Here is a 46,314-nt window from a genome sequence, read left to right as displayed (position 1 = left end):
AGAGGCAAAGTTGTACTGAATGTTGACATTCGGAATATTGAGGTCGCTGATCGCTCCGCCCTGTTCGATAAATATCCTGGACTCACGGGTAAAGGAAGGGCCGGAACCGGGCAGGCCTACCGGCACATCGTCAGGCGTAAAGGCATTACATGCGCTGTTGATGGTACGGAAGCTCTTCGGTGCACTCCAGGGGCCAAGGCCACAGCTGTTTAGGGGGCGAATACGCCAAAAATACAGGGTATTGGCGTCGAAAAATTCTATGGGTAGGTACTGACTGTTCGTCAGGCCAATGGCCCGCTCAAAAATGGTGTTTTCCTGGAAGGTTGGAGAGGTGCCGATCTCGATTTCGTAGGTGTCAGCATTTACTGCGTCCGTCCAGTCGAAGGTGGTTGCAAGAATGATACCGGCGGTGCCTTCTGCCGGAGCAATGGTTGCGAGGTCGGAGTAGTCATTGTCCGTTACGTCCAGCAGGACGGTACGGCGGGCGGTATCCAGGCCTTCAGCAACGGCGATGATGGTGAGTTCGATGGTGCCGTTTAAGCGAACGTTACTGAGGTCAACGGACATGGTTGAGGTCTCTCCGGGAGTAAGCTCAGGTGAGGAAAATGAAACGATGGCCCCTGCGGGTACACCTGCTGTATCAACGGACAGCGCGATGGGCGCGGCAAAGTCAAGGATGCTGCCGGAGTTAAGGTCAATGTCAATAACCTCAGGCAGGCAAACTTCGTCGAACCGAATTGAAGGCTCCAGCGTGTAGCCAGGAACTACCGCCGGGAGTACCTGGAAACTATTCTGGTTGACGTTGAGGAAAATATTGTCAGCAGCTTCAACCATGATCAGGGCCTCGGTACTTAGCGCCTCAGGTACGGTTACAAATGCGCCGCCGTTATTGGCTACGTTCTCGGCGAGGACAAGGTCGAAAGTCTGCCCACCATCTGTGGACAACAGGATATTGACCCGCTTGCAGTTGACGGGGGAAAGGTTGGTACTTGCCACCTCCCAGGTCACTTCCATATAGTCTCCAACTAACCAAATAGAAGAGTCGGGGTTGTTAACGAGGAACGGCCCGGCGGCCTCATCGGCCCGGAAATTCATTTGTTTCCAGTCGGCCCCTCCGGATTCTACGTTGTTATCGCGCGCAGTGAGGCGGAAGGTGAGGTCCCGGCTGTAAGTAGGTAGGCGCTCCTCGCGTATGGTCCTGTTTTGAACGATTAAGTCTAGCCGGGGGAAGTACCTGCGCCACCCCTCCGTAGTTGGAGTTGCAGAACGAAAAATTGGCGCGTTCCCCTCCGGAGTTCCCAGCCCGCTGTAGCTTCTGTCGGTATCGAATTGTTCCCAACTGAACGTTAAAGCATCATTGTTGCTATCGGTAGCTTGCCCTTCCAGACGGAAAGGTGTACTGACGGGAATAACAAAATCGTTTTCATAGACAAAATCAACTATGGGGGTAAGGTTATCCGTCTCCACAATGGTGGCGCAGGGCGCTCCATTAGAGAGGCGCGTATAATTGCCGATCTGTTCAACACTGATGGAGTGGAAATAAGGCTCTATCCCTGAATAAGACTGGTCATCACAAATTTCTCCGTAGGCCATGATGGTATTACCGCCACCTGGTTCAACAGCGAAGTCGGCCCAGCCTCCTCCATTATTACCTCCACAGCGGCTCCACGTATGGCTGCCGCTAAATTGATGTCCAATCTCGTGCGCCATCGTTCCGATGGCGTCCACTTCCAAACCACCACTGCGTATACAACTTGCTCCTTGAATCTTATTACGGCCTTCTGCGTCGTTGCATACCAGTCCTGGTGCCACGCCAAGCAGACCACTACAACCACTATAAATAATATGGGCCAGGTCATAGGATGCTGAGGCTACATTATTAGAGTCGAGAGCAGGTTGGATCTGATCCAACAAAGCAAACCCATTGTCACTTTCACTGTAAGGGTCGGTATCCGGATTCAGGTAAATCAGCCCGGGAATATCCAGGAGATTGATGCGAATGCCTAAATCATTTTCATAAATAGCATTGATCAGGTTCATCACCACGTTGAAAGCATCCTGAACAGCTGCAGTGGTACCACCAAAGTTCTGGGCGAATTCTCCCGTACACGTTAGTGCCATGTCGTAAATATGTAGACTTTGCGGGTCATTAGCCGACTTGTCCGCCGTCGGCAGTACTATTTCTGCTTCGGGGAAATTCAGGTTAAGCACCTCATCTGAGGTATTGCCGCAAGAGAGCTCTCCCAGGTTTTCTGTGGTCGCCAGGGTCAGGTAATCTCTTACGCTGGAGACGCGGTGCTGGTCCGTAACTTCCGGTACTGGCGTAACCATGAAGTAGCCAGTTGGCCCCTTGGCCATCACGTGGATGCCCTTGGCCGAAATTGCCATCCGTCCACCTCCCCACGGACCGTGAATTTTGTAGCTCCCTAATTCCGGATGATTGGGGATCAGTGGACTCTTAAAGACCCGGAAGTCGGCAAACGAGCCATTAGGGAGCGGAAGCTTAACCGTAGCTTTACTATTCAGCCGTTGAAATTCGGCAGGAGCTCGCTGTAGCTGTGGCTCCAGCCGTTCCATGTCTACGCTCACCCGGTACAATTCTTCCGAACCTTCCGCGAAATATTCTGCTTCGAGAAACTTGAAAGTTGGCGTTTGGGCACTGAGCGAAAACAATCCGGAAAGCACCAGTAGGAGGGTTAATAGTTTGGTCATAAGTAGTAGTGGTAAGTCTGTCCGCTAAAGATAACAACGGAGGCTGAAAGGGAAAGGTCGTCTATGTTACGGGGGTTCAAGTTGTCGAGTTGTCGGGTTATTTTGGGCGAGGAGCTCCTGCTCCGGGTACTTTCCTACGGGAGGACCACTGAGGATGACGGGGTCACCCGGTGGTCAAGTTATCACCATAGTTGACGTTTCTAGGCCTATTCTTTGTTGAGCTGACAACCCGACAACTTAACTTTAATATTTCGCGCTTTTTGCCCCCGGCAAGCTACCCATGATGAATTCCCGCACGTGCTCATTGGCATTTTTCAGGTCTTCCCGCCGCAGGTACATCATGTGGCCGGAGTAATAGCCTTTGAAGCTTAGCCGGTCTTTCATCCTGCCGCTTGGGTCAAGGTGCCAGAGGTTGTACTTGGCGTCGTAATAGTTGGTGGCGCCGTCGAAATATCCACTCTGGATCATGACGTTGAGGTAGGGGTTCATGGCCATAGCCTTGCGCAGGTTGGGGCCGGTTTCGTCGCCCGACCGGTCCCAGGGATAAACCGGGCCAAACATATTGTACTGCAGGTCGGTCTTGAAATTCAACTCTTCCCGGAGGTAGTAGTTGATGGCGGGGGTGAAAGAGTGCAGCCAGCTGGTCAGCTCTGCGTTGTAGTCGGGGCGTTCGCCACCGGCCATGCCGTCGATGCCGGTGTAGCGGCTGTCTAGCCGGCCGATGGTGAAGTTGCCATCTTCGTTGCCCCGCAGCAGGTGTTTCCAATAATAATTGGTGGAGGGCATCAGGTTGTTGTCCAGCCATTCCTGGCGGCTCAGGCCCGAGAGCCGGGCGGCTTTTTCGGCAATGTCTACCCGCTCGTCGACGCTGAGCGCCGAGCCTTTAGCGAGGGCCGGGAGCAATTCATTCTGGGTAAAGGCCTCTGCTTCCGGAAGGATATCCACCAGGTCTTTGCCCTGCAGGTCGGCCGACAGCTGTTTGTGATACCAGGCGGCAGCAGTAAAATAAGGCAGGCGGTTGGCTGCTTTTACGATGCCGTTGCGCTCGATGCCAATGTCGGTAGGAGAGACCAGAATAACACCGTTGAGGTACATCCATTTGTTCTCCTGCAGTTCAAGTGCGAGTCCGGAGACCCGGGTGGTGCCGTAGCTTTCACCGATCAGGAATTTTGGACTGCGCCAGCGATTATTGCGGCTGACCCAGTTAGACAGCCAGTCGGCCAGGTAAGTGATGTCCTGGTTGACACCGAAGAACTGTTCACGGTCGGCACCATCGACCATCCGGCTGAAACCGGTGTTGACCGGGTTGACGTACACAATGTCGGCCACGTCAAGCACCGAAAAAGGATTCTCGCTCACGCCGTAGGGCTGCACGGGGAACCCCTCGTCGTCAATGTTCAGCACCTTGGGGCCCGTGTAGGCCAGGTGCATCCATACCGAAGCGGAGCCGGGGCCGCCATTGAAGCTGATCAGTAGCGGGCGGTTGGGATCGTCTACGTCGGTTCGGACGTAATAAGTAAAGTGGAGTCCGGCCGTAACCTCATTTTTACCGTTGTAGACCGGCTGGACGCCGATGGTCACCCGGTAGGGGACACTTTTGCCGTTGATCTTGACGGAATGGTTGCTGGTCTGGGCCATGTCCATATTCAGGACCCGGTCAGGGCCGCCTTCTTTCTTCATCATCTTTTCCTGGGCGCGGACGCTGGTGCAGAGGAAGAGTAGCAGGAGCAGGGGGAGGTAGTGGGAGAGTCTCATCTTATGTGCTTTGGTTGGGACGGGGAAGATAAGACAGTGTGGGCGTTGTTGGTAGTTACGCTTCTGCCAGGCTATACTTCTATTGGTAATATGGAATTTTTACTAATTAAGCCCACTCGCCCTAATGGATCCATCATTATCAAAAGCTAAAGCCACCAGTACGTAATAAACAAGAGTTAGCCTGATACAGGATGCTCAAGTCTGCCCAGTTTCTTCTATTGTTGTAGGAGTACCTCACTCCCACAACTCCACCAAAGAAAAGCTCCCCGCCTCAAAAACTCCCCTATCGCTAAGCTTCAACTCCGGAATCACCAGCAACGCCAGAAATGACAGCGTCATGAACGGCGCAGCAAGCCCGCAGCGGAGCTTGCGGCGGGCAAAGCCGTTGAGTTCCCCGTACCGCGCGGCTACGCGCGGACCTGAATCGTTGCTCATGATGCCCGCTACGGGGAGGGGTAATACTTCGAGGTATTCGTCCCGCCCGGCGGCGATGCCGCCGCGCTCGGCAATCACGGCATTCGCCACCCGGCAAATGTCCTCATCTGAAACACCCACCACCACGATGTTATGGCTGTCATGGGCTACCGAGCTGGCAATCGCGCCACGCTCCAGCTTCATCCCGGTCACAAAACCAACTGCCGGTGGTGCGTCCTCGTATCGGTTGATGACGGCAATCTTGAGCAGGTCACGCTCAGGTGTTGCTACTGGCCGGCCATCTGCATCGAGGGTGGGGGAGAGCAACTGTTTTCCGGTCACCAATTCCCCGTCAAATACCTCGATGACGCGGAGCTTAGCGCCCTCCGGCCCCGGGGCAACGGCAAAATCGGCCGGTACTTTAGGGGAGCAGTTGAAACGGTTGATGGGCTCCGGGCGGAAGTCCGGTAGGTTATGGTGGCCAGCTTCGGCGACCAGCTGTCCCTTTATATAGGTCGTCATCACGGCCATGAAGCGCAGGTCATCGACCTGGATGAAGTCGGCGCGGTCCCCGACTTTCAGTTGTCCGATATCAAGCTTGTAGTGTTGGACCGGATTGCGACAGGCAATGTTGAGTACATCGTACAGGTTGTGGCCGTCCTTGATGGCCCGGTTCACGAGTAGGTTGATGTGCCCGGCCATCAGGTCGTCGGGGTGGCTATCGTCGGTGCAGAACATCAGGCGGTCGGGGAACTCATCAATCAACCCGTGCAGCGCGGCGTAGTTCTTCGCGGCGGAGCCTTCCCGGATGAGGATCATCATGTCGGCAGCCAGTTTGTCGCGGGCCTCCGCCTCGGAGGTGCACTCGTGCTCGGTCGTGATGCCGGCCCTGGCGTAGGCGGCAGCCTCCGCGCCGCGGAGGCCAGGTGCGTGCCCGTCAACGGCCTTCCCCCGCTCGATGGCGGCCGATATCTTAGCCAGCATCTCCAGGTCACCATTCAGAACGGCTGGATAGTTCATCACCTCACTCAGGTATTTGATGTCTTCCCGCTCCAGTAAGCTGACAACTTCTTTGACCCCTAACTCCGCACCGGCAGTTTCAAAGCTGGTGGCCGGCACGCAACTCGGTGCACCGAAATTAATGTTCAGTGGCGTATGCGTCGCGTTGTCCAGCATGTATTCCACGCCCTCCAATCCCATCACGTTGGCAATCTCGTGCGGGTCGGAAACAGTAGCAACGGTGCCATGAATGACGGCCAGTTTAGCAAATTCGACGGGCAGTAGCATCGAACTTTCGATGTGTACGTGAGCATCCACGAAACCCGGTAGGATGAACCAGCCGCGATGATCACGCGTCGGATCTTTTTCAATGGCCTCAATGAAACCAGCGTCATTTACCGTAATGATGGCACCGTAAGTAGTGCGGGCATCCAGATCGACCAGGCGGCCTTTTACTTGGAACATGGGCGAGTTTTCGAGTTGTCAGGTAGTCGGGTTATCAAGTGGTCAAGTTGTCGGGGTGCAAGTTACGGAGGAATGCCTTTGCTCTTTTACCTGTTCTTGCACCGGCGGCCGCGCATTATTAGTCATACAGTCAAGAAGTCAAACAGTCAGGGAGTACCGTCTTCGAAGCTCACTGCGTTCGTGCAGCTTTGACTTATAGCACACCACTCAATAATTTCACGAATTAAAGGCACTTATGCACGAGCGCAGCGAGCTTCTATTTGCGGCAGCACTACCCACAACTTACCACCCACTACCCACTATTTCCCCTTCCCCTGCAGCAACACCACTACCGTATAAAAAAGGATCTTGAAATCAAGCGCTAACGACCGGTTCTCTATATAAAGGATGTCGAATTTGAGGCGCTGGATCATTTCGTCGACGTTGCTGGCGTACCCGTACTTGACCTGCCCCCAGCTGGTAATACCGGGTCTTACCTTCAGCAGATGTCGGTAATGCGGAGCGCGGGCGCTGATGAGGTCGATGTAGTATTGCCGTTCAGGCCGTGGGCCGACCAGTGACATATCTCCCCGCAGCACATTCCAGAATTGGGGCAATTCATCAAGCCGCCATTTGCGCATTGTACCGCCCCAGGGGGTACAGCGATCGTCCGCATCGCTGCTGAGTTGCGGTCCCAAAGCCTCCGCATCCGTGTACATGGACCGGAATTTGATGATGTTGAAGGGGTCGCCGTTTAAGCCAATGCGCTCTTGTTGGTAGAAAATGGGACCGACGCTGGAAAGCCTTACGCGGATGGCTACGTAGATCAACACCGGTGCCAGTAACAAAAGCATCACCGCAGATACGAAAAGGTCGATCACGCGTTTAAGGAACCGTTGCCACCTTGGCATCATCCCCTGCCGGATTTCGATCAGAACGGCGCCGAAGACATGGTCCATTTTTACGGAACCGAGCATGATGTCGTACATGTCCGGGATGATCTTGACCAACACCCGGTCTTCGAAATCGAATAATACATTAAGCAGTTCCCGGAGGCGGTTGTGCTGGCTGGTTTCAATGGCAACGATTACTTCTTCGACGTTATGCTCTTCGATGACGGCCGCCAGTTTGCGGAGGTTGCCGAGTAACGGGAGTTCGTCAGCCAGGAGGGGCGGCGCGGAGCGCCGCGAATCCACAAAGCCCACAAACCGGTACCCCAGCCCCTTCGGCTGGGCCCGGATATCCTGGTAGAGGCTGAGCGCTCCTTCGCTGCCACCGATAATCAGGGTATTGAACGTTACTTCCCCTTGCTTCAGCCGGCGGCTTGCCCGGGTGAGGAGTACCATCCGGACGGTGGCGGTCACCGTAAAGTGTAAGGCCAGTAAACTCAGCAGGTTCTGGTAATAATCGTGGTAATCGGCGGTCACATCGTCCAGGAGAACGGTAAAAAACAACAGAATTACCCCGGCAATGGAAAGCAGCAGGGTTTGGAAGAGGGTTTTTAACCGGCTGAGGCGGTAAATGTCCCGGTACTGGTCGAAGAGGGCATAAGCAAGCACCCAGCCTAAAGGAATGAGCAGGCTCCCCCAGTAATAGTTGACGTCGTTGGTCAGGCTTTCAGTAGTGACAACGTTGCCCTGTTTTCCGGACCGGATGAGGAAAAAGATCGTCCAGACTAACCAGGCGGCAAAAAAGTCGGCGGCAATGTACACGCGGAGGTCTACCCGCCGCCGGGCGGAGGTGTCGGGGCGGAGTGCCTTTGGCGAAGTACCATCTGCTTTGCTGTGCCGGCTCAGAAGTGGATCAGTTTAATGTTGTCCAGATAAACGTTGCCTTCCGAGAGTTCAGCGGGTAAAAGCGTCGTCAGGTTAATCTTGTAGTTATCAAGGGTGGACTCGAGGATGGTTTCCGTGAGGTTGAAGTAAACTTTGGTCCATTCGTTGCGCGGCCGGAAGCCAGCGTCGAAAAACCTGATGACATCAATGCCATTGACACCAGTTGCTCCCCATTGCCCGTTGGCGTCGCTGCGAAAGTCCATCTCCAGCCATACAAAGCGGCGCACGTTCGTCAGCCCGTTAAAGGTTTCTGTGGAAGCGACTTCCACGAGCGGGTCGGCGTCTGAAAGGTAGATCTTTCCGCTGAATTCTCCGGTTCGGACGAACTCCTGGGTTACGATCAGGGAAGTGTCTCCCCGCACCCGCTCGGTAAAGGCGCGGGTGAAGCCTTCTTCAAAGGTTTCCAGGATGGCAAATTTCACCTCCGGCCGGTATCCGATAACCGGCGTTCCAAGGTCGATGGTTTCTCCGGGGATGAGCTCCAGGGTGCGGGTGACCGGGGTATAGAAATCGTAAATTTCGGGGGTGGCACTTACGCCGTTCTGCTTTACCCCGGACTCGAAGCGCATGGACGTGGAACCGGTCCTGTGTACGGGGATGCGGGCTGGCAGCGGGAAGGCGCCGATGAAGTTATTGTTCTCGCCTGCGAATACCCAAACTTCCGAAATGTCGGAGGTGGCCGGACCGAGATCCGGGGTTTGCAGGTCAAAACCGTCGATGGTGATAAAGGCGGGCGGCACTTCGAGGTCTGCCGGACAACCGGTAAAGCTCAACAAAGCAGCCAGAGATAGTAGTAGTGTGAAAAATCTGTTCATGTTAAACCTCATTAGGTGTAAGGACACCACAAGAATTAATCCCGTTGCCCCGGGTGCTTCCGTTGGTTAGCCTCTACGGCAGCGGAGATGCGGTGTGCTAGTTCTAACGCACGGTAACCATCTTCGATGCTTACCGCAGCGGGTTTTCCATGAGTTATGCTGTCCGCAAGACTTTCCAGCTCCATCTGGATGGCATTAATTGGGCCACTGTCTGGCTGGTCCACATGAATGATACGCGGGCCTTTTGGGGTCTCCAGCGGGAATTGCTGGCCATTTTCAGGAACGGCCGCGTCCGCATCAAAGAGACGAACGATCTGACTTTCCTTTTCCAGCAGGTCGAGGCTGATGTAGGCATCGGGCTGGAAGAGACGGACTTTGCGCATGTTCTTCAGGCTGATGCGGGAGGCCGTGAGGTTGGCCACTGCGCCGCCTTTGAACTCGATGCGGGCATTTACAATATCTGGTTGGTCGGATACCACTGCCACGCCGCTGGCGCGGACATCTACGACCTCATCGTCGGCCAGCTTAAGGATGATGTCCAGGTCATGGATCATCAGGTCGAGAACGACCGATACATCAACACCCCGCGGATTGAACATGGACAGGCGATGTGCCTCGATGAAGTAGGGCTTTACCTTCAGGTCGCCCAGCGCAAGTAGCGCGGGGTTGAACCGTTCTACGTGGCCCACCTGGACTATTTTGCCGGTTTTGCGGCTCAGTTCGATGAGCTCCTTAGCTTCCTCAAGGGTTTCAGTAAGGGGTTTTTCGACGAAAACGTGACAGCCGCCCTCCAAAGCCATTTTGACCATTTTGTGGTGGGTAGGGGTGGGGGTAACCACGTCGATCACGTCGGCTGCGGCAATCAGGTCTGCCGGATTGTCGTAGGCTTTGAGGTGGAATTCGTCAGCCACACGGCGGGCCATTTCTGCATCGGCGTCGTAGAAACCAATGAGGTCGTAATGTTCCCGCGCCAGGCGAATACATTTGAGGTGGATTTTGCCGAGATGACCTACGCCGAAGAGTCCGATTTTTAACATGGAGCAAAGATAGTCAGAGAGTCAGAGAGTCATATAGTCAGAGAGTCATATAGTAAGATAAGCCCTTAGCCTTACTTCCATGAACATAATAAGGTGGCGCGGCCGCAGGTGCAAAAAATAGAATTCGGAGCAGAGGCAGTAACCAACCAACGGGGAGATCGTCAGCAGAGAAGATTTAACGCCGACTGTTTGACTCCTTGACTATCTGACTACAGCAGGCCAACCATTGCTCCTTAAAAACCGTTTTTGCACCGGCGCCCGCGCCCGAAAATCTACCTTCTCTGTAAAATTCGCAGCGAACGAACCCACTACTTACTACTTACTACCTACTACACACTATCTTCGCCCCATGGCACTGGATCAAGTCAACGTTGACGATTGGGAAATTGATGAAAACGGGCGGCCACAGCCCCCGGAAGACAAAGAAATGTCCTTTATCGACCATCTGGAGGAATTGCGCTGGCACGTTATGCGGTCACTGATTGCTATCGCCCTTTGCGGTGTCGTATTGTTCGTTTTCCGGGAGTGGTATTTTCGCCATATTCTTTTCGGTACGAATTACGATGATTTTCCCAGCTACCAGTTTTTTTGTTCCCTGTCGAATTGGCTGGGTGTAGGAGACGCGCTGTGTATGAGCGGTCCGAATGTCCCGATTCAGGCCACGGAATTCGGGGAACAATTCATTACGGCCGTGAAAATGTCTTTCGTTGGAGGCTTCGTAATGGCTTTCCCTTACGTGTTTCATCAGATCTGGTCGTTTGTTAGGCCAGGCTTGTATAAGGAAGAACAAAGTGCTACCCGGGGGATGATCTTTATTTGCTCTCTCCTGTTTTTTATCGGCGTAAGCTTCGGCTACTTTGTGATTGCACCGTTTGGCACTAATTTCCTTATGGGCTTTGAGGTAGGTGGCGCGGTTAACCAACCTAAAATGGGGTCGCTGATTAGTTATATGGTCATGTTCACCCTACCGGCAGCCCTCATCTTCCAACTGCCAGTATTGATTCATTTCCTGGCCGGTTTTGGTCTGGTTACCGCGGATTCCATGCGCAAATACCGCAAGCACAGCTTCATCGGCATCCTCATCCTGGCAAGTGTGCTTACGCCGCCTGATGTAGTAACCCAAATATTAATTGCACTTCCGCTATACGTTTTGTACGAGATTTCGGTCTTTGTCGCCAAGCGGGCGGAGAAAAAATACCAGGCTAGTCTTGAATAGTGATTGTAACCTTTTACGCCTGCAACCCTTGCAACTTGGAGCGAAGCGACTAGCCCACAACTTGCAACTTGCAACTTGCAACTTGTTCTATCTTTGTCCAGCCTTAATTTAAAGTAACTTTCTATGTTCGTTATCCCTCCGTACATCCGTTTTGCCCTCATCGCCCTCTGTCTTATCGGAGGTATCGGGCTTTGGGTCTCCCTGGGTATCTGGTACGGCATCTTTTTTGTCATCACCGGCCTTATCCTGTTGGGCGGTTACATCTTCCTCGGAACGGTGGCGCCTGCCGCAAAGCAGATTCAGAGCCAAGACTTCGACGGTGCAGAAAAGACCCTGAATATGACGCTGAAGCCGGAGTGGCTCTACAGCGCTAACCGTGCCTTTTACTACATGATGCGTGGCAACATTGCCCTGCAACGTAAAGATATCAACGGTGGCGAAGTCTGGCTACGCAAGGCCGAGGCCATTGATATTCCCACCCCAACGGAAAAAGCAACCCTCCACTTCCAACTCGCTCAGATCGAGTACCAACGGAAAAACTTTAACGCGGCCAAGAAGTACCTGAAAAAGGCACAGGATGCCAACATCAAGATCCCGCAAATCCGTGAACAGATCGACATGATGGACAAGGCGCTGAAACAGTCAGGTCAGATGAAAGCCGCTCAGCGTATGGGCAAGGCCGGTCATGGCATGATGGGCGGCCAGGGTGGAAAGCGGCGGCGGCCTAAGAACCGGTAGATTCGGGTTGTCGGGTTGTCGGGTTGTCGGGTTGTCGAGTTGTTGGGGGTGACAAAACCCGATTGTATTTTTTGAAACCAATCTCTTCAGAAGCAATTAACTGCCTGAAAAACGCGCAGCGTTTTAAAAAAAAGTCCCTCCCCCGTGGGGAGGGGTTGGGGAGGGGGTTTTGGGGACAAACATTTCTTTTCTTATGGCTAAACGCTCTTCCACCCCTTCCATCCTACGCCCCCACGCCGAAACCGCCTTCGCCGCCGAGCTAAAGGCATTAATAAATCAGGACAAAGGCGTTAAGCCCACGGGCTGGAACCTCAGTCCCCGCGCTGTGGTAGATTATCTGCTGGGGGAAACGCTGGCAGACGGCACGGAAATATCCCCAAAATACTTCGGCGATCGCCGCCTGATCGAAGTGGCTGTAGCTAGTCTGGTGACTGACCGGGCCCTGCTGCTTGTCGGAGTGCCGGGAACGGCCAAAACCTGGGTCAGCGAGCACCTCGCTGCTGCCATCAGCGGTGATTCCACCCTGCTGGTGCAGGGTACCGCCGGAATGAGCGAAGACGCCCTCCGCTACGGTTGGAACTACGCCCGCCTGCTGGCTGAAGGGCCAAGTGAAGCGGCCATGGTACCTAGCCCGGTGATGACCGGGATGCAGGCCGGTAAGATCGTTCGCCTCGAAGAACTTACCCGGATTCCCAGCGACGTTCAGGATGCACTGATCACCATCCTTTCCGAAAAGATATTACCGATTCCAGAACTGAATAAGGAGGTCCAGGCAGTCCGTGGGTTCAACATCATCGCTACGGCAAACGACCGGGACAAGGGCGTCAACGAACTGTCAAGCGCCCTGCGGCGGCGCTTTAATACGGTTGTTTTGCCTTTGCCAGCCACCCTGGAAGAGGAAGTGCGTATCGTTACTGACCGCAGCTCCGCTGCGGCAGCCGGAATGGAACTACCGCCGGTTAAAAAAGACGTTGCCGCCGAAATTACCCGCCTGGTGACCATCTTCCGGGAACTACGGAATGGCCGGACGGAGGACGGCCGCACCCAGGTAAAAATGCCCAGCAGTACACTCTCAACGGCCGAGGCAATTTCGGTGGTCAATCAGTCCCGGGCCCTCACCCACCACTTTGGTTCTGGTAGTGGGTTAGAACCGGAGTTTCTGGCCGCCAGCCTCACCGGGGCCATCGTTAAAGACCGGGGGCAGGACGAACCAGTCTGGCGGGAATACCTTGATGTGGTGGTCCGGAACCGGAAGGGTTGGGAGGATCTTTGGGAGGTGTTGAAGTAAATTCTTCGCCTGATCGTGCTACAGCTTATGGCGCTTCGCTATGCGTAATGAATTCTGGTCTGACTTCTTATTAATGAGCTGAAACAGGTGGAGGTGAAAAGTTTTTGGCGATTTTTCCAAACTGGTAATGCTGGTGGTACGGACTACATTGCCTCTGTTCATTACCAGGTCATTTTCGGGGTCCCCGTTACCACCGGTTTGGTGGAAAGTTAGCAGGTCTTCGCGGGTTGGGGAATTGGTAAACATGGCCCAATCAAAAAACCATCGCTTACGCTTACTCTGCAGGGCTGGGGAATAAAGGGTACTGCTTGACCAAAGCTGGCGGACGGTAGGGTCCAGCTCTTGCACTTCCAGGGTTGCCTCGTCCCAGTATAAGGCTACTAGCCGGCCTTCGTCATAGATAACCATAGTGAAGGGCTCGATCCCGCTGAAATCGTAGTTTGTGGTAAAGGCATCCAGGCTCCAAAAATCGAAGAAATCTAAGGCCATGATGCCACGACTGAGCCGGTAGGGCGGTTCATGTCGATGCTTTATCCGGCCGCCGTTGAGTATACAGACGAGTTGATTGGCATCCGAGAGGGCGATCCAGGTGCCGTTGGCACCGGTGTCGCGGGGGAACAGCAGGGTCTTTCCGTTGCTGATTTTTTTTCGGACCACCTCCTGTGCCGCCCGCTTAGGGGACTCATCACGGTTGGTGGCAAATAGGAAATGATCGGGGGCGATGGGGTAGTAGGTGACAGTGCACATGGGGGTGTAAACGGCCAATTTTGAAATTGGTTGACCACGGCCGATAAAAGCATGGTTTAACAGCTAAGTGTGAATCTTTCTTTCGTTGGAAGTATTATAACCGTCGCCCCAAACTGAGTCCACCCAATAGAATAGCTCCCTGTCCGGTCGGTCCTCCATATAAAGCTCTGGCATTGTTGGTCCGAGGGTACACTTCTAATCAGAGAGATCCAAACGTTCCCACTCTTCCCGAAATTCTTCCAGCGCCCGGTCAATAAACGCTTGGCTCTGCGCAAGGATCGCTTCGGCACTGTCTCCGTGCAAACGTGGCCCGTACCTGATTCTGACGTCGGTATGTCGCTTACCGAAACACCTAATGAAATGCGGCAGGAAAGTCTCGTCTCCGGCCCAGGCATCATCCGGGTTCCGGAAATCTGTGGCGACGGGATAAACGGGAGATTTTTCCTCCATTGCCTCAACGAATGCTCCCGGGTTAAACCTAATGGTTCTAAGTTCTCCGTGCGTTGTTCCTTCGGGGTAGTTGATGATAAAATATCCATTTCGGATTACCTCACCAATGGCTTCCCTGGTTTTATGACGGCTTTCTTTATTACTTCGGTCCACAAAAATAGCGCCGGATATACGGGCACCATAGCCGATGATCGGCCAGTCCAGTACCTCTTTTTTCGCTACGGCTATAGCCCGTACGTCGCGGAGTAATACCACGGGGTCGAGGTAAGATCGGTGATTCGAAACGAGTAACCCACCACCTTCCGGCAAGGTACCCTCCACCATGATCCGAACGCCCATCCATCGTAATAGGTACCCTACCCATTCTTTCCGTAAGCGTAACCCCCGATCCACGTCATGACCAGTAATTAAGGCTTTAGCCAGGTACCTGATCACGTAGAGCAGGGTGCCGAAGAAAAAGACGAAGAGCCGTAAAATGCCGCGCAACTTGGAGTACATGCAGAAAAGAGGTTTTCTGCGAAAAGATAAGGCCTTTGATTAATGCGCTGATCTCAGGCGTAATATTCTGATGAAAATCCGGCGCAAGGCAGAAGCTGACAAAATAGGCCTTCGTCTGGGTGGACTTCCGGACTTACCTGATCAAAACCACGTCACCCTTAAATACCTCCACCTTACCGTCCACAAACAATACCGTGGCCGAGTAAACAAATACTGCGGGGTTCATTGGCTGGCCATTCAGCCTTCCATCCCAGCCATTGGCCGGGTCATTAGGCAGAAAATCAGTGTTATTGAAAACGGATTCTCCCCATCGGTCAAAGACGGTGAAATCCTGGATCATAATAATGCGGTCCGTATTACCAAAGGGAAGAAAGACGTCGTTGATTCCGTCTCCGGTAGGAGAGAAGGCTGTAGGGAAGTAGACGTCTCGGAGTACATCAACGATGATCTCAACACTATCAGTTGCCACACACCCCCCCGAACTGAGGATACTGACGGTGAAGGTGGTGGAAGTCGTAGGCGTAGCGATTGGCCGCAGACAATCCGCACAATCCAGCGGGTCGACCGGCGTCCAACTGATCCCGGTCAGGCTGGAATCAGCAAAATTAGTCCGTGTATTGATAAAGTATGACTCTCCAAGGGTAATGACTGCTCGCGGATCAACGAAAAGATCCAGCTCGGGGACAGGAGGAATGGTGGTTTCACTGCTGACTTCACAGCCGTTAGCATCCTGCACGACCAATGGATAGCGCCCCGGAGAAAGACTGTCAGCAAAGGGCGTTGCGACGAAGGGCTGGTTGCCCAATGCATAAAGGAAAGGCGGCGTTCCTCCCTCGATATTCGCCAGTTCGACCCGGCCCAACGGTAATCGGCAAGTGGGGTCCCTTTGCTCAAAATCAAAGCCCAGGAGCAAAGCCTGGGTGGTCGTGACGTCAGCTGATGTGGTGCAGCCGTTACGCTGACTGGTAACGGTTACACGGTAGGTCCCCGGCCCCTGAATTAGCGGCGAACCGGCACCCGTTCCGCCCAGTAAGGTGCCATTGTCAGTCGACCAACTGTAGAAAAAAGGCGTCGGACCGGAGGCAACGGCGGCCAGGTTAACCGGTACGTCTTCGCAGCCAAGGTCGAAGTCTTCTCCCAGCTCAACCGTTGGTGGGGTGATGTCCTGAACGACAGTCACCGGAAGGGTGGCCCTACATTCGGTGTCGGTATTAATGACGGTAAGCTCGTAAGTGCCGGGCTGATCGACGATCGGCCGCAGGCGGTCGCTGCCGCTCACGATACTTCCATCCACTGTCGTCCATTCGTAAGAAAAATTTTGCCCCTGTCCACTGCGCCTGGCGGGTAATTCCAAACTCGTTAAGAGGCAGGTCAATGTGGAAGGAATACCAGCACTTAGTGCGGGGGGCTGATCGAACTGTTGTACGTCCGTGTTGTCTTCGGCGGTGCAATTGTTGTCCTCATTGGTTACCGTAAGAACATAGTTGCCTGCAGCAGTAACCGTAGGTGCCAGGGTATTACCTCCTGAACTGATGTTTCCGTCTTCAGTAGACCACCGGTACCGGAAATTCGGACCAGAAGAAGAGAATCGGCCATCTAACTGCACGGACATATTTCGACAGGTGAGGTTGAGTGGGAAGCCGATAAAAGCCTGGGGAGATTCGACGTTCTCATCTACCGTAACCCGGGTAGAATCAATGCAACCATTTTCTGGGTTAACCAGTAAAAGATGGTAGGTGCCTCGCTGGTCTAAGGTAATTGATGAACCGTTCGTCGGGCCAACAATATTCCCATCCGTTGTCCTCCAGGTGGGCAGGTAGGTTAGCCCGGGCGCCGGAGGCGCCGCCGTTAGGGTGCGTTGTCGCACTGTACAATTAAGTGGACTGACGGAAGGCACTGAAGCATTCGGGGCAACGAGGTTAGCCCCTACCACTACGGTGTCGAGCGCAAAGCAACCGGTGCTGTCGTTGGTGACCCGAAGTTGGTACGTTCCTTGCTCGTTGGCGGTGGTTCGTGGTACGTCCGTCGCTGCCGGTGTACCGCCGCTGAGGGAGGTCCAGGTGTAGCTCAAACCATCCATTGCACCTGCGGGTCCGCCCAAAATGGCGACGGTATCCAAGCAGGTAAGCAGGCTTTCAGTTCCTGCGTCTGCGGGAGGCGGCGTCTGGTTAACGACGACGTCAACGATGTCGGTTCGCTCACAGGCGTTACCGATATTCCTTACGGTCAGCCGGTAGCGTCCTGCCGCGTCGACGGTGGCGTTCAGTTGGTTAGTAATGCCCGTGAAATTCCCGTCCGTTGTCGACCACGCATAGCTGAACCCCGCACCCTGGCTGGAAGCTGTACCGTCAAGCTGTTGGGTGGGCGTGCGACACGTTAACTCCAATGGCCGGGCAATGGCGGCCAGCGGCCGCAGGGTATCCTGGCTTACTACCAATTCCGTAGAATCGCGACAACCATTTTCTGGATTGACCATCAACAACCGATAAGTGCCGCCCTGGTTTACCCTGATTTCCTGACCTTCGGCAGGATCGAGAATGTTTCCGTCAGCCGTACTCCAGGAAGGTAGAAACGTAAGGTTAGGTTGTTGAATGCCGATGACCAACGTTTGCTGCAGCACTTCGCAATCAAGTTGCCCGACGGGAGGGATCACGGCATTGGGCGTAGCCCGGTCGAGCCGGACAATGGCGGTGTCGAGCGCAAAGCATCCGGTGCTGTCGTTGGTGACCCGAAGTTCATACATTCCCTGCTCGGTAGCGGTTGTCTGCGGTACGTTCGCCGCTGCCGGGGTGCCGCCGCTGATGGTCGTCCAGGCATAGCTCAAACCGTCCGCTGCACCTGCGGCCCCGCCCAAAACAATGGTAGAATCCAGGCAGGTAAGCAGGCCGCCCGTTCCCGCATCTGCCGGAGGAGCTGGTTGGTTGGCAATTACTGCCACACTATCCTTGCTTACGCAGGCATTTATAGTATTTCGGACGGTGAGCAGATAGCGGCCCGCCGCATTGACCACCACCGTTTGTTGGTTATTTCCACCGGAGATATTGCCGTTGTTGGTTGACCATTCGTAAGCAATTGCAGGCCCCTGACTGGAGGCCGATCCATTCAGGTTTTGTGCCCGGTTAAAACAGGTTAACTCAATGGGGGCGGCGATGACCGCCACCGGGCGAACAGTATCTTGTAATACGACAACTTCCGCCGAATCAACGCACCCCGTAACCGAGTTGGTAATGGTCAGCCGGTACGTCCCACCCAGTTCCGCCACTGCGTCGTTTCGGTCCGTACCCGGTCGGATCATACCATCATTAGTTGTCCACCTGACCGAGAACGGATCGCCCTGGTCGGAATTTCCAGGATTCAATGTTACCTCCTCTACGTCACAGTTTAGCGTGGCCGCTGGCAGCACCTCAACGGTGGGCAAAGTAGTGTCTTGCGTGATCAAAATGGTATTATCACTTTCACAACCGTTGCGCTCATTCGTAAGCAATAAGGTGTATGCTCCGGGCTCGTTGATGGAAATTTCCGGGAGGGTGTCGGGGCTGGTGATGCTACCATTCGGAGTGGTCCAAACATGGCTAAAGCCTGGGATAGAAGTGCTTCCCGGGTTAAGTTGTAGGGAGGTGTCGGTGCAGGTCAGCACGCTGAGACCGGGCGCAATTGTCAATACCGGGCTATCCTGGTCCGCACTTACGTCAACACTGTCGATGGCGGTACAACCGTTATTGTCGTTGGTAATTTCGAGAAAGTAGCGGCCGGCGCTATTGACCAGTGGGGACAGTGTGTTGGCATCAGTTAAGGGGGGGGTATCACTTCCGGTCCAGGCGTAAGAATACCCGGCCCCGGGGTTTGTAGCCAGGAGTCTTCCTTCCTGATCGCGGCAGGTTAAAATCAACGGATCGCCCGCTTCGGTGGCGGGAGCTACGACGTTTTCTGCAACGGTTACGTTGCGAGTAGAAGGGCAGCCGTTGGTTTCGTCAGTGACGGTAAGTTGGTAGGTGCCGGGGGCGTCGATGGTGGGGCTAAGGCCGTCGGTACCCATGACGAAGTTCCCGTCGCTGGTGTTCCAGCGTATGGTCAGGTCCGCTCCGGAGTCGGAACCTGCTGCATTGAGCGTGAGGGTGGGATTCCGACAAGTGAGCGTGTCTGGCAGGGCGATGGTAACGGCGGGGGCATTATTATCTTCCAGCACCGTTACTTCAGCGACCGAAAAGCAGCTGTTGACGGAATCAAGTACCCTGATTTGGTACGTGCCGGCCCTGCCAATAACGGGCCGTAAGGAATTGGTGTCGCTCAGGAGCAGGCCGTCGGCCGTCGTCCATACATAGCCAAAAGCGCCCCCCTGGCTGGAGGCTGTGCCGTCGAGTGTATCGGCTGGACTACTGCAGCTTAGCGTAAATCCGGCCCCGGCATCGGCGTCGGGTGGTGTGATGTTTTCACCGATGGTGATGGTCGTGTCCCGGGAGCAACCATTGTCGTTATTGACGATGCGCAGCGTGTAATCTCCCGGCCCCGTCACGGTTGGTTGCAGGGTATTGGTGTCGCTCACGATGCCGCCGCCATTGGCTGCTGTCCAGGTGTAGGAAATGTCGGTACCAATGGTACTGGCCGTGGCGTCCAGCATGATTTGGGCGCGGCCGCAGGTGAAGGGTGGGGGACTTTGAAGAGCAACGGACGGCCGTATGGCCGCGCTGCGCACGGTGATGGGCGCCCTGCTTTCGCACCCCGAGGCAGCGTCGCGGATCAATAATTCGTATTCCCCCGGCGCGTCGATCAAGGGGGTTGCGGTGGCCGCATCGCTAACGATATTGCCATTGGTCGTCGTCCAGGCAAAGGTGCTGCCAGGGCTACCGGAACCGTCCAGGCGAAGCTGCGTCAGGTTACAGTCCAGCGTATCCGGCGTTGCAATAGCGGCGGTGAGTTGGGGTTGGTTAACGGTGACCATTACGGAGCGGGTCGCTGAACAGCCGGTGACGTCGTTAGTGACCGTCAGTTGATAGGTGCCGGCCGAGTCAATGGTAGGGGAGAGGGTGTTGCCACCAGCAACGATGTTGCCGTCGGTCGTAGCCCAGCTGGCCGAAAAATCTGTGCCGCCGTCGGAGCCGGAGCCGTCGAGTTCCAGCGTCGGGTCGTTGCAGGTGAGCGGTGCCGGGCCGACAATGTCAATGTTTGGATCTTGCCGGTTGTCGGTAATCATAACCGTGGCGGTTTCCGAACACCCGCTGATGGTATTGGTAACCAGGAGTTGGTAAGTGCCGGTCTGATCCACGAAAACTTCTGTTTCGGTGGCACCGGAAACGATGTTGCCATCGGTGGTCGACCAGTCGTAGATGAAGTCATTGCCCACCGAAGAACCGCCGATGCCCAAAATGCCCATATCGTCGAAACAACTGATGGGCCCCAGGATGACGGCATCCGCCGTAGGGATATTACCGCTGTTGGGGTTGACTACTACGGTGACCTGGTCGGTACAAAAGGCCACGCCGTCGTCGTACCTGGCGGTGAGTACGTAGGTGCCTGGTTCGTTCACGGTGGGAGTGGTTGTGGTGGCACCGGAGACGATGTTGCCATCGGTGGTGGTCCACTGGTAGAAGGTGTTGGGGCCACCGGAGGAATTGCTGCCATCGAGCATGGTGGAGACCCCGCCGAAGCCGTCGCAGAGCAGATCGGCGGTAGGGATGGCGTCGGCGTCGAGGAAGACCTCCTCAAGATTGACCTCATCGGTTTGGGTACATACTTCCCCGAAGAAGATGTCGTCGATGGCAAAGTCATTGCCACTTGGCTGGGTGTTTTGATTGACGATGCAGATTTCGGCAGAAACGGCGCTGCCGGAACTCCAGCTTTCGGTGAACTCCCGCCATTGGCAGTTGGAGGAACTGGCCTGGAAGGTATTGCCGAGCAGTGTGCCGTTGACTGAAAATTGCAGGCTGGCGGGGTTGTCGGGGTTAACGGACTGTAACCAGGCGTTAAAGGCGTAGGTGGTATTAGGAGTTACTGCCACGGTTTGGCACCAAACGTTTTCGTTTGGGATGGCTGAGCCATTGACGACCATCATGTTTCCTCCGCCGGTGTGGTCGGGGCAGTTCCCAAAGTTGGTATGCGTCAGGTTACTGTTGGTAGTGACGACGTACTCCCCCTCGTCGGAAAGTAAGCCGAAGGTTCCGCCGGAGCCAGGGTTATAATCGGTGGTGAAATCCGAAACACCCGCCGAAAAGTCACCATTGACGATGCTATTGGTGGAAGGGTCAAAAACTTCAGCGGTGAGGGTATAGGTCATTGGGCCACCGACGGTAGCTACCGGGTTAAGGATGTTGGGGTCGCTGAGCCCGGCCGTCGGACTCCACGAGAAGCCGGACAACCCCGGCCCGGAAATATTGCCATTTAGTTGGGTGCTGCCGCCACCGGGGCAGAATAAAGCGTCGGGGCCAGCATTGACACTAAGGCCACACTGGGCCGTGAGAGCCCAGGGAAGTAGCAGAAAGATAGTGGCGCAAAAGCTGGAGAGAAAACGCATCAGAGGGAATATCGAAGGCTTGAAGGTAGGAAAATGCTTCAGAATGCACCGAAATGGTGCTTTGCCGTCGTAGTCTGTTCCGACTAAAAGAAGCGGAAAAGTCCCTGCAGGTTATCTTTGCGTCCCCAATAAGCTAACCCCGCCTATGCGCGTTACCGAATATTTTGAAAAAGCCAAGGGTAAGACCCTCATCAGCTTTGAAGTGTTGCCTCCTCTGAAGGGCGGTAGCATGCAGGCTATCTTCGATACCCTGGACCCCCTGATGGAATTCAAACCACCATTTATCGACGTGACGTACCACCGCGAAGAGTACGTCTATAAGCGTCGGCCAAGTGGATACTACGAGAAGGCCTCGATCCGGAAACGGCCAGGTACCGTAGGAATCTGTGCGGCGATTATGCATCGCTACGGTGTAGATGCCGTACCGCACCTCTTGTGTGGTGGCTTCACCCGCCAGGATACCGAGAACGCCCTGATTGACCTTGGTTTTCTCGACGTACAGAACGTCCTGGCGCTGCGCGGCGATGCGCGTAAATTCGAAGGCAAGTTTATTCCCGAAAAGGAAGGCCACAACTTTGCCTCCGATTTGGTGAAGCAGATCCGTAACATGAATAACGGCATCTACCTGGATGACTTGACGGTAACCGACGAAGCCTCGAAGACCAACTTCTGCATCGGCGTGGCCGGTTACCCCGAGAAGCACTTTGAGGCGCCGAACCGGGAGATCGACCTGCGTTACCTCAAGCAGAAGATCGACGCTGGCGCTAATTACATCGTCACCCAGATGTTCTTCGATAACCAGAAGTACTTCGATTTTGTGGACGCGGTTCGTGCTGCCGGTATCGACGTGCCCATAGTCCCGGGCCTGAAGCCGCTCACAAAGCTGTACCAACTTAACTCCATTCCCCGCCTCTTCTACATTGACCTGCCCGATGATCTGGTCAGTGCCATCACGAAGGCTAAAGACGCGGAAGCCCGCCGTCAGGTAGGCATCGAATGGTGCGTGGCCCAAAGTCAGGAATTAAAAGAACGCGGCGCTCCCTGCCTGCACTACTATACGATGGGGGACTCCAGCACGATTCAGGCTATTGCTAAGGAGGTTTATTGAGGTTGCAGGTTGCAGGTGTTGCAGGTGTGTCGGGTTATCGGGTTGTCTGGTTGTCGAGCAGCAAGGATGGTTTTCATCCAATGATTTGCTGGTTTGACTAAGTTTCATGGGCTGTGACAAAACCGGGACAAGCCCCGTAAGCTATTGCTTACAGCTACCACCCGCCACTACTTTCGTCAGTATTAAATCTCCAGTTTTTGGTGTTTGGTTGTCCAAAGCCGGGCTGGAAGTAATCCTGAAAAACGAAAGCCTTATGCCCCGTTTACTTTTTATCCTCGTTTTAGTAGCTGTAGCTGTAGCTGTCATTAATCCTTTGCAAGCCTTACCGGAGGCCGACCCACAAGTGGAAGTCGCTTGTCCGGTAACCATCGACCCCGCTACCGCCAAATACCGCTGCATCAACGGCAATCAACTGACCTTACGGATGCCCTATCTCGGAGTGGCCCCAGGAGCATCTGTTTTTGTCACAGGGCCCGGTAGTGCAACTGTAGGCGGGGATGACCCCGCAGCAACTTCGGATGGAGTAATAGAACTGATCGGCCTGGTACCTTCCTCCGCCTATGTATTGGGGATCATCGGGCCGGGCTGCGCGGGGCCAGATGCCATTTTCTATAATTTTACCACTCCGAATTATATCTGCGCAGACGACTTGACGGTCCTGATCAACGAAGTGCTCCCCGAACCCGGTTCCGACACCAATGATGACGGCGTAGTTAACTTTCTGGAAGAACAATTCGTGGAAGTCTTCAACCCAGACGCTCAGGTGGAGATTGACCTGAACGGCTGGATCCTGATCATTGGTGGCACCGTACGCTACACCTTTCCGCCGGCAACGATTTTAGGCCCGCGACAAGCATTGACCGTATTCGGTGGAGGAACCTTATTCGATCCATGCCATTACGCACCCGGCGGCTTTTAATCCATCAGTTCAAATGGGGATATTGTGTCATTAGGTCCGCCTACCGGAGGACTTGTCCATACCATGTCCTTTCCGGGGACGGCCGTTCCGCCCAATGTCTCACTCGCCCTCAACCCGGACGGAAATACCACCGGCGGCTTTGTCCCGCATACCTCAATTGTAACCAATCCGGTAAACTACAGCCCCTGCTTCAGTAACCACATGCCCGGGGTCGTGTTGCCGGTTGAATTGACGACCTTTTCCGCTGCCCAACGTAAAGGAAAGGTGCTGTTGAATTGGTCTACCTCCCTGGAGGACGATCACGCTTATTTTGACGTCGAAAGATCCCGGAACGGACGGGTGTGGGAAGTCGTGCAGGTGGTCAGAGAGCCCCTGGCAAGTACGGCAGAAGGCGGAGGAAACCAACATTATGAGGCGGAGGATACCTCGCCTCCCACCGGATTGGTCTTCTACCGGCTGCGGCAGGTCGATCAGGATGGAACCGCTACAATCTATGGCCCGCAAAGCGTCAAGATTCCGGATATTCAGAAAGCTGTTTTACTTTTCCCTAACCCGGCACAAGATCAGCTTTGGGTAGATGGTCTTACGCAGTCAGGAGGTTTCGAGATTATTGATGTCTGTGGCAAACGGTGGCTTGGCGGGACCCTGTCCGGTGAGCAAAATGCGCCGATTGACATCGCCGGGCTACCCGCAGGCATGTACTTTCTGCGAATGCTTGATGGAGTGGATGCTTCGTCTGTAACCCGGTGGGTGAAGCACTGAGTAAGCCCCACCTCTACCAACGTCAAGTCATATTGGCCGCGTTTGCTCAGCGAGGGCGGAATGACCCTGCGGTTACCAAAAGGTGTAAGGTGCCTACTCTGACGAGCAGTGCCGGATTTAAGCCCCTGGAAAGAAGAACACTGCTGGTAGCGGTGGCCGGTTAAACTCAGCTTGCCGCCACCTGATACTTATTCAGATACCCAACCAGTGATGCTTGTTTATCCAACGCCACTTTCTTTTCTAATCGATAGACATTCTTGCGGACACTCTCGGAGGAGATACCCAAAATATTGGCAATTGTTTGACGATCAAGACCGAGACTGATAAGGGCGGCCAAGCGTAGTTCGCCTTCGGTATAGCCGATGGCGTCACGCCGCATCCTAGGCAGAAAATCAGGGTGGACCTCATGAAAAAGCTGTTGGAATTTACACCAATCTTCCTCCGTCAGGATCGCCAAAGAACTCAGTCGTGCGGTCAGCTGGTGCCTATTGCTATCCTGCTCCGAAAAGACGGCTTCCAGTTCCTGGATACGTTGGTTACGGTCAGCAAGGTGGCTGGTAAAGGTGTGCAACTGACTGCTTTTATATTGCAGCTCCATCGCCTGCTTGGCCCGAAACGCTCTTTCGGTTATTAACTTCTGGCGATAACGCTGATAGCTGAACCAGCCGATAAGGAAGATGGCGAGAAAGACGCCGGCGTACAGGATGCGTTCCCGCTGTAGCCGTTGTGCCTCGATGGCATTTTCCAGGTTGAGACTCGCGATTTCCTCCCGCTGCCGCAGGTACTCATAATTAGCATTTAGTACCGCAATCTGGTGCAGGTTTTTTGCTTCAGCCACACTGTCTTTAACGGCGTGGTATAGATTCAATTTTTCGACTTGCACCTGCAGGTTCCCCTGTGATTTGGCCTGCTCTACTTCGAGTTGCAGAATGTTGAGCAAGTAGCGTTGGTCTCCGGATTGTTCCATCCGGTTCCGGGCTTTTATGATGTACTCAGCTGCCTCCCCTGGTTGCTGCAGGCGGAACAATGCTTCCGCCAGCGAAGTCGTGGTGGAGATGTATAGTTGATTACGCCTGAGGGAGTCTGGTCCCGGAGTGAGCAGCTGCCGGAATTGCTCGGCGGCAGCGGGATATTTTCCTCGCCGCAGGTCAATGACGGCCAAGTTTCCGCGAATGGCCTGTTCGAGGTGAAGGTCCCGGATGTCCTTAGCAATAGGCAGGATACTCCGGAAGCCTTCCTCAGCACGGTCCAGTTGCCCGGTGGCAGAGTAAAGGACGTAGATGTTGATTTGAGAAATCAGCATGTCTGAGGTATCCCCGGCTTCCATCTCATAGGCCAGTCCACGTTCCAGATAATCGAGGGCCCGGAGGGTATCCTGCGTGTCAAGTAGCAGAAGCCCCAGGTTGTTGTAAAGACCGGCGAAGGCTGTTTTGGCACCAGCGGTCTCATAATGTTTGGCTGCGGCCAGAAAAGAAGCCGTAGCTGCTTCCCACTGAAGGGAGTTGTGTAGGATAATGCCCTCTGTTTCCAGGGCTAAACCCATGCCATATTGATAATTGAGCTGCTTGCCTAATGCGTAGGCTTCCTGGCAGTATTTCCGGCTCGTGTCCGTTGAATTATAGAGGTACTCCCAGGCGAGATCAGTAAGGGCAAGGACTTTGGCCGTATCGGTAGGGGCCGCCTGTAGCTGACTCGGCAATGAGGCGAAGCCCGAGGTTTGCAACGGAAACAAGGAGAGGAGGTAGACGGGAATTAAGACGAGTTGGTAGAGCAAAACGGATGTTTTGTTACTAAAGGTGTGGTTCAAGCTTCTAAGATAACATCGTTTCGGGAGGTGGAATATTACCCCGATTCAGTTCAATTACAGAATCACTGAGCCTGGGGCGCTTTATTTGGGTAATATTTTATGGCCCCGGTCTTGCTCTGGGGAAGCAGGAGTAGGAGGCGGGGCCGCAGGTGCAAAGGAAGGACAAAGGAGCAGATTTTCCCTGATGAAGATAATTTTCACCTGCCAGTTGTCAAATTTGCCAGAAGGCATTATCTTTGCAGCCGCTTAACCAAAATGGCGCGGTAGCTCAGCCGGTTAGAGCGCAGGATTCATAATCCTGAGGTCGGGTGTTCGAGTCACCCTCGCGCTACGTTCTTAAAAGCCTTGTGATCCTTTGGATTGCGAGGCTTTTTTGATTTTAGGTAGCGGTACCTTGCGAGTCTTCTTGTTTTATTTTGATAAAATGTATTGGGATTGCGATATTAACGAGGCAATCAAAAAACCTTACCATGACAGCACCAACTAAGTTCCCTTGGGAGCCTCAACTGCAAGAAGCCGTCGATACCTATCGATTTGACGGCAGATTCGTTGCAACTGCTACGGTCGATACCGACATTGGCCGGGCAGCTGTGCTGGAAATTTATCGGATTACTAAGCAGTTGGTTCAGCAGAACAATGGTATTAACCGCATACTGAAATTTAGACACCGGGAAACTGGGGAAGTAGTTTTGATGGTTGACCAACTGAACGATGACGCGAAAGCGTCGACAACTCCTGAGCTGATAGAAAAATACAATACTTGCACGCTCTGTTATCCGCAGGAGCGGTAGAATAGTTTTGGGTGTTGTATTACTTCTTGCCCATTGCTCCCCTTAAAGAGAAGTAGTCCGCATCGTTGCCGATACAACTTTGCTCCTGTCCAACTTCCCCTGCACCTGCGGCCCCGCCCAATTAATCAGATGGTCAGGTGGTCGAGTTGTCAGGTTGTCAAGGTTATCCAATTGTCAAGAAAACCCGACAACCTGACCACCCGATAACGAGCGAACCTGATAGCCTGATAACGAGAGAACTCGACAACTTGAAAACCCGACATTTTTCCCCGTTTATAAAAAACCTATATTGACCAGTACACAAAAAATGCATCATCATATGGCACAATCAATAGGTCACCTAGCCACGCTGCTGGACCAAGCAGCTTTCTCTGCCAAAGCAATTCCACAGGTTAGCCTGAGTCAGGAAATAAGCTTGGTGGAAGCCTACGCAATACAAGCCGCCTCCCTGGACAAACGGTACGCCAGAGGCGAAAAGGCAACTGGCTTTAAACTCGGTTTTACCAGTAAGGCAAAGATGGAACAAATGGGGGTCCATGAAATAATTTGGGGACGCCTGACGGATCACATGGAAGTGAAGCCTGGTGACGTTTTGCGCAAGGACGAATTCATCCATCCCAGAGTAGAACCTGAGATTGCTTTTTTGATCAGTGACCGAATTGACCGGCCGATCTCTCTGGAAGAAGCACCCGATTTTCTTGCCGGAGTGGCCGGCGCATTGGAAGTGATAGATTCCAGGTACGAAAACTTCAAGTTTTCCCTGGAGGATGTTATTGCCGATAACTGCTCCTCGGCCGCCTACGTAATTGGAGATTGGATGCCCCCGAATACCCCATTCGGGGCCCAGGGAATAACCTTGAAAATAAATGGAGAAGTGGCGCAGCAAGGCAATTCGAACGCCATACTGGGCAACCCGCTGGCCTCATTGGTGGAGATCGCCCGAATTTTGCACGAAAACGGAGAAGTAATTGAATCAGGGGCGGTTATCTTAGCGGGTGCTGCTACGTCAGCGGTGTACCTTCAGGCTGGCGATAGGGTAGAAGGCCTTTTTGAAGGGCTGGGAACCGTCCGGTTGACGGTGGCCGAAGCCAATGACTAAAGCCTTTCATACCCGACAATACCCGATTATTTCCTAACCAAAAAAATAAATTCATGTCGACATTACCACCCGCCATAAACTTCAAGCAATGGATAGAGGACAACCGCCACCTGCTGAAACCACCCGTAGGAAATAAGGCCATTTACAATGAGGACTACATTGTAATGATTGTTGGCGGCCCAAACTCCCGAAAAGATTACCACCTTAACCAGACACCTGAATTTTTCTATCAGGTAGAAGGAGATATCGTACTGAAGGTCATCGAAAACGGTGAACCCCGGGACGTACACATCAGAGAAGGAGAAGTGTTCTACCTGCCACCAAACATTCCCCATTCTCCCCAAAGAGGAGCCAATACGGTGGGCCTGGTAATTGAGCAAAGAAGGCCCGAAGGGGTGGACGACGGCCTGGCCTGGTTTTGTGAACAGTGCCACACCAAATTATACGAAGAACCCTTTGCCCTGCAGAATATCGAAAAAGATATGCCCGTAATTTTTGACAGGTTCTACGCTAACGAAGCCTTGCGTACCTGTGATTCCTGCGGTGCGGTGATGGAGAAACCTGCTTAATTTTACCAAAACGACTGTAGACGTTGCTGTCGGCAGGCGATTCTGCGTTCGCAAAGCGACGCGGTCCCTTTTGAGAAGTCCAGCAGGGGGCAACCGCAAAGGATCGCCCCTGCTGGAAAACCATTTGGCTGCATTGCTATTACGTGATCACCTCATGTCGCCTTCTCAATCCAATCCCTCCTCCGATCAGTCAGGCCCCACAGGTTACCCCGACGGACGAGTTTATAATCATTAATATGCAGGGTCTAAGAATCAACGGACATTCCCATCTACTACCATATCCAGCGCAAATTCCGGCTTATCTAAAAGACCAGGAGATCTTCTGGATTGATGAAGACAGGAAGTACATGCTTCAGAAGAACTGGAAGCGGCCCGTTACAGATTCAAGCTTCTTCCTGGACGAAAAGCTTGAATGGATGGAGCGTAACCGGATTGACCACAGCGTGGTGCTCAACCTATCGCAGCTGTACGGGAATGGCCTGCGCATACAAGACATGAAACAGGCCCTGCGGTTTCAAAATGACTTTAATGCTGGCGTACAGCGGGATCATCCCAAAAAATTTACGTGTGGGTTTGTTGTACATGCCGGATTTATCGACGGTGCCTGTTGGGAGATTGAACGTTGTGTCGAAGAACTGGAAATGCAATTGCTCTGCCTGCCGACACACTATATGGATACGAGTGGAACCTGGCGGGGGATCTTTGATGAAGAAACTGCACCTATTTTCGAATTGGCTAATAAGTATAAACTGGCAATTGAAATTCACCCGTATGACGGAGAGAAGTTTATAAAGCTGGAGAACACCGCCTGGCGTTTTCACCTGGTATGGATGATTGCCCAGTGCGCGGATGCTTACCACTTTTATACCCTGAACGGCTTGTATGACAAGTATCCGGATATTCGCGTATGCTTTGCCCACGGAGGGCAACTGAATCACCTCAACATTGGCCGAAGAACGCAGGGTTTTGATGGCCGCCCGGACCTCTTCGAAGGAAAAGTCCGACCAAGAAAAGCGGTTGGCCATCCTAATATCTACTTCGACACCCTGGTGCACGATACAATCTCGCTGGAACTGATGGTCCGCAGGCAAAAGGGAACCGACCAGATTCTCCTCGGTTTGGACGATCCTTATCCGCTGGGAGAAATGGAGAGTGAACGACAATCCTCGTACCCCGGCAAGTTATTAGACCTGGCAGTAGAGGAAGGAGTTATCTCTACACAGCAACGGGAAGAAATCTGGTGTGACAATGTCATCAGGTGGCTCTGTGGCGACGCGCAGGAAAAATTTATGAAACGAATAACCAAAGGGGAATAAAAATCAAAATGGTGGAAGAATTTCAGAACGACCTTGCGTTTGCAAGAAAAATGGATGAACGGGATGAATTGCGGGCATACAGGTCGCAATATCACATGCCCGTGCAGGCCAATGGCCAGCCCTATGTTTATCTCTGTGGAAACTCCCTTGGCTTACAGCCAAAGGCCACGGAAGGCTATTTGCTGCAAGAGTTGGAAGATTGGAAGAATCTGGGTGTTGAAGGCCATTTTCATGCCAAGAACCCCTGGATGCCTTATCATGAGTTTTTGACGGAGGCCATGGCCAGAGTCGTGGGCGCAAAGCCAAGCGAAGTAGTCGTAATGAATACGCTCACGGTTAACCTACACCTGATGATGGTCTCGTTTTACCGCCCGGTGGGCAGGCGAAAAAAAATAATTATCGAGGCGGACGCTTTTCCGTCCGATAAGTACGCCGTAGAGTCTCAAATTAGGTTTCACGGGCTGTCTCCGGAAGATTGCCTGATTGAATTAAAGGCCAGGGACGGAGAAGTCTGCTTGCGACAAGAAGATATTCTGGGCGTAATTGACGCGCACAGCGAAGACATCGCCCTCATCCTTTTAGGAAATACCAACTACTACACCGGTCAGTTTTTCGATATGAAAACCATCTCTGAGCATGGGCATGCAAAGGGATGCATGGTTGGCTTTGATTGCGCCCATGGCGCAGGGAATGTGCCGTTGAACTTACATGACTCAGGATGTGATTTCGCCGTTTGGTGTAACTACAAATACCTGAATTCCGGACCAGGAGGCATGGGTGGTGCTTTTATCCATGAGCGACATGCGGACAGTAAGGACATCCCCCGGTTCGAAGGCTGGTGGGGACACAATAAAGAAACCCGCTTTAAAATGCGGGACGCCTTTGATCCGACGCCGGGAACGGAAGCATGGCAGCTGAGTAATCCTCCAATTCTTGCAATGGTAGCCGTCTGGTCTGCCCTCAAGCTTTTTGACGAGGTAGGGATGACACGACTACGTAAAAAGGCCATTTCTTTAACGGGCTACCTGGAGTATCTGGTTAATACACTGGGAGATGATGTGGTCAACATCGTTACGCCCGCCGATCCGGCGCAAAGAGGTTCGCAATTATCGATTCAAGTGAAAACAGCGGACAAGAAGTTGTTCAATAAAATTACGGAAGCAGGCGTAATTGCGGATTGGAGGGAACCCGACGTGATCAGGGTCGCTCCGGTACCAATGTATAATTCCTACGAAGACGTGTACAATTTCTACACCATTTTAAAATCTGCTATTGCAGGGAACTGATCAACCATGAATAAAAAAGAAAAGATAATAATCGTCGGAGCTGGGTTGTGTGGCTGTTTGTTAGCCATCAGGTTAGCACAAAGAGGTTATCAGATTAAGCTCTACGAAAAACGACCTGATATGCGGATCGGATCCGGAGACGCCGGTCGGTCCATCAACCTTGCGCTGTCTGACAGAGGCTTGCGCGCGCTGGACATGGCGGGGCTAAAAGAAAAGGTACTGGAAAATACCATTCCTATGAGAGGACGCATGATCCACCCTTTAGGTGGGGAGAATTTTCTATCTCCTTATAGCGCAAGGTCATCAGATTACATTAACTCGGTGTCTCGGCCAGGCTTAAACATATTATTACTCAATCAAATTGAGGCGTACGATAATATTGACATCACGTTTGAATCGGTAATTCTCAGTGTTGACATTAGGGCCGCTGAAATAGAATACGTTTGGAACGGAGAGAAGAGGAAGGACAGGGGAGCTGTCGTTATCGGAACTGACGGAGCGGGGTCAGCAGTCAGAAGAAGTATGATGAAACATACTACTGAGCTACTTTTTAATTATTCCCAGGACTTCCTGCGACATGGCTATAAAGAACTGAGCATCCATCCTGGTCCCGGAGGCAGTTGGCAGCTGGAAAAGGAAGCACTTCATATTTGGCCAAGGGGCGAATTCATGATTATTGCCCTGCCTAACCCCGATGGTAGTTTTACCCTCACCATGTTCCATCCCTATGAAACAGCGGTCGGGTTTAACCACCTGGATACGGAAGCAAAAGTGACGGCTTTCTTTAAGGAATATTTTCCCACTCTTCTCCCCTACATTCCACATTACCTGGAAGAATTCTTTGCGAACCCCGTTGGCAATCTGGGAACAATTAAATGTTTCCCGTGGCAAGCCTTCGGGAAGGTCCTGGTGATGGGAGACGCCTCCCACGCCATCGTTCCTTTTTACGGCCAGGGGATGAACGCATCTCTTGAAGATGTCCGAATCTTTGATGAACTGCTGGAGGAACATGGCGACAACTGGGAAGTCCTTTTTGAAGCATTTGAGCAAGAACGAAAAGAAAACGCCGATGCCATCGCTACACTGGCCATTGACAATTTCTACGAAATGCGCGATCAGGTTGATGATGTCGCCTTCAAAAGAAAGCGGAAAATAGAAATGCAGTTGGAGCAAAACTATCCGGACTATTATTCGAAATATGCCCTGGTAACTTTCCGCGGCGACATCTCCTATAAGGAAGCTAAATCGAGGGGCAGAAGGCAGGACGAGATTTTGCTGAAACTATGTAAGGAAGAGAACTTCGAAGACATGCCCCTGGAATATTTCTACGAACAGGTGGAAAATGCTTCGCAACCAACAGCGGAATGATGGAGGCAATTCAACGTTGGCCAATTGGGGCGATTTTGCGTTCGCGAAGCGAATGGGGCCTTTTCCGAAACTGCCCGGTAGGGGCGATCCCTTGCGGTCGGCCCACGGGCATTTTTTGGAACCGCCTGGTAGGCACGATCCCTTGCGGTCGCCCTGTCGCCCTTTTCCTGTACCGTCTGCGCCGTCTCCCCTCTCCCCCGGAGGTGAAGTTTACCCACAACTTTACGGAGACGAATGTGGTGCTCGCTCCGCTCGTGCGCCTCTCCCCCGACCCCTCTCCCCCGGAGAGGGGAGACATCTCTGCTCGCTTGCGCTCGTGTGTGGATATCTTTGGCATAGGGAATTTTAGTGCTTGCTACTCCATAAATCCACTCTGTGCCCCCTCCGTGCCTCCCTCTGCGCTACCCTCTGTGAGAACCCAATTGCCGTGTAGTAGCTTCCCAACGACCGTAACTGTAATCTTGCTCTTGGTTAAAACAACGATTTTGAGACTTGTGGGTAAACTTCACCCTGAGGGAAGGGGCAGGGGAGATGGCAACGTAAAATGGCCAGCAGTATAATTATTCTCGTTATGAGCTAAAGCCAAAAAACAATACCATGATTTCAAAAGAAATAATCGAGGCAGCAGCCGAAAGATTAAGAACTGCCGAAGCAAGTAAGAAAACCTGTGCGCCTGTTCGTGACCTTATTGGAATCGAAGACCTTGCCGCCGCATACGCTGTCCAAAAAATAAACACGAGCCATCGAATTGCTTCGGGAGGACGCGTAATTGGCCATAAAATTGGGCTGACCGCGCCAGTAATACAAAAGCAGCTGGGGGTGGATCAACCCGATTTCGGATTGTTATGGCAGGACAGGGAAATAATGAATGGTGGTGAATTTTCTGTATCGGAAATGATGCAACCCAAAGCTGAAGCAGAAATCGCCTTTGTGTTGGGGAAAGACCTGACCGCAGATTTTATGACCACCATCGATGTGCTGAATGCTGTAGAATATGCACTGGCCTCAATTGAAGTGGTAGGAAGTAGAATCAGTAATTGGGACATAAAAATTACGGACACCATCGCAGACAATGCCTCTGCCAGCCACTGGGTCGTCGGTCATCAACCGGTTAAACTCTCGCACCTGGACCTGGTCAATTGCAAAATGCGCATGGAGAATAACGGCAAGGTGGTCTCTGAAGGGGTCGGCAACGCTTGTATGGGGTCGCCCATAAATGCCCTGCTCTGGTTGGCGCGTAAAATGGTACAAATTGGAGAACCATTGAAGGCAGGTGACCTGATTCTGAGCGGAGCGATTGGCCCGGTGGTAAACGTTGTCGCTGGTGCTGATTTTAAAGTGGTCATTGAAGGGCTGGGGTCCGTTAATGCATCGTTCGTAGCGTGACAAGGAATCAGGCAGTCAGATAGTCAAAGCGTCAGTTAACAGCTTACTCTTTGACTAATAAGGGCGCGGCCGCAGGTGCAAAGAAAGGATAAAGGAGCAAGGACCACCAGCACATCATGCGGCGACAACCCGACAACCCGACAACTTAGCAACCCCGATAACTTGACAACTTGAAAACCAGAAACTCCATGGAAGGAAAAACCATAACACACAAAGCACAGCCATTGGGCAACTACCCTCACGTGAGACGAGTAGGAGATTTCATTTATGTGTCTGGAACCAGCAGTCGGAGAAAAGACAATACCCACGTAGGTGCAGTAGAGGGCGAGGATGGGATTTGGCAGCTTGACATCGAGGCCCAAACCCATGCCGTGATTGAAAATATTGGCGAACTCCTACAGAGCGTTGGGGCAGATTTGTCCAATGTGGTGGACATCGTAACCTTCCTGGTGGACATGAAGGACTTCAAAGGGTACAACAAGGTTTACGGCACCTTCTTTAATAGTAAGACCGGCCCCACGAGAACAACCGTAGCTGTCCACCAATTGCCGCACCCGAACTTGTTGATCGAAATAAAAGCAATAGCTTATTTACCCGTTTCGTAAGCTATTTTTCCGGTATTTCTATTGCATTTTTGGGCGCGGTCGCAGGTGCAAGGAAAGGGTTGGAAGGGAGCAGCATTACGAACTTGACTAACGGCTAACTCGTCAGCCGAATTCTTTTCAGCGCCTGGCGTAGCCGGGGCGTTGAAAAGTTTGTCTGCCGAGTTAGGAAAACTTAGGGACGCCGGATTAATAACTCCGGCAGCTTTGCCTTTATCCTCTACACTGCATCCTGCGTCCGCGCCCTTGGCATTAAAACTTTCGTAAAATGGCTATACTTAAGCTGAAAAACAGGCGATGAATCAAATGTAATGGTGACTGGTAAATACTTGGTTGAGGGTGTCCCCACCCGAAAAGGTTGACCCCTGATTAATTCGGGTGGGGACACCCTCAACCGAACTTTATTACCGACCATTACATTTGGTACACCGCTGAGAAATAAAAATAATGAGCAAAATAAAAGTAGCAATAATAGGCCCCGGAAACATCGGTACAGACCTGATGATAAAAATCATCAGGAACTCCGCCAATCTGGAAATGACCGCGATGGTCGGTATTGACCCAAAGTCCGACGGCTTAGCCAGGGCAAAAAGGATGGGTTTCATTACCACCGCAAAAGGATTGGCTGGCCTGGAAGAGATGCCAGAATGGAAAGACATTAAGATCATTTTCGATGCTACCTCCGCAAAAGCACATCACTACAATTGGGCAATCGTAGAGAAATATCCGGATAAGCGGATCATTGACCTGACGCCAGCCGCTATTGGGCCTTTCCTGATTCCGCCGGTTAATTTTGATACCAGCCACCAGGTACGCAACGTGAATATGGTGACTTGCGGAGGCCAGGCGACCATTCCGATAGTTGCCGCCGTCAACCGGATCGCAAAGGTCCATTACGGAGAGATTGTTGCTTCCATCGCAAGCAAATCTGCCGGCCCGGGAACACGTGCCAACATCGACGAATTTACCGAAACGACGACCAGAGCCATCGAAGAAGTAGGGGGCGCAGATAAGGGCAAAGCCCTGATCATTCTCAATCCCGCAGAACCACCCGTAGTTATGCGAGACACCGTTTTCACCCTAAGCGAAAACGCCGACCGGGAGGCCATCAGAGCCAGCGTACAAGAAATGGTGGAAGAGGTGCAGAAATATGTCCCCGGCTATAGTTTGCACCAGGAAGTTCAATTTGATGACATACCCGAAGACAAACCGGTATTTATCGAAGGACTCGGCTTAAGGCACGGCCTGAAGACAACCGTCTTACTACAAATAACCGGTGCCGGCCACTACCTGCCCGAGTATGCTGGAAACCTGGACATCATGACCTCCGCAGCCATGTCAACGGGAGATAAAATTGCAGCGACGATGTAAGCAGCAACATTGTTGCTACTTCTCTGTGCTACCTCTGCGCAGCCCTCTGCGAGAACCTCTGGCTGCTTTAGCAGCCCGGAACCCGCAGCTTTACTATTCCGACCATCAAAATTCACTTCAATGCCACATAAACTATACCTCCAGGACGTAACCCTCCGAGACGGGATGCACCCCATCCAGCATCAATACTCGAAACAACAGATCAGGGACATCGCCATGGCGCTGGACAAAGCCGGCGTAGATGCAATTGAAGTTTCCCACGGAGACGGACTCACCGGAGGCAGTTTTAATTATGGTTTTGGTGCCCACACGGACTGGGACTGGTTGGAAGGAATTGCCGAAAATCTGCAACACGCTAAATTGACCACCCTCCTGATTCCGGGGATCGGCACCATCGAGGATTTGAAAAGGGCAAGAGACTTGGGCGTAGTGTCAGTAAGGATTGCCACCCACTCAACGGAAGCAGATATCTCCGCGCAGCATATTGAAGCTGCCAGGAATTTGGGCATGGACGTCTCGGGCTTCCTGATGATGGCCCACATGAATGATGCCAGGGGCTTGGCCCAACAGGCCAAACTTATGGAAGACTACGGCGCGCTGTGTGTCTACGTTACCGACTCGGCGGGTGCCTTGTTAATGGACGGCGTCAGAGATCGAATCCGCGCCTTCAAAGACGTGCTGAAATCCGAAACCGAAATAGGCATTCATTGCCACCACAACTTATCCTTTGGCGTGGCCAATACCATCGTGGCAATGGAAGAAGGCGCTAATCGCCTTGATGCTTCTTTGGCGGGGATGGGCGCAGGTGCCGGAAATTGCCCGCTCGAAGTCTTGGTTGCGGTGCTGAATAAAATGGGGAAGAAACACAACGCAGACCTGTTCCCTCTGATGGATCTGGCGGACGATGTCATCAGACCAATGCAACAACGCCCCGTACAGGTCGATCGGGAGACCCTCTCCCTTGGCTACGCCGGGGTATATTCCAGTTTCTTACTGCACGCCGAAAGAGCCGCCGAAAAGTACGGACTAGACACCCGTGCCATCCTCAACGAACTGGGAAAACGAAAAATGGTCGGCGGACAGGAAGACATGATTATCGATGTAGCCCTGGATATGGCCAGAAAAGGCCAAAAATGACAACCATAACCCTGCAACAACTGCAACTTGAGCGTAGCGAACCTGCAACTATTGCAACATGAGCGCAGCGAATCCTGCAACTTTTGAAACATGAGCGTAGCGAATCCTGCAACTATTGCAATGTGAGCGCAGCGAACCCCACAACATGATAAAAATCAGCAACTACATAAACGGCGAATTAACCCCTCCGGCTAACGGTCAATACATCGACTTGTTTGATCCCTCAGTTGGACAGCCTTACGCAAAGGTGCCTGATGCCGACGCAGCAGATGTCGAACTGGCCGTTGCCGCGGGCCTCAAGGCGTTCCCCGCCTGGGCAGCGACCTCCATAAATGAAAGAAGCCGCATCCTCAACCGAATTGCCGACCTGATCGAGGAAAGCCTTGAAGAACTGGCCAAGGCAGAATCCGTAGATAATGGAAAACCCGTTACCCTTGCCAGGGCAGTAGACATCCCAAGATCCGCCGCCAATTTCAGGTTCTTCGCACAGGCCATCACACAGTTCGCGACGCAGGCCCATGAGATGACCGATGCGATCAATTATACCTTAAGGCAACCCTTGGGTGTGGTTGGAACCATTTCCCCCTGGAACCTCCCCTTATATCTCTTTACCTGGAAAATTGCCCCCGCACTGGCTGCGGGCAATGCCGTCATTGCCAAGCCCTCCGAGGTGACGCCGATGACCGCTTACCTGCTGTCCGAAATATGTATAAAAGCCGGATTGCCCAAAGGCGTGCTCAACATTATCCATGGCGACGGGATAAAGGTTGGTGCAGAAATAACGAAGCATCCGAAGATCAAAGCCATCTCCTTTACCGGAAGTACCAGGGTAGGGCAGGAGATTGCTAAAGTGGCTGCGCCAATGTTCAAAAAGATGTCGTTGGAAATGGGTGGAAAAAACCCCAACCTCATTTTTGCCGATTGCAACTATGACAAAATGCTGGAGACCACCATCCGGTCCTCCTTCGCCAACCAGGGCCAGATTTGTCTCTGCGGCTCCCGGCTCTACATCGAATCGTCCATCTATGAAAAATTCAAAAAGGACTTTGTTGAGCGCGTCAAAGCGCTGAAGGTTGGTCCGCCCGCTGACCCTGCGACCAACATTGGTGCGCTCGTCTCTAAACCGCACTACGAGAAGGTGCTGTCCTATATCGAGCTGGCTAAATCGGAAGGAGGCACCATCCTCGCTGGTGGCGAGGCGGTATTCCCTGAAGGACACGAAAAGGGTTGGTACGTCAGCCCTACGATTATTGAAGGGCTGCCCCCGAACTGCCGGACCAATCAGGAGGAAATTTTCGGCCCCGTAGTTACCATCATGCCCTTTGACACCGACGAGGAAGTCCTGGCCTACGCCAACGGCACCAACTATGGCCTGGCGTGCACGGTCTGGACGGAGAACATCACCAGGGCAAACAGAATTGCCAAGACGATCGAATCAGGCATCGTTTGGGTAAACACCTGGATGTTGCGAGATTTGAGGACGCCTTTTGGCGGCGTGAAAAGCTCAGGCGTTGGGCGGGAGGGTGGCTTTGAGGCACTTCGTTTCTTTACGGAGGCTAAGAATGTTTGTATCCAGTTTTAACCTTGCTTCAAAAACGGTTGTTGCACCTGCGGCCGCGCCCTAAAGTGCTACTAATTAGGCGCGAACGCAGGTGCAATGAAAGGTTATTGATAGGTATTCTAGGCTTGTCGTAGTTGATCAACTTGTAGCGCCAGTATCATTAACCAGACTATAAGTCGCGATAATTGCAGCTACAGAAAGTCATTTTGCACGCCAATAACGGCAACTCTGTGCGTACTCCGTGCCTCCCGCTGAGCTGCCTTCTGTGAGAACAATTAGCTGCTTTAGCAGCCTCTGCCACGCCTATCATCGGGCTGTTTCATTCCATTAAAATCAATTAACCCAGATAAGGCAGTCGATCATCACCCGTAACCTGGTAATACGACTTTCCTATTCTGGCTACCGCCGTACTACCCGTCCAAACAACCCCTCCTGAACTTCCCCCTTAGCCACCGCCACTTCCCCGTTCAAAACGATGTACCACATCCCCGAACTCAATAGCGCAGGTTCAGCATAAGAAGCATTATCCCGCAATTCTTCCGGCTTAAAAACCAATACATCGGCATAGTTGCCCACCTGCAACTTGCCACGTTTAGGTATCCCGAAAACCTCGGCGGTCAGGCCCGTACTTTTCCTGACCATGTCTGCCAGCGGAAGGACTTCTTTATCCAGCACATATTCTCTGATCTTCTTTGGGAAAGAGGCAAACTTACGCGGATGGGCAGTCGTGCCATCAGAGCTGGTCATTACCCAGTCTTGTCGCATGAAACGAAATACATCCTCCTCGTTCATGTTAAAGGAAGCAATCGCCGCATCGCCATTAGCGATAATTTTTATGGCAGCTTCTACATCAGACAGTTGCCATTCTTCGGCTACTTCCGCCAGCGTTCTGCCTTCCAGGTTGGGCAATTCTGACAAAACAAGAAGTAAAGATTCTGCACCACCGCGGCGTCTGATGTTCTCGGCTACAGCCGCCTGTATCTGAGGCAGCAAAACGGAATCTACCAAACGAGGCGTATAATCATCGATGTCTGCAAAGACCCATTTGGGCAATAGCGCAGCGCCGAGGTGTGTGCCCGATGCCCGGAAAGGATATTGATCTGCCGTAATGCGTAACCCCCGGGATCGTGCCGCCTCAATGGTGTCGATGATCGCACTACTCATGCCCCACACGTCAATCCCTAAGCATTTTATATGTGAAATATTGGCGGTAATATTCGCTTTTTCAGCAATTTCAATGGATTCCTTTATTGCCGCTAATAAGCCAATATTATAGGTGCTCTCATCCCGAATATGGGCGTCATATAAGCCCCCAAACTCAGCGCTTACTTTGGCCAGCTCAATTACTTCTTCCGTGCTGGAAAAGCTGGCCGGCGAATAGTACAACCCACTGGAAAGCCCCAGGGCACCTTCTTCCATTCCGCGCCGGACCATCGCTTTCATGTTCGTCATTTCTTCTGCCGTTGGAGCTTCTTCACGCATACCCATAACTAGCTGGCGGATGTTCCGGTGGCCTACCATAATCGCCGCATTGGTCCCTATTCCATTATTTTGCCAATGCGTCAGGCGATCTCCAATAAAGTTGTCACTGCCGCCATCACTACCCGTTACTACGGTAGTCACCCCCTGCAAAAGGTAATTGAGGTTCTGATGCCTGACGCTGTCCGACAAGTCCTTCATCGCGTGGGTATGCGGATCAATAAAACCAGGCGTTACGGAATAACCTGCTGCCTCGACGGTCCGCGCAGCTACGTGCTCGGTTTCGCTGGCATCCCCAATAAACGCAATGGTGTCTGCTCGTATGCCAATGTCCACTTGTCGGGCGGGTTGATCCGTGCCGTCATAGACCATTCCGCCGATGATGAGGATGTCAAGGGTTGGTTCTGGGGTGCAGGCGGATAGGCTTAGGAGGAGGTATAGGGCGGTATTTGCTATTCTTGATGTTCTCATTTGTGTAAGATATTGATAAGCGGACGGACCTTGAAATTTTCCGGCTATCAAATTCCAGCAATGTAAAGGCTGGATTTTTCATCCTATGCGTTATACAAAAGGCCGTGTGCATAATGATAAAACCAACCGGGATACCTTCTTGCTTCGCGACGAAAGCTTTACCGACTTGGAAAACCTGCCGGAGCCAGACGTACTGGCCGGAGAGATTATTGATGGGCTGGAGGCTGCACTCGCTGGTTTCAGAACGGTATTGGAAGATTTGGAGGAATAAGGTTGTCAAATTGGCAAGTTCAATACCCCCAAGGCCCCTCCCGCTCCACATAAACAAAAACATCCCCCTCCAGCTGGTACAGCCCGCCCGAAACACCAAACCAGTGCCTGCCCTTACTATCCAGTAGCATCGATTGTACGGCCAGGGTGGCCTTTGGTACCTCCCGGTCCACCTTGTCAAAAAGCTTGAATGCCTTCCCGTCATAACGGTAAACACCATTACCCATGGCTGGAAACCACAAATTCTCAGATGAGTCTTTGCCGACGAAGTAAACGTTGTTCCTGCTCAGTCCCGGCACCTTCGGGAAACCGGTGACCTTACCATTAGACAGGCGGTTTAAACCACCTGGCCCTTTTCTGGACTCCGCATCGGGGTGGTCCATTTCGGCTACGCGACTACTGATCCAGATGTCACCGTTTCGGTCTTGCTTTAGATCGGTTACGTTATTGGAGTGCAGGCCATCCTGCTTAGTGAAATGGGTGAAACCTTCCCCGTCGTATTTAGTGAGGCCGTAGCCATCTCTACTGATCCAGATATTACCATCTGTATCCTCCTCAATGGCGGTTACCCAATCCATCGTAGTCTGGTAACTCAATAAGTTAACCTCGGGCTTGGGTAAAGGGAAGTCCGTAAAGGTCTCTCCATCAAAGCGGCTGATGCCACCCCAGGTACCAATCCAAAGGGTTCCCTTTGAATCCAGTAATAAATTTGACACCCTGAAATGTATCAGGCCATCTGCTTCCGTGAAATTGGTGAATTGCTCGCCGTCGTATTTCGATAAACCATCCTGGGTGCCGAACCATAAATTCCCGGCTTTGTCCTCCACAATTTCAACGACGCCGTTCCCGACAAGTCCGTCCTCGGTGGTTAGATACGTCAACGATTGACCGTCGTAGCGTGCAACACCTTTACCCAAGGTGCCAATCCAAAGTATGCCAGCTTTATCCTCGTATATTTCGACGACGTAATTGCCGACCCGGTCAGGAGAAGTTGAGGTCGCAGCAGGAGAGGTAGCAGTTTCTGTTGGTGGAGGAGTTGTCGTTTGCCCGCAGGACAAACCGACGACAAACAACGCTAGAGACAAAGTTTTGGCTGGGCTATTCATGGAATGGTCTGTTTGTCCACGAATCTATCACCTGCTACTAGTGATACGGGTATCTCAAACGTAAATCATTGTAAAGACTTGTCAATCAACCGCAGCGATCCTCCGGTTGAGCATTTAGGGCTGTTTTAAGCGTCTTTTAGGCGCGGCCGCAGGTGCTTTGCAAAGGATTGTGGAAGCAGGGTTTAGGGGGCCACTAGAAGTCGAGGCCCTGCTCCTTTCTACCTTCCAGTGCACCCGCGACCGCGCCCTTATTCTTAAATCAAATGAAAGGGCTAAAAGAAGGTGCTCGCTCCTGTCAGGAGCCCCTCAGGACAACCGACAACCGGATAACCCGACAACTAGACCTTCACCAACCGCCGGCTGGCCACCGAAGCACCCGCCTGCAGCCGTACCAGATAAATACCACTCGGGTACCTGCTCAGGTCGAGTTCGAACTGGTGTTCCCCGCCAGACAGCGTCCTGCTGAATACCGTCTGCAGTAAGCGTCCGGAGACGTCACTAAGGCTGAGTTCTGCGCGCCCGGCATCGATGCTGAAGCTGATGCGGGCCACATTCGCCGTAGGGTTGGGCCAAAGCTTAACCTGTAAATCTTTGATGGCCTCATCGTTGGTGCTCGTACTGTTACAGCCCTCAATGATCGGCAGGTGAATGTAGTCGTGGCCAAGCACCGTTCTTACCTGATCAGGCTCCAGTTCGAACCATTCTTCGAAGACCGTACCGTAGATGTCGCGGAAGTCGTATTGTAGTCCAACACCTTCGTTGTTGTCTACTTCTTCGCCGATCTCCGCGTTTTCACCCAACACGCCGGCCTTCACGCAACTGCCCATCAGGAACAGTGGCGCAGCTGTGCCGTGGTCAGATCCGAATCCGTCGTTGGAACGAATCCGCCGGCCAAACTCGGAGAAGGTCATGGACAGGACGCGTTTTTCCAGCCCCTGCGCCTCCAGGTCGCTTTGGAAGGCTGCCAGGGATTCTCCCAGCGTTTGCATCAGGTTAGCATAGGTGCCAGTGGTCGGATCTCCGACAACTACCTGGTTGGCGTGGGTATCAAAGCCACCAAGGTTGACGATGTAGACACTGGTCTGTAACCCGCCGCTAATCATATAGGCAACGTTTTTTAGTTGTGCAGCAAAGCGATTGGCCGGGTAGTCGACCAGGCTCTGTCCTGACTCAGCCAGTTCCTGGACCACTTCGCCATAGGCGTTGGCCTGGACGATGCTGGTACGTAAAAAGCCGAGTTCGTCACCGTAAGGATCCTGGGGCAAAGGGGTGTCATCACCCCCGGCCAGGGTCAGCAAATTGAAAGGGTCGGTGATGGCCATACTGTAGTTGGCACCGATCCCCTGGCAGGTTTGGCTGACTTGATTGCCGATGGCGATCGCAAAGGGATGAGGACGCTCTTCGTTGGGGAAGCCGTTGGGGAAGTCAGGGAAATTTGCTTCATAGTTGCGGCCTAACCAACCGCTGGTCACCACCTCCGTAGCTTCGGAGCCTGACGTCCAGATGTCGGTGGATCGAAAGTGAGACCGGTTCTGGTCCGGGTAAGCAACACCTTGAATGGCGGTCATCTTTCCGTCCTGATACAACTGGTGCATTCCTGCCGCCGAGGGGTGAAAAGCAAGGTTGTTGTCGATCCCAAGCAGGCTTCTTTGTGGGATCATGAGGTTCTGGCGCACCCGCATCAGATTGTCGAACTGATCGATGGGGACGAGCGTACTCAGGCCGTCGTTGCCACCATTGAGTTGAACGAGGACGAGCACGCGGTCGGAGTCCGGGTTAACCATCGTACGCAACGTTCGTGCCAAGTGGGCACTCAGGGGGTTACTGGCAATTAAAGGGAGGCTTAAAGCACCACCCGTGCGAAGGAAATTACGGCGATTCATTTTTTATGAATTGCACCTTCCCGGGAGGCAAGCTCCCGCGAGGGTAGATGAGTAGAGGTTGTTTGCGGTTTTAGTTCCTGACCGAGAACGAGATAATTTGAGCATGATCGAGTTTAGGAAATGGATATATAACGGGTTATTTGTTCATTTCCTGAAGGAAGAGCATGCTCAAATTGGCCGTTCGCAGGTCGGAAGTAAAACCGCAAACAACCTCTCAAACGAGTTGGAATTCGGCGAGGCTGAAGAAGGCGCGGAACAGGTCGCGGAGCTTAGCCTCCACGCTGGCGGCGAGGTCATCGTCGTTGGGGTTGGCAATGTGGTCTCCGTATTCCACCGTCCATTCGAAGTCTGGCAAACCGGGAATCAAGGCCTCTTTCAGGTTGGCGAGTTGGCCGTCAGACAGGGCCCTGGGCAACAACCGTTCCATAATACCCGTGATCAGTTTATTAGGGTCGGTCGCACTGGGTATTTGTTTTATCCATCCGAGGTAATCGAACTTGGCACGGACCCCGTTGCCAACGCCGATGCCGTTTGCACTGGTCATGGTTTGGGTGAAGCGAGTCCGCTCCTGCAGCGTGCTGCTGTTGATCCAGATGCGGGAATAGCCCGGTGCCTGGTAGTAGGCTTCCCACCCGGCTACGGAAGGCGGGTCAAAATAATCCATGTCCATCAACGCCGCACGGGAATAGTAGTAAACGAGCATCCGCCGTTCCTGCTCCAGGTCAAAATCGTCGATTTGGTAATCGTGGTTAAAGGTCCGCATCAGCCCCGCCACTAATTGGAACGGGTTTTTAATCATCGGTCCCTGGTTGTCGACATCGTAAAAGTGCTGACTCATGAACAGAGCGCGTAGCACCGGCTTGATCTCAAAGTCGTTGTCTTCAAGAATTTGGGCCATCGCTTCCACGACTTCGCTCTCCTCCTGCTCCGATATTTTGTAGTAAACGAAGTGGCGGTACAGCTTTCGACAAATGTACCGGGCCACCGCTGGTTGCTGGAAGATCCGGTCAATTACGTTCTTATACTCTTCCTCGTCACCGTTGGTAATCACGTCATTGTTGAAGTGATAGCTGAGTTGCTTGTCGGTGGTGTCGTGTCGTCGGGCATCGAAGTAAGCTTCTGGGAAGGTGCCCGGAGCCGTGTTGTACAGGTTGCGCGTTCTCCATCCGGTCAGGGCCCGGGCCAGGGCGCGGACGTCTTCTTCCGTATAATTGGTGTAATCGCCTTCGGCGATCTGTGGTCCTTTGCCGAGGGTAAACAGTTCGAGTACTTCCCGGGCATAGTTCTCATTCGGAGAGTTGGCTGAATTCTGATTGCCGTTCAGAAATACCAGCATCGCTTTATCGATGGTAATACGTTTGATCAATTCGCGGAAATTACCCATGGCGAATTCTTCCAATAGCATGTGGTAGTCCAGGCGAACCTGGGGTTGACCACCGCCCGCGATGGCGAAGTGGTTGGCCCAGAACTCGGCCATCCGCTCCCGCACCGAAAGGCGTTCTGTACGGATGTTGTCGAAGATCCAGGACCGCAATGATTGTGCGCGATACCCGTTAACGTTAATGCCGGCAACCAACGGCTGTCCGCTCCAGGGTGCACCCAGCGGTACGTTAGGGTCCAGTAAGTAATTGTAGTTGATTGGGGAATCGGGTAGTGGTTGGTCCGCCAGTAACAGGTCAACAGCTTCGGCCATCTCCATTCCAGTGAGTTGTTCCAGTTCATCGGGTACAAGCCCAAAGCCGGTGCGTCGGAGCAGATGTGCGGCCTGCGTGGCCGTCCATTCGCCGGCGTAAGGGGCGAGGCCCATAAGGGCTGGTGCCAATAAAGATTTTCCCATAAGGCATTGATTGCGTCAGGGTCCGTAAAAGAATAACGCCCCAGGTTGAGATTGGGAGGTTATTCTTTTGCAGATCCTTAGGTGAACAAAGTGAAAACAACTGGGGGAGAAGTCCGACCAATAACGATCGTGTGGATTAGTTTACGTTGGCAAGGGGAGTATTTCTACTTAAAAGCCTGGTAAATTTAAAGACTGACCACTGCTTATGCAAACCGGCTGCTGGCTGAAAGGGCCTTCTCTCCGTGGTAATAATCCTTAATCTTGGATTTACCCTACTTCCAAACGATGATTTTTTTGCCGGATGTTCTCTAATTCACACCTTCTTAATATCCCATCATTCATTTTTGCCGCGGCCGCAGGTGCAAGGGAAGGCTTTGGGAGCAGGGTGGGGGAGCTTTTTTATCACCCTTCATCCGATGAGTAAATGGCTATAATTAGATTTACTTTCCAAAGCCGTCTGACAAACTTTTGTCCGGCTACGCCAGGCCAATAGGATTTGTCGGACGGCAGCGTCCCCCGTCCGACGGTTTAGGAGAAAAATTGTCATCTTAACCAGAAATAACCCCATGCTCCCTTTTCAATATCGCCCCTCCTTGCTCCTTCCTACCTCGCCTGCATCCTGCGGCCCCGCCCCCGAAAAAGAGGCAAAAGGAATAAAAGGAGAAAGGAAAGGCCCCGTCCTTCCATCACTGGGCTTACTCATTTGGCTCCTCCCTTTATTCCTTTCCTC

Annotated in this window: 33 protein-coding genes and 1 tRNA gene (1 of these 34 only partly in view); 20 read left to right on the top strand and 14 right to left on the bottom strand. The window is 52.8% G+C overall.

What is annotated here, in order from left to right:
• The 6 genes from B036_RS0100460 to B036_RS0100435 all read right to left on the bottom strand — a co-directional run.
• Positions 1–2,712 (bottom strand): reprolysin-like metallopeptidase (locus tag B036_RS0100460; RefSeq protein WP_020566716.1); only part of this gene is annotated, 2,712 nt, incomplete at its 3' end.
• A gap of 243 nt (positions 2,713–2,955) precedes the next feature.
• Positions 2,956–4,467, bottom strand: a complete 1,512-nt coding sequence (locus tag B036_RS0100455) for a S10 family peptidase (RefSeq protein WP_020566715.1) — start codon at positions 4,465–4,467, stop codon at positions 2,956–2,958.
• A 234-nt stretch (positions 4,468–4,701) separates the two neighbouring features.
• Positions 4,702–6,345, bottom strand: coding sequence for an adenine deaminase (ade, locus tag B036_RS0100450; RefSeq protein WP_020566714.1), 1,644 nt, complete (start codon positions 6,343–6,345; stop codon positions 4,702–4,704).
• A gap of 299 nt (positions 6,346–6,644) precedes the next feature.
• Positions 6,645–8,036, bottom strand: a complete 1,392-nt coding sequence (locus tag B036_RS0100445) for a sugar transferase (protein ID WP_020566713.1) — start codon at positions 8,034–8,036, stop codon at positions 6,645–6,647.
• An 80-nt stretch (positions 8,037–8,116) separates the two neighbouring features.
• The gene (locus B036_RS0100440; RefSeq protein ID WP_026231543.1) at positions 8,117–8,974 is read right to left on the bottom strand and encodes a hypothetical protein; all 858 of its coding nucleotides are present in this window, start codon (positions 8,972–8,974) and stop codon (positions 8,117–8,119) included.
• 35 nt (positions 8,975–9,009) lie between these two features.
• The gene (locus B036_RS0100435; RefSeq protein ID WP_020566711.1) at positions 9,010–10,011 is read right to left on the bottom strand and encodes a Gfo/Idh/MocA family protein; all 1,002 of its coding nucleotides are present in this window, start codon (positions 10,009–10,011) and stop codon (positions 9,010–9,012) included.
• A gap of 349 nt (positions 10,012–10,360) precedes the next feature.
• Between B036_RS0100435 and tatC the strand changes: the two genes are divergently transcribed.
• The 3 genes from tatC to B036_RS0100420 all read left to right on the top strand — a co-directional run bounded on the left by tatC (position 10,361) and on the right by B036_RS0100420 (position 13,253).
• Complete coding sequence (gene tatC, locus B036_RS0100430; protein WP_020566710.1) at positions 10,361–11,227, top strand: twin-arginine translocase subunit TatC; 867 nt, start codon at positions 10,361–10,363, stop codon at positions 11,225–11,227.
• 123 nt (positions 11,228–11,350) lie between these two features.
• Entirely contained in the window at positions 11,351–11,965 is a 615-nt protein-coding gene (locus B036_RS0100425) for a tetratricopeptide repeat protein (RefSeq protein ID WP_020566709.1), read from the top strand.
• Positions 11,966–12,158: 193 nt separating this feature from the next.
• A complete protein-coding gene (locus B036_RS0100420) occupies positions 12,159–13,253 on the top strand; it encodes an ATP-binding protein (RefSeq protein WP_020566708.1) in 1,095 nt (364 codons plus the stop codon).
• Between the two features lie 18 nt (positions 13,254–13,271).
• Here B036_RS0100420 and B036_RS27505 read toward each other — a convergent pair whose 3' ends face one another.
• From B036_RS27505 to B036_RS0100405, 3 genes are all read right to left on the bottom strand, one after another.
• Entirely contained in the window at positions 13,272–14,018 is a 747-nt protein-coding gene (locus tag B036_RS27505) for an NRDE family protein (RefSeq protein WP_020566707.1), read from the bottom strand.
• A gap of 177 nt (positions 14,019–14,195) precedes the next feature.
• Positions 14,196–14,948, bottom strand: a complete 753-nt coding sequence (locus B036_RS0100410) for a lysophospholipid acyltransferase family protein (RefSeq protein ID WP_020566706.1) — start codon at positions 14,946–14,948, stop codon at positions 14,196–14,198.
• A 133-nt stretch (positions 14,949–15,081) separates the two neighbouring features.
• The gene (locus B036_RS0100405; protein WP_020566705.1) at positions 15,082–21,456 is read right to left on the bottom strand and encodes a T9SS type B sorting domain-containing protein; all 6,375 of its coding nucleotides are present in this window, start codon (positions 21,454–21,456) and stop codon (positions 15,082–15,084) included.
• Between the two features lie 145 nt (positions 21,457–21,601).
• Here B036_RS0100405 and metF point away from each other — a divergent pair, with 145 nt between their 5' ends.
• The 3 genes from metF (at position 21,602) to B036_RS0100390 (ending at position 24,245) form a co-directional block, all read left to right on the top strand.
• The gene (gene metF / locus B036_RS0100400) at positions 21,602–22,564 is read left to right on the top strand and encodes a methylenetetrahydrofolate reductase [NAD(P)H] (protein ID WP_020566704.1); all 963 of its coding nucleotides are present in this window, start codon (positions 21,602–21,604) and stop codon (positions 22,562–22,564) included.
• A gap of 253 nt (positions 22,565–22,817) precedes the next feature.
• A complete protein-coding gene (locus B036_RS0100395) occupies positions 22,818–23,483 on the top strand; it encodes a lamin tail domain-containing protein (RefSeq protein WP_169435017.1) in 666 nt (221 codons plus the stop codon).
• A gap of 24 nt (positions 23,484–23,507) precedes the next feature.
• The gene (locus B036_RS0100390) at positions 23,508–24,245 is read left to right on the top strand and encodes a T9SS type A sorting domain-containing protein (RefSeq protein ID WP_157471973.1); all 738 of its coding nucleotides are present in this window, start codon (positions 23,508–23,510) and stop codon (positions 24,243–24,245) included.
• Between the two features lie 166 nt (positions 24,246–24,411).
• Here the strand turns inward: B036_RS0100390 and B036_RS0100385 are convergent, their stop codons facing one another.
• On the bottom strand, positions 24,412–26,052 hold the full coding sequence (locus B036_RS0100385) for a tetratricopeptide repeat protein (RefSeq protein ID WP_157471972.1): 1,641 nt from the start codon (positions 26,050–26,052) through the stop codon (positions 24,412–24,414).
• Positions 26,053–26,309: 257 nt separating this feature from the next.
• On the opposite strand from B036_RS0100385, the gene B036_RS0100380 reads away from it, so the two are divergent.
• From B036_RS0100380 to B036_RS0100325, 12 genes are all read left to right on the top strand, one after another.
• Positions 26,310–26,383: transfer RNA gene (locus B036_RS0100380), tRNA-Met, on the top strand.
• Between the two features lie 139 nt (positions 26,384–26,522).
• On the top strand, positions 26,523–26,843 hold the full coding sequence (locus B036_RS0100375) for a hypothetical protein (RefSeq protein WP_020566700.1): 321 nt from the start codon (positions 26,523–26,525) through the stop codon (positions 26,841–26,843).
• 319 nt (positions 26,844–27,162) lie between these two features.
• On the top strand, positions 27,163–27,942 hold the full coding sequence (locus B036_RS0100370) for a 2-keto-4-pentenoate hydratase (RefSeq protein ID WP_020566699.1): 780 nt from the start codon (positions 27,163–27,165) through the stop codon (positions 27,940–27,942).
• 53 nt (positions 27,943–27,995) lie between these two features.
• Positions 27,996–28,511 carry a 3-hydroxyanthranilate 3,4-dioxygenase gene (locus B036_RS0100365; protein WP_020566698.1) on the top strand — a complete coding sequence of 172 codons (516 nt, stop codon included), beginning with the start codon at positions 27,996–27,998 and terminating at the stop codon, positions 28,509–28,511.
• A gap of 236 nt (positions 28,512–28,747) precedes the next feature.
• Positions 28,748–29,827, top strand: a complete 1,080-nt coding sequence (locus tag B036_RS0100360; RefSeq protein WP_044101468.1) for an amidohydrolase family protein — start codon at positions 28,748–28,750, stop codon at positions 29,825–29,827.
• A gap of 8 nt (positions 29,828–29,835) precedes the next feature.
• Positions 29,836–31,113 (top strand): kynureninase, encoded by a 1,278-nt coding sequence (kynU, locus tag B036_RS0100355; RefSeq protein ID WP_020566696.1) that lies wholly within the window; start codon positions 29,836–29,838, stop codon positions 31,111–31,113.
• 6 nt (positions 31,114–31,119) lie between these two features.
• Positions 31,120–32,481: an FAD-dependent oxidoreductase gene (locus tag B036_RS0100350; RefSeq protein ID WP_020566695.1), complete on the top strand. Its 1,362-nt coding sequence runs from the start codon at positions 31,120–31,122 to the stop codon at positions 32,479–32,481.
• Positions 32,482–33,078: 597 nt separating this feature from the next.
• Positions 33,079–33,867: a 2-keto-4-pentenoate hydratase gene (locus B036_RS0100345; protein ID WP_020566694.1), complete on the top strand. Its 789-nt coding sequence runs from the start codon at positions 33,079–33,081 to the stop codon at positions 33,865–33,867.
• Positions 33,868–34,055: 188 nt separating this feature from the next.
• A complete protein-coding gene (locus B036_RS0100340) occupies positions 34,056–34,472 on the top strand; it encodes a RidA family protein (RefSeq protein ID WP_020566693.1) in 417 nt (138 codons plus the stop codon).
• Between the two features lie 444 nt (positions 34,473–34,916).
• The gene (locus B036_RS0100335) at positions 34,917–35,840 is read left to right on the top strand and encodes an acetaldehyde dehydrogenase (acetylating) (RefSeq protein WP_020566692.1); all 924 of its coding nucleotides are present in this window, start codon (positions 34,917–34,919) and stop codon (positions 35,838–35,840) included.
• Between the two features lie 120 nt (positions 35,841–35,960).
• Entirely contained in the window at positions 35,961–36,977 is a 1,017-nt protein-coding gene (dmpG, locus tag B036_RS0100330) for a 4-hydroxy-2-oxovalerate aldolase (RefSeq protein ID WP_020566691.1), read from the top strand.
• 145 nt (positions 36,978–37,122) lie between these two features.
• Positions 37,123–38,559, top strand: a complete 1,437-nt coding sequence (locus B036_RS0100325; RefSeq protein ID WP_020566690.1) for an aldehyde dehydrogenase — start codon at positions 37,123–37,125, stop codon at positions 38,557–38,559.
• Positions 38,560–38,937: 378 nt separating this feature from the next.
• Here B036_RS0100325 and B036_RS0100320 read toward each other — a convergent pair whose 3' ends face one another.
• On the bottom strand, positions 38,938–40,488 hold the full coding sequence (locus tag B036_RS0100320; protein WP_026231541.1) for an N-acyl-D-amino-acid deacylase family protein: 1,551 nt from the start codon (positions 40,486–40,488) through the stop codon (positions 38,938–38,940).
• An 85-nt stretch (positions 40,489–40,573) separates the two neighbouring features.
• Between B036_RS0100320 and B036_RS27500 the strand changes: the two genes are divergently transcribed.
• Positions 40,574–40,759: a hypothetical protein gene (locus B036_RS27500; protein ID WP_020566688.1), complete on the top strand. Its 186-nt coding sequence runs from the start codon at positions 40,574–40,576 to the stop codon at positions 40,757–40,759.
• A 19-nt stretch (positions 40,760–40,778) separates the two neighbouring features.
• On the opposite strand, the gene B036_RS0100310 is transcribed toward B036_RS27500, so the two are convergent.
• The 3 genes from B036_RS0100310 to B036_RS0100300 form a co-directional block, all read right to left on the bottom strand.
• Entirely contained in the window at positions 40,779–41,864 is a 1,086-nt protein-coding gene (locus B036_RS0100310; RefSeq protein ID WP_026231540.1) for a ligand-binding sensor domain-containing protein, read from the bottom strand.
• Positions 41,865–42,202: 338 nt separating this feature from the next.
• Positions 42,203–43,747, bottom strand: coding sequence for a DUF1501 domain-containing protein (locus tag B036_RS0100305; RefSeq protein ID WP_020566686.1), 1,545 nt, complete (start codon positions 43,745–43,747; stop codon positions 42,203–42,205).
• A 214-nt stretch (positions 43,748–43,961) separates the two neighbouring features.
• On the bottom strand, positions 43,962–45,584 hold the full coding sequence (locus B036_RS0100300; RefSeq protein ID WP_020566685.1) for a DUF1800 domain-containing protein: 1,623 nt from the start codon (positions 45,582–45,584) through the stop codon (positions 43,962–43,964).
• Positions 45,585–46,150: 566 nt separating this feature from the next.
• Between B036_RS0100300 and B036_RS0100295 the strand changes: the two genes are divergently transcribed.
• Positions 46,151–46,314, top strand: the start of a protein-coding gene (locus B036_RS0100295; protein ID WP_020566684.1) for a metal-dependent hydrolase family protein. It continues 1,216 nt past the right edge of the window; only the first 164 of its 1,380 coding nucleotides appear in the window; the start codon lies at positions 46,151–46,153; the stop codon falls past the right edge of the window.

Origin of the sequence: Neolewinella persica DSM 23188 (genome assembly GCF_000373105.1) — a bacterium.
Lineage (GTDB): Bacteria > Bacteroidota > Bacteroidia > Chitinophagales > Saprospiraceae > Neolewinella > Neolewinella persica.
The sequence above is the reverse complement of the archived record's forward strand: the minus strand, read 5'-3'. Positions and strand labels throughout refer to the sequence as shown.

Bases quoted from the DNA above. Each gene is read 5' to 3' on its own strand.
- B036_RS0100455 (WP_020566715.1), bottom strand. From the start codon at position 4,467: ATGAGACTCTCCCACTACCTCCCCCTGCTCCTGCTACTCTTCCTCTGC.
- ade (WP_020566714.1), bottom strand. From the start codon at position 6,345: ATGTTCCAAGTAAAAGGCCGCCTGGTCGATCTGGATGCCCGCACTACT.
- B036_RS0100440 (WP_026231543.1), bottom strand. From the start codon at position 8,974: ATGAACAGATTTTTCACACTACTACTATCTCTGGCTGCTTTGTTGAGC.
- B036_RS0100435 (WP_020566711.1), bottom strand. From the start codon at position 10,011: ATGTTAAAAATCGGACTCTTCGGCGTAGGTCATCTCGGCAAAATCCAC.
- tatC (WP_020566710.1), top strand. From the start codon at position 10,361: ATGGCACTGGATCAAGTCAACGTTGACGATTGGGAAATTGATGAAAAC.
- B036_RS0100425 (WP_020566709.1), top strand. From the start codon at position 11,351: ATGTTCGTTATCCCTCCGTACATCCGTTTTGCCCTCATCGCCCTCTGT.
- B036_RS0100420 (WP_020566708.1), top strand. From the start codon at position 12,159: ATGGCTAAACGCTCTTCCACCCCTTCCATCCTACGCCCCCACGCCGAA.
- B036_RS0100410 (WP_020566706.1), bottom strand. From the start codon at position 14,948: ATGTACTCCAAGTTGCGCGGCATTTTACGGCTCTTCGTCTTTTTCTTC.
- B036_RS0100405 (WP_020566705.1), bottom strand. From the start codon at position 21,456: ATGCGTTTTCTCTCCAGCTTTTGCGCCACTATCTTTCTGCTACTTCCC.
- metF (WP_020566704.1), top strand. From the start codon at position 21,602: ATGCGCGTTACCGAATATTTTGAAAAAGCCAAGGGTAAGACCCTCATC.
- B036_RS0100395 (WP_169435017.1), top strand. From the start codon at position 22,818: ATGCCCCGTTTACTTTTTATCCTCGTTTTAGTAGCTGTAGCTGTAGCT.
- B036_RS0100375 (WP_020566700.1), top strand. From the start codon at position 26,523: ATGACAGCACCAACTAAGTTCCCTTGGGAGCCTCAACTGCAAGAAGCC.
- B036_RS0100370 (WP_020566699.1), top strand. From the start codon at position 27,163: ATGGCACAATCAATAGGTCACCTAGCCACGCTGCTGGACCAAGCAGCT.
- B036_RS0100365 (WP_020566698.1), top strand. From the start codon at position 27,996: ATGTCGACATTACCACCCGCCATAAACTTCAAGCAATGGATAGAGGAC.
- B036_RS0100360 (WP_044101468.1), top strand. From the start codon at position 28,748: ATGCAGGGTCTAAGAATCAACGGACATTCCCATCTACTACCATATCCA.
- kynU (WP_020566696.1), top strand. From the start codon at position 29,836: ATGGTGGAAGAATTTCAGAACGACCTTGCGTTTGCAAGAAAAATGGAT.
- B036_RS0100350 (WP_020566695.1), top strand. From the start codon at position 31,120: ATGAATAAAAAAGAAAAGATAATAATCGTCGGAGCTGGGTTGTGTGGC.
- B036_RS0100345 (WP_020566694.1), top strand. From the start codon at position 33,079: ATGATTTCAAAAGAAATAATCGAGGCAGCAGCCGAAAGATTAAGAACT.
- B036_RS0100340 (WP_020566693.1), top strand. From the start codon at position 34,056: ATGGAAGGAAAAACCATAACACACAAAGCACAGCCATTGGGCAACTAC.
- B036_RS0100335 (WP_020566692.1), top strand. From the start codon at position 34,917: ATGAGCAAAATAAAAGTAGCAATAATAGGCCCCGGAAACATCGGTACA.
- dmpG (WP_020566691.1), top strand. From the start codon at position 35,961: ATGCCACATAAACTATACCTCCAGGACGTAACCCTCCGAGACGGGATG.
- B036_RS0100325 (WP_020566690.1), top strand. From the start codon at position 37,123: ATGATAAAAATCAGCAACTACATAAACGGCGAATTAACCCCTCCGGCT.
- B036_RS0100320 (WP_026231541.1), bottom strand. From the start codon at position 40,488: ATGAGAACATCAAGAATAGCAAATACCGCCCTATACCTCCTCCTAAGC.
- B036_RS27500 (WP_020566688.1), top strand. From the start codon at position 40,574: ATGCGTTATACAAAAGGCCGTGTGCATAATGATAAAACCAACCGGGAT.
- B036_RS0100310 (WP_026231540.1), bottom strand. From the start codon at position 41,864: ATGAATAGCCCAGCCAAAACTTTGTCTCTAGCGTTGTTTGTCGTCGGT.
- B036_RS0100305 (WP_020566686.1), bottom strand. From the start codon at position 43,747: ATGAATCGCCGTAATTTCCTTCGCACGGGTGGTGCTTTAAGCCTCCCT.
- B036_RS0100300 (WP_020566685.1), bottom strand. From the start codon at position 45,584: ATGGGAAAATCTTTATTGGCACCAGCCCTTATGGGCCTCGCCCCTTAC.